This is a genomic window from Acidovorax sp. GW101-11A03 (assembly GCF_059424825.1).
The window spans coordinates 1-56,286 of the sequence record NZ_JBWKZU010000030.1 but is presented as its reverse complement, the minus strand read 5'-3'; the positions used below and the strand labels follow the sequence as shown (position 1 = coordinate 56,286).

The window sequence follows — 56,286 nt, the reverse complement described above, 5'->3', positions numbered from 1 at the left end:
ACCCGCTCACCGGCGCGCGCGGCTCGCCCGTGGGCCGCATGTTCAGCCTGCTGGGCGACTTCTCCCGGGTGCAGCAGCGCATGCACAACAAGCTCTTCATCGCCGACAACGCCGTGGGCGTGACAGGGGGGCGCAACCTGGGGGACGCCTATTTCGGCAACTCGGACTCCGGCAATTTTGTGGACCTGGACGTGCTGGCCGCCGGGAGCATCGTGCAGGACCTGTCGCGCAGCTTTGACAGCTACTGGAACAACGAGCGCGCCTACCCCGTGCAGTCGCTCATCACCCGCGAGGAACTGGACCGCCTGCGCGACAGCATCCGCACCGCCGAGGCCACACAGCAAGAACGTGTAGAAAGCGCTGCTGCCACAGCAGCCCCCAGCCCCCCCCTCACCACCGGGCGCAGCACCCCCCCGGGCACGCGGCGTGCGCGGATCTGGAACCAGGAGCCCATGGACCTGCAGCAGGTGCCGCTTGTCTGGGCCCCCGCCGCCGTGCTGGTAGACCGGCCTGCCAAGATCCCGCCCGACGGCATATCCGCCGCTCCCTTGCCCGACCAGAACCCGCCCCGGCCCAGCCCCGCCACCATCGCAGCACTGGTCCGGCCCCGGGCCTCGGCCACCGCAGCGACGACGGCGACCGCCCCATCGGCGGATGCCGCCGCCCCCCGGCAAGTTGCCCTGCCCGCAGTGCAGCCAACCACACCCGCCAATGCCACCCTGGGCAATGGCAATGGCAACCCCCCTGCCCCACCCTCGCCAGACAGCGAAACTAGCGAGGCCCAGACCGACACCGTGGTGGACGGCCTGCTGCAGCTCATGGGCCAGGCGCGGCGCGACCTGCTGATCATCTCGCCCTACTTTGTGCCCGGGCCCGACATGGAGCGTGCCTTTGCGGCCGCGCGGGCTCGGGGCGTGCGCGTGCGGGTGCTCACCAACTCGCTGGCCTCCAACGATGCGCCCATTGCCCACGCTGGCTACGCGCGCCACCGGCCCACGCTGCTGGCCATGGGGGTGGAGCTGTATGAGATGCGCAGCGAGCTCACGGGGGTTCTGCGCGGGGCCTTCGGTGGCACCGGCAGCATGGGCAGCCAGGGCGCCGCCGGGGCCGGTGGCAGCTCGCGCGCCATGCTGCACTCCAAGCTGATGATCGTGGACGGTCGCCTGCTGGTCATCGGCTCGATGAACCTGGACATGCGCTCGCAGCGGCAGAACACCGAGGTGGCACTGCTGATACGCAGCGGCGAGCTGTCGCGCCGGGCCACGGCACAGATCGACGCCGCCCTGCAAGACGCCGCCTGGCAGGTGCAGCAGACAGACCAGGGCCTGGTGTGGCGCGCTCCGAAGGACAGCGGCCTGGCCGACGCCACCACGGAGCCCGACGCCAGCCTGCCCCTGCGCCTGATGCTGCAGCTGCTGGGCCCCCTGGCGCCCGACCACCTGCTGTAGCCAGCAGCCCAGGGTGCCTGCGGTCCGGGGCGGATCAGGCGCTGTTGCGGGCCTCGGCCTGCTGCGCTGCCACCCAGGCGGTGATGGCGCGCTGGTCCGTCATCGTGCGCACATGCTGGTAGGCCACTTCGGCCTCCACAAACCGCCTGCGCAGCAGATTGAGCCACTGCTTGAGGCGCCCCGCGCGCTGGCGGGGTTCCAGGTCGTCGCACACCAGTTGCCAGAAGGCCGCCAGGTGGGGGATCAAATCGGCCCAAACCACCGGGTCCGCATCCGGCTGCCCGGCGTCGAATGCACGGATGGCGCGGGCCAGGCCGGGGTCGGCCACCATGCCGCGCCCCAGCATGAGGGCATCGCAGCCCGAGACCTCGCGGCAGCGCTGCGCGTCGGCCAGGGTCCAGATCTCGCCATTGGCCACCACCGGGATGGCAACGGCCGCGCGGATGGCGGGGATGTGCTCCCAGTACGCAGGAGGGCGGTAGCCATCGGCCTTGGTGCGGGCATGGACCACCAGCTCGGCCGCGCCACCGGCCTGCATGGCCTGGGCACATTCGCGCATCAGCCCCGTGTCGTTGAAGCCCAGGCGCATCTTGGCCGACACCGGCAGATGCGCAGGCACGGCGCGGCGCACAGCCCCCACCACCGCAGCGATACGCTCAGGCTCCTGCAGCAGCGCGGCCCCGCCTCCGTGGCGGTTGACCACCTTGGCCGGGCAGCCAAAGTTCAGGTCGATGCCTTCAGGGCCCAGCGCGGCCAGGCGTGCGGCGTTCTCGGCCATGCTGACCGGGTCGGAGCCCAGCAGCTGCGCACGCACGGGCACCCCCGCCAGCGTGCGGCTGCCGTTGCGCAGCTCGGGCAGGTAGCGCAGAAACACCTTGTCGGGCAGCAGCGTGCCGGTGATGCGGATGAACTCTGATACGCAGCGGTCCACACCGCCCACGCGCGTGAGCACATCGCGCAGCACAAAATCCAGAAGCCCCTCCATGGGGGCAAGCAGCAAGGTCATCGCAGTTGGGGGCTGTGCAAGGCCAGGCACACACGCCGCAGCCTCGAAAATTTGAAGAAAAACAGGCCTTTGCGCCTGATAGGCATGCCTTTTAAGCTATCAAAAAGTGAGCAATCCTCATTCCATGGCCAGGCAGCACGGGGCCAAGCCTCCGGATTGTGCGGCAAAGGGTCATCACGGCGTCATGGCGGGCGGCTGCAATTGCGGGCATTCGAGCCCGAACGGAGCCCCCCATGCTGCTGCAAAAGACCGACAAAGCCCGCCAAGAGCTATCGCCCGGTGTGCGCACCCTGAGCCTGCGCGAACGTTCGCTGCTGCTGCTGGCTGACGGCAAACCGCTGTCCGACCTGCAGGCCATGTACAACGGCATCGGCGCGCAGATTGTGGACAACCTCATGCGCCAGGGCTACCTGACGGGCCCGGCCGAGCTGCCCACGCCCTCCACCGCCCCCCTCCCCCCACCAGCTGGGGCCGAAGCCACCAGCCAGGCCCCCTCCATCGAGCGGCCGGAGCCGGGCGAATCCCTGCGCTCGCTGGCCGGTGCGCGCATGTACCTGTTCGACACCTGCGAGCGGCTGTTTGCCCGCCGCGACCCGGTGCTGGCGCAGCATTTTCGCGAGGCCCTGCGCACCGCGCGGGACCGCGCCAGCATGCTGGACGTGGGCGACGCCATGTTCGAGGAAGTGGCCCTGGCCGCAGGGGCAGAACGCGCGGCCAGCCTGCGCGAGCGGCTGGAGCAGTTGCTGCCCCGGTCCCCCGAGGCCACGCCCGGCCTCTACGCGGCCACGCAGCCCGCACTGCTGGAGGGCTGAGGGCCGCCACCGCAGGCGGGCCTCAGCGGGTTCAAGCGGGCTCAGGCCGCCTCAGACGGCGGCTGCCAGCCGCCAGAGCGAAGTCACCTCGGCCGCCCGCGCCGCATGCAGGGCATCCCCCGCATCGGCCGCCTTGGAATGGACCGGCTTCACATCGTGCCGCCCCCTGACTACCAGACCTGCTTCGGCAATCCAGCCCAGGAGCTGCTCGCGTGGGCGCAGGCCCAGGTGCTCGGCCAGATCCGACAGGATCAGCCAGCCTTCGCCCTCAGGCTCCAGGTGCTCGGCCAGCCCCGCCAGAAAACCCCGCAGCATGCGGCTGCCTTCGTCGTAGACCGCATGTTCGATGGGCGAGCTGGCACGCGCTGGCACCCAGGGCGGGTTGCACACCACCAGCGGCGCACGGCCGGGCGGAAACAGGTGGGCCTGCAGTAGCTCGACCTGGGGCAGCGCGCTCAGGCGCTGCAGGTTGTCGCGAGCGCAGGCCAGGGCCCGGGGGTCCTGGTCGGTGGCAACCACCCGCTGCACACCCCGGCGCACCAGCACCGCAGACAACACGCCCGTGCCCACGCCAATGTCAAACGCCAGCGCCTGGCTGGGCAACGGGGTGCTGGCCACTAGGTCCACATACTCGCCCCGCACGGGTGAGAACACGCCGTAGTGCGGATGGATCCGGTTGCGGGGCGCTGCGCCCAGTGCGGGCACCTCCACGCCTTTCTTGCGCCATTCGTAGGCACCCACCAGGCCCAGCAATTCGCGCAGCGTGGCCACGCAACGCTCACCGGTGGCGGGCCCCCAGGCCTGGGTGCAGGCCTCGCGCCAATCGGGGGCGCGGCGCAGTGCAATGCTGTAGTCGCCCTCCAGCGGAATCAGCACCGACGCCAGAACTCGCGCGCGCTGCGCCTGGGCCTGGCGGTGCAGGTGAAAAACCTCGGAGGGGGTGGCCACCGCCGCCTTCTGAGCGGCCTTGGCGGCAGCGCGGCGGTGTTTGCCGGTCTTGGAATCGGTGCGCCGCATGAGCGCCTGCAGCAGGTGCCGGGCGTTCTGGAAATCGCCCTGCCACAGCAGGCCCGTGCCTTCACAAGCCATGCGGTAGGCCGTGTCGGCGGGGAGCGTGTCGTCGGCGGTGACCACCCGGCGCGGCGCCGGGGCGCCAGCTTCGGAGCGCCACTGGGCTTGTTGTGTCTGGCCCTGGCGGCTCCATTCAATCATCGTGTGCCCTATGCGTTGATGGGCCGTTTCAGGCGCACTTCTTCGATCTTCACGCCGCCAATCACATTGGTCTTGGCGGTAGAGAGTTCTTGCTTGAAGCCCGCCATTTCGTGGAAACGAATGGCACGCTCGTTGCGCAATGGCACCCATGCGGTGACGTTGGTGCAGCCTTCTTCGTGCAGGCCGTCACGGGCGGCATCCCACAGTGCCAGGCCAACGCCCTGGTTCCAGTGGCTGGGGGCGGCGTATATGGCCCAGATTTCGCCGGTGGTGGGGCGGGACTTTTCATCGCGCGAGCGGTCGTAGCCCACAAAGCCGACGATCTTCTCGCCGTCCACCGCCACCTGCACCTGGGGCTCGCAATACTCAATGGCCTCGCGCCAGTAGGCCTGGCGCTTTTCGACCGACGACATGGATTTCAACTGCTCGTCTGGCACCAGCCCTTTGTAAGCCTCTTGGGCGGAAGCGGTGTGGATCTGGGCGATGGCTTTTGCATCGCGAAGCGTGGCGGGACGAACCTGGATACTGGACATGAAAAAACCGAACGAAAACAGAGAATGAAAATGCGAAAGGTCGGCATTGTCGCCGCAAACGGTTTTTTGCCTCCCAGAGGCCCCTGTTTTATCCTCGTCAAACGTTCGGCTTCGCTCCCCAAAATGCGGTCTTTGTGGCATGCACGGCCGGGCACCCGGCCACGCTTTGTGGCCTTGTTCAGGCCATGGCCATCGAGCCCGACAGCGCAGCGCTCACCCCCACCGAAGCCGCCGCGCGCTGAACCATGGCCCGCTTGTTGCGTGGGCGCGGCACATGCACCACCGGCGGTGCACCGTTGATGGCCGCCAGGCTGAGCACCAGGGTCACCGTGCGCGAGTCCCCGTCCCGATCGTCGGGGGCATAAGCGCGATAGCTGCCGTTGCCTGCACCATGGCTGCGCTGCACGGCATGGAAAGCCACCCGGGCGCCCGTCACCCGGTGGCCACCAAAGGGCAGCACCCGCAGGCGTGCATCGCGGTCCAGCGCCAGCCCCAGGTTGCCTGGGCGGTTGATCAGGTCGGTGCGGATGGCGCGCCAGGTCTGTCCCTGGTCGGCAGAGAACTGCCAAGCCCCGGCCTGGGCATCCAGGTGCTCGATCACCACGCCCGCAGCGGCCAGCATGTCCGAGCAGTTCTCTTCGATGATCTGTGCCAGCGTATTGCCCCCCAGGCCATTGCCCGCAGGGGCGGCCGGTCGCCGCTCGGCCCCCCGGTGGGCACTTGCAGAAGGGGTGGAGCCGTGGATCAACGCAGTGGTGGTCATGGGGAAGCCCTTTGAAAACGAGGTGAGACGACGAAGGTTTGCGCATCGGCGGGCACCCAAAGTGCTTTTCAATGCTTGACGGAAAGTCTAGAAATTGACCTAGCCTGCGTCCATCGCACAAATGGACTAGCCCGCAACACCCGGTTGTGCGCAATACTTGTCCAATGAGTGCCCTCCAAAGTGCCCGTCCGAATGCCCGCCTCCTGCTGGTGGACGACCACGCCCTGTTCCGCACCGGGCTGCGCCTGATCGTGCAGGACCACCCCAGCGTGGGCGCGATTGCCGAAGCGGGGTCGATTGCCGACGCCTGCGCGCTGCAGCGGGCCGATATCGATCTGGTGCTGCTCGACATCCAGCTGCCCGGCATGAGCGGACTGGACGGCCTGCGCCTGGTGCGCCAGGCCTGCCCCCAGGCCCGCATCGTGCTGGTGTCCGCCAGCGTGGCGCCCGACGCAGTCCATGAGGCGCGGGCCAGGGGCGCCGATGGTTTTCTGCCCAAGTCGGCCAACGCCGAAGACATCCTGGAAGCCATCACCTGCGCGCTGTCGGGCCAGCCCTGCTTCCCCATCAACAGCGGCAACAGCGCCACCACACGCGGGCCCGATGCGCCCTCGCTCACGGCGCGCCAGCTGGATGTGCTGTCGCTGCTGTGCACCGGCAAACCCAACAAGGTAATTGCCCGCGACCTGGGCCTGAGCGAAAACACGGTGCGCGTGCACGTGGCCGCCATCTTTGCGCAGCTGGGCGTGAACAGCCGCAGCGCCGCGCTGCTGGCCGCGCAGCGCCTGGGCCTGTCCACACCGCAGTTCCATGACCCCCTCTGAGACCACGCCCGAGCCTCCAGGCGCGCAGCCCCCCACCCGCTGGGGCTGGCCGGTGTGGGAGCGCGACGAGGTGCTGCGCGAGCAGGTGGCGCTGCTGCGGCAGAACTTTCCGATGACGCTGCTGGCGTCGCTGGCCACCGCCCTGGGCACCCTGTGGGTGATGGCCCGGGTGGCCGACACGCAGGCCACCACCGTCTGGCTGTCCACCCATGCGCTGGTGATTGCGGGCGTCTACCTCACGCTGCGCAGCATCTCCCCCTTCACCGACCCCGCGCCCCAGGCCGCGCGCAAGCTGATTGCCTGCATGGCCGCCATGGGACTGAGCTGGGGCAGCCTGGGCTATGTGGTGCTGTACTGGGGCACATCCGACAGCGTGATCTACGCCATAGGCATCATCAGCACCGTCTCGTCCGGCGCACTGGGCCTGGGGGCGCCGCTGTACCGGGCCTACGTCACCTACCTCACCAGCGCCATCGGCGGGGTGATGGTGTCCGTGGCGCTGGCCGGGGGGCCTGTGATGTGGCCGGCGCTGTTCCTGACCAGCGTGTACTACATCCTCACCTGTCTGCAGGCCCGCACCGCTGACCGGGCCACGCGGCGCAGCATTGCCCTCAAGCTCGAAAACGAGCGCCTGGTGAACGAGCTGCGCGCCGAATCACAGCGCGCCCTGGCCGCGCAGGGGGCGGCCGAGCAGGCCGATCGCGACAAATCGCGCTTCCTGGCCGCTGCCAGCCACGACCTGCGCCAGCCCCTGCACGCCATGGGACTTTTCCTTGAATCGCTGCAGCGCAGCCCCCTCAACGACCACCAGCGCACGGTGCTCCAGCACGCGCACGCGGCCTCGGGTGCGGCGGCCGAAATGCTCACCACCCTGCTGGACTACTCGCGGCTGGAGGCTGGTGTGGTGAAGGTGCGGCCAGAGGCCTTTGCGGTGCAGCCGCTGCTGACGGCGCTGGAGCAGGAATTCGGCGTGCAGGCCGACACGGCCGGGCTGGTGTACCGCACCCGCGAAACCTCGGCCGCAGCCTATGCCGACCGCTCGCTGGTGGGGCTGGTGATGCACAACTTCATCTCCAACGCCCTGCGCTACACCGCACGGGGCGGTGTGCTCATCGCCTGCCGCACACGTGGCAAGCGGCTGGCGCTGGAGGTGTGGGACACCGGGGCAGGCATTCCCGTGCACCAGTGGGAGGACATCTTCAAGGAGTTCCACCAGCTCGGCAACCCCGAGCGCGACCGGCGCAAGGGCCTGGGCCTGGGCCTGGCCATCGTGCAGCGGCTGGCGCGTGAGATGAAGACTTCGGTGGAGCTGCGCTCACACCCCGGCCGGGGCTCCGTCTTCCGGCTGTGGCTGGACCGCTGGCAGGGCGCGCTGGAGGACGACGCCAGCCCCACCCCCTCGGCCCGCAGCCTGGCCGGGCTGAAGGTGCTGGCCATCGACGACGACGAGGCCGTGCGCCTGGGCATGCAGTCGCTGCTGCAAAGCTGGGGCTGCCAATGCCTCACGGCCGAGTCCAGTGCCGACGCGCTGGAGGCCCTGGAGGATGTGACCCCCGACATCATCATCACGGACTTCCGCCTGCGCCACGAAGAGACAGGCAAGCAGGTGCTGCAAGCGCTGCGCACCTACCTGGGCACGCCCGTGCCCGCCATCATCATGACGGGCGACACATCGCCCCAGCGCCTGCGCGATGCGCAGTCCACATCGGCCCTGCTGCTGCACAAGCCGGTATCTACCGGCCAGCTGCGCGATGCCATCGTGCAGCTCATCACCCGGCCCCCCGCCCCGCCGGACGGTGGGCCTGCAGCGGCACTGGCGCAAGAAGGGCCTGAAAGCGAGCCCCCCGCTGCCACTACAGCCACCGGCGCAGCAGTCCCATGATCTGGTCGAACCGGGCGCCATAGGGCGGGTAGAACAGCGAGCCCATCGCCCAGCGCGACTGCACCAGCACCGACTTCTGGTGGCAAAAACGCAGAAAGCCCTGCTCGCCATGGTAGGCGCCCCAGCCGCTGTCCCCCACCCCGCCAAAGGGCAGGTTGTCGTGCGCGATGTGCATCAGCGTGTCGTTCACCGTCACGCCTCCGCTCACGGTGCGGCGCAGCACGTCATCGCGCACGGTTTCGCTCTGCCCGAACCAGTACAGCGCCAGCGGGCGGGGCCCGGCGTTGATGTGGGCTATGGCATCGTCGAGCCGCTCGTACGAGATCACTGGAAGGATGGGGCCAAAAATCTCCTCCTGCATGAGCTGCATCTGCGACGTGGCGCCGAACACCAGGGTGGGCAGCATCTGGCGGCTGGCACCATCGCCCAGCGTGCCCACGGTGTGCACCACGGGCTTGCCTGCAGCCGGGTCGATGGTCTGCACCTCGGCCCCCTGCGTCTGGGCCTGCTGCAGCATGGTGCGCAGGCGCGCATGGTGACGCGGTGTGATGATGGAGGCGTAGTCGGCGTTCCCCTCGATGGTGGGGAACAGGCGCGCCACCGCTGCGCGGAAGGCCTGCGCAAACTCGCCCTCGCGCCCCCGGGGCAGCAGCACGTAATCGGGCGCGATACAGGTCTGCCCGGCGTTGAGCAGCTTGCCGTGCGCAATCTTGAGCGCCGCGTCCTGCATGTCGCAGTGGCCGTCGATGATGCAGGGCGACTTGCCGCCCAGCTCCAGCGTGGTGGGCGTGAGGTTCTGCGCCGCCGCCTGCGCCACCTTGCGCCCTACCGCCGTGGAGCCGGTGAACACCAGATGGTCGAACGGCAACGAGGCAAACAGCGCCGACAGGTTGGCATCGCCCTGCACCACGCAGAACTCGTCGGGGGCAAAAAACTGTGCCACCAGGGCCGCCAGCTGGGCCGAGGTGTGGGGCGTGAGTTCGCTGGGCTTGAGCATCACACGGTTGCCTGCGGCCAGCGCGGTGATGGCGGGCGCCAGGGCCAGTTGCACCGGGTAGTTCCATGGCGAAATCACGCCCACCACCCCCAGTGGCTGGCGCTGGATGTGTGCGCTGGCGGGCTGCAGGTATAGCGGGGTGCGCACCTTGCGGGGCTTCATCCATTGGGCGAGGTGGCTCAGGGTGTGCGACAGCAGGGTGCGCAGCACAAAAAAATCCGCTACCTCGGTCAGGCGCGGCGAACGCATGCCAAAGTCGGCCTGCACCGCCGCCGCCAGCACGGGGCCATGCTCGTCGAGCATTTTGGCGATGCGCAACAGCCGCTCCCGGCGCACGAGCAGTGGCACATCCACATGCGCGCGGCTCGCCTGGCGTTGGAGATCGAAATGGGCGTGGATATCGGCTGGTGTCATGCTTGGATCATAGAAGACACCCCCGTGGGCGCATCACGCACCAGGCGGGTGTGCCGCCGTCGAAAAACTGCTGGCAGGCGCCCACACACAGAGGTGGGCGCGGCCCGTGGGGCCATGCCCCGTCAACGGACTTCGCGCGCTTCCACGTCGGTCACCTGGGCCGCACCCGGCAAGATGCCGCCCCGGCGCGACGCAGCCGCTTCTTCACCGGCATCGGCCGGTGCGGCGGCGCCACGGCGGCTTGAAGACCACCGCTCGGTAGAGCGGAACACGGTGCTGAAACCCGCGCGCGGATCCATGCGCATAACCCAGGGTGTCACCGGCCGCCCCGTGAGGCGCGCCCAGCCTGCGCGCAGCACCCACACCAGGGCCAGCACCAGGGCAGCCACCAGCAGGCTGGCAAACAGCACCAGCCCCATGGCAATGACCACTACACGCAGCAACAGGCGCACAGCGCCCGCAACAAAATCATTCAAACGACACCTCTCCTTCACAATTTGGGAAAGGGGCGGCAGCGCGGATGCGCGCCACCACCCCTTCCCACACCCGCATCACCCCTGCGGGGCCACGCCGAACTGGAACACGCCCGGCTCCAGCACCGGGTTCACGGTGACGGGGATCACGCTCTTGGGCGGGAAGCGCCCCTCCAGCAGCAGCTTGGACAGCGGGTTCTCGATGCGCTGCTGGATCGCCCGCTTGAGCGGCCGCGCACCAAACACCGGGTCAAACCCCACTTTGGCCAATTCTGCCAAGGCCGCATCCGACACCTGCAACTCCAAATCCATCTTGGCCAACCGGGATTGCAGCAACTGCAGCTGGATCTTGGCGATGGACGCAATGTGCTGCGCATCCAGCGCATGGAACACCACGGTCTCGTCAATGCGGTTCAGGAACTCCGGACGGAAGTGGTTCTTGAGTTCGCCCCACACCGCATCCTTAATGTCCTGCGAGTCCTGCCCCACCATGGCCTGGATCAGGTGCGAGCCAATGTTGCTCGTCATCACGATCACCGTGTTCTTGAAGTCCACGGTGCGGCCTTGGCCGTCGGTCAGGCGACCGTCGTCCAGCACCTGCAGCAGCACGTTGAACACGTCGGGGTGGGCTTTCTCCACCTCGTCAAGCAGCAGCACGCTGTAGGGCTTGCGGCGCACCGCCTCGGTCAGGTAGCCGCCCTCCTCATAGCCCACATAGCCGGGGGGCGCGCCGATCAGGCGGGCCACCGAGTGCTTCTCCATGAACTCGCTCATGTCGATGCGCACCAGGTGCTCCTCGCTGTCGAACAGGAAGCCCGCCAGCGCCTTGCACAGCTCGGTCTTGCCCACGCCCGTGGGGCCCAGGAACAGGAAGGAACCCGTGGGACGATTCGGGTCGGACAGGCCCGAGCGCGAACGGCGGATGGCATTGGCCACTGCAGCAATTGCCTCTTGCTGGCCCACCACGCGCTCGTGCAGCTTGGCTTCCATCTGCAAGAGCTTGTCCTTCTCGCCCTGCATCATCTTGGCCACAGGGATGCCCGTGGCACGGCTCACCACCTCGGCGATTTCTTCGGCACCGACTTGGGTGCGCAGCAGGCGGCGCGCGGCAGGAGCACCGTCCTTGCCCGCTTCTTGCGCCTGGGCTTCCTTCAACTGCTTTTCCAGCTCGGGCAGCTTGCCGTACTGCAGCTCGGCCACCTTGTTGAAGTCGCCCTTGCGGGTGAACTCCTCGATCTGGAACTTGAGCTTGTCGATGGCCTCGCGCACATGCGCGCTGCCCTGCGCCTGGGCCTTTTCGGACTGCCAGATCTCGTCGTAGTCGGCGATTTCCTTTTGCAGCTTGCCGATCTCTTCCTCGATCAATGCAAAGCGTTTTTGCGACGACTCGTCTTTCTCGCGGCGCACGGCTTCGCGCTCGATCTGCAGCTGGATCAGGCGGCGGTCGAGCTTGTCCATGATCTCGGGCTTGGAGTCCATCTCGATCTTGATCTTGGACGCCGCCTCGTCGATCAGGTCGATCGCCTTGTCGGGCAGGAATCGGTCGGTGATGTAGCGGTTGGACAGCTCGGCCGCGGCCACGATGGCCGGGTCGGTGATGTCCACACCATGGTGCACCTCGTACTTCTCCTGCAGGCCACGCAGGATGGCGATGGTGGCCTCCACCGTGGGCTCGCCCACCAGGATCTTCTGGAAGCGGCGCTCCAGCGCGGCGTCCTTCTCGATGTACTTGCGGTATTCGTCAAGCGTGGTCGCGCCCACACAGTGCAGCTCGCCGCGCGCCAAGGCGGGCTTGAGCATGTTGCCCGCATCCATCGCGCCTTCGCCCTTGCCTGCGCCCACCATGGTGTGCAGCTCGTCGATGAAGACGATGGTCTGGCCCTCATCCTTGGCCAGCTCGTTGAGCACGGCTTTGAGGCGCTCCTCGAACTCGCCGCGGAACTTGGCGCCTGCCAGCAACGCTGCCATGTCCAGGCTCAGCACGCGCTTGCCTTTGAGGCTTTCGGGCACCTCGCCCGCCACGATGCGCTGGGCCAGGCCTTCCACAATGGCGGTCTTGCCCACGCCAGGCTCGCCAATGAGCACGGGGTTGTTCTTGGTGCGGCGCTGCAGCACCTGGATGGCGCGGCGGATCTCGTCGTCGCGCCCGATCACCGGGTCCAGCTTGCCGATGCGCGCGCGCTCGGTCAGGTCCAGGCAGTATTTGGCGAGCGCGCCGCGCTGGCCCTCGGCCTCGGCGCTGTCCACTTTCTGGCCGCCGCGCACGGCGTCAATGGCGGCCTCCAGGCTCTTGCGCGTAAGGCCGTTGTCCTTGGCAATCTTGGCGGCGTCGCCTTTGCTGTCGATCACGGCCAGCAAAAACAACTCGCTCGCGATGAACGGATCGCCGCGTTTGATGGCCTCCTTCTCGGTGGCCTGCAGCACGCGGCCCAGCTCGGGCCCGCCCTGCACCTGGTCGTTGCCCTGCACCTGGGGCAGGCGCTTGACGGCCGCCTCGGCCGCTGTCAGCAGGCCGGGCACGTTGGCGCCTGCACGCTGCAGCAGCGCCTTGGGGCCGTCGTCCTGTTGCAGCATGGCCAGCAGCACATGCACGGGTTCGATGTAGGCGTTGTCATGGCCCAGTGCAATGCTCTGGGCATCGCTCAGGGCTTCCTGGAACTTGGTGGTGAATTTGTCGAGACGCATGGGGAATGTCCTCCGAATTGCAGAACACTTGAGGCACCGTGTGCCTGATTTCAAGACAGTCCCCCACCCCGCCTCATGGCCTGCCGTTGACCTGTATCAGTGATTCGCCACGCCAGAGAAACACCAATTACTACTACTTTTATAGCAACAAACGCATTACCAAAGCGCGGAGGCAGCCAATTTTTTTCAAATTTCTGCCCCATCGGGCTCCGCGCGTCAGCCCGCGTTGCCCAGCGTGATGCCCCAGCGCGCCAGTGCGGCGTCATCGCTCACCCGCGCATCCACCCAGCGCGCGCCCTGGGCGGTTTCTTCCTTCTTCCAGAACGGCGCCTGGGTCTTGAGGTAGTCCATGAGGAACTCGCAAGCCTGGAAGCTCTGGCCCCGGTGGGCGCTGGTCACGGCCACCAGCACGATCTGGTCGAGCGGCTGCAGCAGCCCCACGCGGTGGATGACGCGGGCGCCGAAGATGTCGAAGCGCCGGAAGGCTTCGTCCACCATGGCCTCGATGGATTTTTCGGTCATGCCGGGGTAGTGCTCCAGCTCCATGGACGCCACCTGGTCCCCTTCATTGCGGTCGCGCACCGTGCCCACAAAGCTGCACACCGCGCCCACGCCCTTGTTTTCGCGGCGCAGCGCCGCCACCTCGGCAGACAGGTCGAAGTCTTCGGTCTGGATGGAAACGCGGGGCACAGTCATGGCGACAGGGCTTTCGGGCAATTCGGTAACCACTGGGGCAGGCGGCGCGCTCATGGCGACCGGTGCAGGCGCGGCGCCGCCAGCAGGGCGCGCTCTTCTTCCACGAACTTGTTCAACTGGGCGAGCGCCGGAGTGGGGGGCAGCTTGGCCAGCAGGGTCTGCAGGCGCGTCACGTCGGCCACCGAGGGGGCCACCTTGATCTGCGCGATGGCGGCGGGCAGGTTGCCGCCCTGGATCAGGGCCAGGACCTTGCCCGGCCATTCACTTTTGGGTCTTGCCATGGGATGCTTGAAGTAACTGTACGATTCGCCCGCACTGTACCCGCACTGCCGCCCCCTTTGAACAGGCTCGCATCAACGACCATGGCCACACAAACGATTCAGACCGACCTGTACAAGCTCTACCCCTCGCCCCGCAACACGCACAAGGACGTTTTCGAGCACCAGGTTTTTGTCCCCTATCCCTACGCCATCATCGACCTGGAGGTGATGGAGCTGGCCGGCAAGACCACGCTGTTTGCGGCCTGCCGGCTGTCGGACATGAAGATGGGCCAGCTCGTGAGCTTCGAGCTGGCGGCAGACCAGGCCAAGTTCGAACGTCTGTTCACCCCGGACTGACAAGCGCCATGGACGACGACAACCAGATCCACGTGCCGCCCTCGTTCATGGCGGTGTACAGCGACACACGCCAGCGCCTGACCGAAAAGCCCGCCGTGGTGCGCGCCCGCTACGAGCTGTGCGAAGACCTGGCAGGCCACCTGGTGGAGCATGCGCAGACGCTTTACCACGTGCAGGCCCCGTCCGAAGCTGAGATCCTGCGGCGCATCCACGCCGGGCTGTGCACGGCCGAATCGGGCGTGTCGGTGGCCGAGGCCACGTGGATCACCACCCGGCTGGCCGAGCTGCTCAACTGGCCCTGCCCGGAGCTGGTCGCGCCCACGCCGCAGCCCGTGGCAGGCCCTTGATCCAACGCTTGGCTATACTGCGCCCCATGCCCGCACACACTTCCTTTGCCATGACTGCCGCAACTGCGGCGGCATTGCAATGTGTGGGCAAAGCCAAAAAACCAGAGCTCATCTGACCGGAGCTGTGGTTCCGTCCGGATGAGCGACGGAACCACTTGGCAGAGAAATTCCCTTCTTTTTTCTCTTTCCCTTCCGGCATTCCGCGCGCATTCCTTCCGGACGGTTCTTCCCCTGGTCGAACCCTGAAAGGATGTTTTGCATGTCTGCCACCGCTACCACCCCCTCCCGCCAGCCGCTGTTCAGCGGACTCTGGATCGCCCTGGTCACGCCCTTCAAGGACGGGGCCGTGGACCACCCGGCACTCGCCGCCCTCACCACCAGGCTGCGCGCCCAGGGCGTTTCAGGTTTTGTCGCCTGCGGCTCCACGGGCGAAGCCGCTGCACTCGACAAGGCCGAGCAGTTGCAGGTCCTGGGAACGGTGCTCCAGGCCGCCCAGGGCCTGCCCGTGGTGATGGGTGTGTCGGGCTACCACCAGGGCCAGGTGCTGGAGCAAGTGCAGGCCCTGGCACGCTACCCGGTGGCGGGATTGCTGGTGTCGGCCCCGCACTACATCCGCCCCTCGCAAGAGGGCCTGCTGCACTGGTTCCGCACATTGGCCGACGCCAGCGCCGTGCCGCTGCTGGTCTACGACATTCCCTACCGCACGGGCGCCACGCTTAGCACCGAAACGCTGCTGGCGCTGGCCGCGCATCCGCGCATCCAGGCCATCAAGGACTGCGGCGGCAACCCGGCCAAGACACAGGCCCTGATCGCCGATGGCCGCCTGCAGGTGCTGGCGGGCGAAGACGCGCAGATCTTCCACACGCTGGCGCTGGGCGGCGCGGGCGCGATCTCGGCCAGCGCGCACTGGCAGACGCCCCGCTTTGTGGAACTGATGGCGTTGCTACGCGCAGGCGACCTGGGTGAAGCCCGCCGCGTGTGGCAGGCCCTGCTGCCCTGGATCGAGGTCTGCTTTGCCGAGCCCAACCCGGCACCGCTGAAGGCCGTGCTGGCCCATGCCGGTGAGATGAACAACGAGCTGCGCGCACCGATGATGGTCGCCTCCGAGGCGCTGGGGCAACGCCTTCAGGCCCAGGCCGGACTCAGCCCCCGGTAACAGGTGGGAAGAACGCCACCTCGGCCCCGTCGGGCAGGGTGGCGGATTCATCGCTCAGGGTCTGGTTGAGCGCCATGCGTACGGCCCTGCCACGGGCGAGGCTGCTGGCATGGGCTCCGCCGCGTGCGATCAGCTCGTCGCGCAGGGCGCTCAGGGTGGTGGCGTTCGTTTCGACCGGCTCGCTGCCTTGGCCGATGGCCTCGCGGATAGAGGCGAAATAGCGGACGGTGATCCTGTTCATCGCCGGGCCGCCCCAAGATGAAAAGCAGCCCCCTCGGGGGGCAGCGACCACACGAAGTGGGAAGCGCGGGGGTTAACGTTCATGCCAGAAGCTCCGAGAAGGCGATGTACCGCACGGTATCGCCCGCAGCAATGGTCTGGCCCGCCGGGTTGTCCACCACGCCATCGCCCCAGGCCGCCGAAGTCAGCACGCCCGAGCTCTGGTTGCCAAACAGGTCCAGTCCACCCGCCGCGTTGTGCCGCACGCGCAAGAATTCGCGGCGCTTGTCGGCCTTGGGCCAGCTGAAATCTGCCCGCACGGCCACGGATTGGGGTGCTGCCACATCGCACACGCCCTGCAGCCGCAGCACAAAGGGCCGCACCAGCAGCGCGAAGGTCAGAAAACTCGACACCGGGTTGCCGGGCAGGCCCATGAAATGCGCCGCCCCAATGCGACCATAAGCGAAGGGCTTGCCAGGCTTCATGGCGATCTGCCACAGGTCCAGCGTGCCCAGCGTTTCCACGGCGGGCTTGATATGGTCTTCCTCGCCCACGCTCACGCCGCCGCTGGTCAGGATGAGGTCGTGCGCGGCACTCGCGTCGCGCAGGGCGGCGATGGTGGCATCCCGCTGGTCGGGCACGATGCCGAAGTCCGTCACCTCGCAGCCCAGGCGCTGCAGCATGGCGCGCAAAAAGAAGCGGTTGCTGTTGTAGATGGCGCCGGGGCGCATCTGCTCGGGCGGCACCTCGCCGGGCATGACGAGTTCGTCGCCAGTGGAGAACAGCGCCACGCGCGGGCGGCGGGCCACCTGCAGTTCGTGCAAGCCGATGCTGGCGGCCAGGCCCAGCTCGGCGGGGGTCAGGCGTGTGCCCGCAGACAGCACCACGGCGCCCCGGGTGATGTCCTCGCCCGCGCTGCGGATCCACTGGCCAGCCTGGGGGACGGCGTTGATACGCACCGAACCCAGGCCATCGGGGGCTGCAAGGGCCTCACAGTCTTCCTGCATCAGGATCGCATCGGCGCCTGCTGGCACCGGCGCGCCGGTGAAGATGCGTGCTGCCGTGCCGGGCTGCAGCGGGTCGCCCGCACTGCCCGCAGGAATGCGCTGCGACACGGGCAACACCACCCCCGCGGCCGCCACATCGGCACAGCGCACGGCGTAGCCGTCCATGGAGCTGTTGTCCTGCGGGGGCACCTGCAGGGCCGAGACGCAGTCCTGCGCCAGCACGCGGCCGTCGGCGTCAAAGGTGGTGACGGTGTCGGTGCCCGCCAGCGGCGTGGCGTGGGCCAGCAGCTCGGCCAGTGCGTCGTCCAGCGCCTTGAGGGGTTTCATTGGGGGGCGCATGGCAGCAGGCCTCCGTGCAGTTCCCAGTTGTACTCAAAGCGGTGCCCGTACTCGATCAGCCAGTCCACCACCTGCGCGGGCTGGTTCAGGTCCAGCAGCGGCAGCTGGGTGGGCTGGGGCAGGCTCGCAGCGGCATCGGTGGCCACGGCCACCACGAAGTCGTCCTCGGGATAGCGCACGGGCTTGGCCACCTGGCCGGGCTCGGGGGCACGCCAGACTTCAATCTTGAGCAGGTCGCTGTCCTTGAAGCCCTCCACCAGCACCCAGTCCACACCCTGGTACAGCTCGGCCAGCAGGTGGTGCACGCTGAGCGTGGCGGGCTGCTCGAACTCGCGCACCAGCATCAGGCGCTTGTCCGATGCGGCCACCACCTCAAAGGCCCCTGCCTCGCGGTGGCGGTAGGTGTCCTTGCCCGGGTGGTCGATGTCGAAACTGTGGTGGGCATGCTTGACCACCGACACCCGCAGCCCGCGCAGCCGCAGCTCGGGGATCAGCTGCTCGACCAGCGTGGTCTTGCCACTGCCGGAGAACCCGGCAAAACCGACAACCTTCATCCAGTGCTCCTTGGTTAGCTATATTTTTTATAGCTACTAGCGCTTACCAGACGCGCGCCAGGGGCGTTTTTTTCTCAAATCCCCTCAAACGGGGCGTCGCCTCAGCCCTGTGCGGCCGGGGCGCAGTGGCGCTCGATGTAGGCCTTGACCAGCTCCACATCGGCAGGCATGACCTGCACGCGCTTGGGCAGGTCTTCAATGCCTGCAAACTTGGCGGGCCGCTCGGGCGCATGGCCCAGGGCCTCGATGATGGTCTCGGCGAACTTGATGGGCAGGGCGGTCTCCAGCACGATCATCGGCACCTTGGCATCGCTGTGGTGCTCACGCGCCACCTTCACGCCGTCGGCAGTGTGGGTGTCGATGGTGACGCCATAGCGCTCGAAGGTGTCCTTGATGGTGGCCAGGCGGTCGGCATGGGTGCTCTTGCCGCTTTCAAAGCCGTACTTGCCCGCCGCATCGGCAAACAGCGGCTCGGCGCTCAGGTCGAAGCGGCCATAGGTTTGCAGCGCGGCGCTGAACAAGGCCTTGGTGCGCTGGCCGTTGCGGCCCAGCAGGTCGAAGATGAAACGCTCGAAGTTGCTGGCCTTGCTGATGTCCATCGACGGGCTTGACGTCTCGTGTGTGTCGGCCGCGCCCCGCACGCGGTACACGCCGGTGCGGAAGAACTCGTCCAGCACGTCGTTCTCGTTCGTGGCCACCACCAGCTTGGCAATGGGCAGGCCCATCATCCGCGCCACATGGCCTGCGCAGATGTTGCCGAAGTTGCCCGAGGGAACCGTGAAGCTGACCTTCTGGTCGTTGGTCTCGGTGGCCTGGATGTAGCCCGCGAAGTAGTAGACCACCTGCGCCAGGAGGCGCGCCCAGTTGATGGAGTTGACGGTGCCGATCTTGTACTTGGCCTTGAAGGCGTGGTCGTTGGACACGGCCTTGACGATGTCCTGGCAATCGTCGAACACGCCTTCGATGGCGATGTTGTGGATGTTTTCGTCCTGCAGGCTGAACATCTGCGCCTGCTGGAAGGCGCTCATGCGGCCATGCGGGCTGGTCATGAACACGCGCACGCCCTCTTTGCCGCGCATGGCATATTCGGCCGCGCTGCCGGTGTCGCCGCTGGTGGCGCCCAGGATGTTGAGCTGCTCGCCACGGCGCTTGAGTTCGTATTCGAACAGGTTGCCCAGCAGCTGCATCGCCATGTCCTTGAAGGCCAGCGTGGGGCCATTGGACAGGGCTTCGAGCCACAGGCCGTCTTCGAGGTGGCGCAGGGGCACGATCTCGCCCGTGCCGAAGACTTCAGCGGTGTAGGTCTTGGCGCACAGGGCCTTGAGGTCAGCGGCGGGGATGTCGTCGATGTACAGCGACAGGATGCGGAAGGCCAGCTCGGCGTAGCCCTGCTCGTGGTATGCCTTGCGCAGCTGGGTGAGCGCGGCGTCGCTGATCTGCGGGTAGTGCTCGGGCAGGTACAGGCCACCGTCGGGTGCCAGGCCTTCGAGCAGGATGTCGCAGAACTGTTTGCGGTCTGCGTGGCCGCGTGTGCTGAGGTATTTCATGAGGGGGTCCCGTCGGTGTCGCTCAAAGACTGATGCCGTACACGCGGATATCAAGGTAAAAACGTGAGGCGATCAGCAGCAGGAAGCCGCCGATCAGGATCAGCCAGTGCAGTGGCTTGTCCTCGTAATTGTCCGTGCGCTCCAGCAGCACGAAGTACAGCCAGGCCGCCAGAAAACTGCCCACCCCGTTGAGGATGGCCTGCCCGCGCGGCATGGACCCGAACAGGGCCAGCATGACCAGCAGGCCGAACCAGAACGCCAGATGCCAGCGCGGCAGATCGACATGCGCCATCTTGAGCAGCGCCGACAGCGTGAGGGCGGCAACCAGGGTGGGCATGGCGGGGCAGCATCATGGCGCGTGGGGGCCCTTTGCGGCGCTGGCTCAGTTCAGCTCTTCCTTGCGGATGCGCGTGATGGGCGCCAGCACCGTGGGCAGGGCCTGCATCTGGGCGATCACGGCGTCCATGGTGCCTTCGCGGGTGTCGTGGGTCAGGATGATCAGGTCGGTCTGGGTGGAGCCCTCGCCACCCACTTCGTCGGCCTCGCGCTGCAGCACCGCGTCGATGCTCACACCGGCCTCGGCCAGCAGGCCGGTGACCTTGGCGAGCACGCCGGCCTGGTCGGCCACGCGCAGGCGCAGGTAGTAGCTGGTGACCACTTCGCTCATGGGCAGCACGGGCAGCTGATCCATGGCGCCCTGCAACGTGTTGGCCTGGAAGGCCAGGTGCGGCACGCGGTGCTCGGGGTCTGCGGTGTGCAGGCGGGCGATGTCCACCAGGTCGGCGATCACGGCACTGGCGGTGGGCTCGGAGCCCGCGCCCTTGCCGTAGTACAGCGTGGTGCCCACGGCGTCGCCCTGCACCACCACGGCGTTCATGGCGCCTTCCACATTGGCGATCAGGCGCTTGGAGGGCACGAGGCTCGGATGCACACGCAGCTCGATGCCCTTGTCAGCACGCTTGGTGATGCCCAGCAGCTTGATGCGGTAGCCCAGCTGCTCGGCGTACTTGATGTCGGCCGCGCCGAGCTTGGTGATGCCCTCGACATAGGCCTTGTCGAACTGCACCGGGATGCCGAAGGCAATGGCGCTCATCAGCGTGACCTTGTGCGCCGCGTCCACGCCTTCGATGTCGAAGGTGGGGTCGGCCTCGGCGTAGCCCAGGCGTTGCGCTTCCTTCAGCACCACGTCGAAGTCCAGGCCCTTGCTGCGCATCTCGGACAGGATGAAGTTGGTGGTGCCGTTGATGATGCCGGCAAGCCACTGGATGCGGTTGGCCGTGAGGCCCTCGCGCAGCGCCTTGATGATGGGGATGCCCCCGGCCACGGCGGCCTCGAAGGCCACCATCACGCCCTTGGCCGATGCGGCCGCAAAAATCTCGGTGCCGTGCACGGCCAGCAGCGCCTTGTTGGCGGTGACCACATGCTTGCCCGCTGCGATGGCTTCCAGCACCAGTGCGCGCGCAACGCCGTAGCCGCCAATCAGCTCGATCACGATGTCGATGTCGGGGTTGGCAATGATGGCGCGGGCGTCGTTGACGACCTGGATGCCGTCACCCACCACGGCCCTGGCGCGCTCCACGTCCAGGTCGGCCACCATGGTGATCTCGATGCCACGGCCCGCGCGGCGGCTGATTTCGTCCTGGTTGCGTGCAAGCACGTTGAACACGCCGCTGCCGACGGTGCCGATGCCCAGAAGGCCTACTTGGATGGGTTTCATGGAAGATTTACCAGTCAAAAATGGTGTTTGCGCCTGTCCAGCAAGCGCTAGCAGCTATCAAAAAATGAGTATCAACCGACGCGCCGCAGATCGGTGCCGCAGCGCTTGCGGTACTGCTCCAGGAAACGCGCCACGCGGCCAATGGCGTCGCGCAGGTCGTCCTCGTGGGGCAGGAACACGATGCGGAAGTGGTCGGGTGCCGACCAGTTGAAGCCCGTGCCCTGCACCAGCATCACCTTGGTCTCCTGCAGCAGTTCCAGGAAGAACTGCTGGTCGTCCTCGATGGGGTACACGGCCGGGTCGAGGCGCGGAAACATGTAGAGCGCCGCCTGGGGCTTCACGCAGCTCACGCCCGGGATGGCGGTGATCAGCTCATAGGCCAGGTCGCGCTGCTTGCGCAGACGGCCGCCCTCGCCCACCAGCTCGTTGATGCTCTGGTAGCCGCCCAGCGCCGTCTGCACGGCCCACTGGCCGGGCACGTTGGCACACAGGCGCATGTTCGAGAGCATGTTCAGGCCCTCGATGTAGTCCTTGGCGGGCTTCTTGTCGCCCGACACCACCAGCCAGCCCGCACGGTAGCCACAGGAACGGTAGCTCTTGGACAGCGAGTTGAAGGTGAGCGTGAGCACATCCTCGCTGAGCGAGCCAATCGCCGTGTGCTTGGCGCCGTCGTACAGCACCTTGTCGTACACCTCGTCGGCAAAGATCACGAGGCCGTGCTCGCGCGCAATGGCGACGATGCCCTTGAGCAGCGCGTCCGAGTACAGCGCGCCCGTGGGGTTGTTGGGGTTGATGACCACGATGCCCTTGGTGCGGGGCGTGATCTTGGCGCGGATGTCGTCCAGGTCGGGCATCCAGCCATTGGCCTCGTCGCACAGGTAGTGCACGGGCGTGCCACCCGAGAGGCTGGCCGCCGCCGTCCACAGCGGGTAGTCGGGCGAGGGCAGCAGCAGCTCGTCGCCCGTGTCCAGCAGCGCGTTCGTGGCCATCACGATGAGTTCGCTGGCGCCATTGCCCAGGTAGATGTCATCGAGCGCCACGCCCTTGATGCCCTGCTTCTGGGTCTCGTGCATCACGGCCTTGCGGGCGGCAAAAATGCCCTTGCTGTCCGAGTAGCCTGCCGAGTTGGGCAGGTTGCGGATCATGTCGAGCTGGATTTCCTCGGGCGCATCGAAGCCGAACACGGCCAGGTTGCCGATGTTGAGCTTGATGATCTTGTGCCCGTCTTCCTCCATCTTCTTGGCCGCGTCCATGATCGGCCCCCGGATGTCATAGCAGACGTTGGCAAGCTTGGCGGATTTTTGGACGGTTTTCATGCGCTGACGGTGGTGCGGTGGGGTCAGGGGGCGGCCAAAGCAACGGGTACTTTGGCGAAACCTATAATTTGACCACAGAACCGGCGCCCTCCCCTGGCGCAAGCGCCTCTGGCCACGCCCTGCCAACCGCCCCGCCTGCCACTCCAACCTCCATGAAATTTCAGCCCGACCGCTCGAACGCACAGACCATCAGCGGCTACGGCCCCGGCTGGATCGGCGTGGACGCGGAGAAGATCACCCACAGCGTCATCCTCGGCTCCGGCGGGCTGCGCCAGGCTTGGCCCTGCGCACGCTTCGAAGACCTGACCCCGGACCACTTCGTGCAACTGGCCACCCTGGAGGCCGAGCTGGTGATCCTTGGCAGCGGAACCCGCAACCGCTTTCCGCCCCCCGCCTGGCTAGCCCCGCTGATGGCGCGGCGGCTGGGGCTGGAAACCATGGACACGGCCGCAGCCTGCCGCACCTACAACATCCTGGCCGGAGAAGGCCGGAATGTGGTGGCAGCGCTGATTCTGGAAACCTGAAAGCCCATCTGCAACCCCTTGCAGCAGGCGCGGCGCACCTATGCAAACCCTTGCCAACGCGCCCGCCACACGAGGCAAGACACACAGTCTTACATTTGGCTGGCAATCGATTTCGGGGTAAAATCACCGGTTGCGGTCGGGGGCACCAACCAAGAGCAATAACACACCCCATTCCCCCGGCTTACCAACGACTACATCCTGAGAGATTGAAGTGATATGGCGATCGTTGTCAACAAACCCCTCCCTGAATTTGAAGCCAACGCGACCGGTGGAATCAAGGTTTCCAACACCTCCCACCTTGGCCAGATTCTGGTTCTGTACTTCTATCCCAAGGACAACACGCCTGGCTGCACCACGGAGGCCATGCAGTTTCGCGACAAGTACAAGGATTTCGTGAAAGCGGGCGCTGCGGTGTTCGGCGTGTCGCGTGACAACATGAAGTCGCATGACGACTTCAAGGAAAAGTTGGAACTGCCATTCGAGCTGATCGCCGACACCGAAGAGAAGATGTGCCACATGTTCGGCGTGGTCAAGAACAAGATCATGTACGGCAAGAAGGTCAAGGGCATCGAGCGCAGCACCTTCCTGATCGGCCCCGACGGCCTGCTGGTGCAGGAATGGCGCGGCCTCAAGGTGCCCGGCCACGTGGACGAAGTCCTCAAGACCGTCAAATCCATCAAGGCCTTGAAAAAGGCCGCCTAGTCCTCTGCCACCTGCGCACCCGGATCAAGCCCCTGGAGCATCGACGCGACACCCCACCGGTTTTGCCCCGGCAAGACATCCAGAGTGGGCATAATGGATTTATGCCCCTGGTTATCGCGACGTTTACCCCTCCCCAAAAAGCCGCCTTGGCCTCCAGGCGGCTTTTTGCTTTCTGACCCCCGTCTTTCTTCATTTACCGACCGAGGCCCTGCCACCATGCCCCTGCCCCCCGCCCCCAGCCGGCGCGCTGCACTCCTCGCGCCAGAAGCCTTCGAAGTCACGGCCCGCCCACGGGTGTCACAAACCTCGGCCAACGAACCCGTTGCCGCACCTGTGCGCGCAGCTTCGGCCACCCGCACAGGACGCAAGGCAGGCAGCGCCGCACCGGCCACGCCCGCAGCCCTGGTCGCAGCCCCGCTGATCCAGGTCGAAACCCAGGCCCGCGCCCCCGAGCCAGTAGCCACCCCAACCGCCCGCGCTACCGGCACCCACAAGGCACGCAAGACCAGCGTGGCAGCAAGCCCCAGCGCTGCAGCCCCTACCGCTGCACCCCGGGGTAAAAAGGTCGCACCACAGGGCCCGACCAAGCTGTTCGTGCTGGACACGAATGTGCTGCTGCACGACCCCACCAGCCTGTTCCGCTTCGAAGAGCACGACATCTTCCTGCCGATGATCGTGCTGGAAGAACTGGACGGCCACAAGAAGGGCATGACCGAAGTGGCCCGCAATGGCCGCCAGGCCAGCCGCACCCTGGATGCGCTGGCTGCCGCCCAAGGTGCCGACATGGCCAAGGGCCTCAAGCTCGACTCCACAGGCCAGCGTGCCGCAGGCGGTCACCTGTTCTTCCAGACCGTACCGCTCGACTACAGCCTGCCCACCAGCCTGCCGCCTGGCAAGGCCGACAACCAGATCCTGGGCGTGGTGGAAGCCCTGCGCAAGCTGCATGCGCCGCGCGAGGTGGTGCTGGTGTCCAAGGACATCAACATGCGCGTCAAGGCGCGCGCGCTGGGCCTGAATGCCGAGGACTACCAGAACGACAAGACGCTGGAAGACGGCGACCTCCTGTACGCCGGTGTGCTGGCCCTGCCCCCCGACTTCTGGGCCAAGAGTGGCAAGAACGTGGAGAGCTGGCAGAGCGGCGCCCACACCTACTACCGCATCGGCGGGCCCATCGTGCCCCAGCTGATGATCAACCAGTTTGTGTATTTTGAGGCCCCCGGCGAGCCCAGCCTGTTTGCGCGCGTGAGCGAGATCCGCGAGAAAACAGCGGTGCTGCAGACGCTCAAGGACTATGGCTCGGCCAAGAACGCCGTGTGGGGCGTGACCACGCGCAACCGCGAGCAGAACTACGCCATGAACCTGCTCATGGACCCCGAGATTGACTTCGTGACGCTGACCGGCACCGCCGGCACCGGCAAGACCCTGCTGGCCCTGGCCGCAGGCCTGACCCAGGTGCTGGACGACCGCCGCTACACCGAGATCATCATGACCCGCGCCACCGTGAGCGTGGGCGAGGACATCGGCTTCCTGCCCGGCACCGAAGAAGAAAAGATGGGCCCCTGGATGGGCGCGCTGGACGACAACCTCGAATTCTTGGCCAAAGGCGACGGCGGCAATGCGGGTGAATGGGGCCGCGCCGCCACCAACGAGCTGATCCGTAGCCGCATCAAGATCAAGAGCATGAACTTCATGCGCGGGCGCACTTTCCTGAACAAATACGTGATCATCGACGAAGCGCAGAACCTGACGCCCAAACAGATGAAGACACTCATCACCCGCGCGGGCCCGGGTACCAAGATCATCTGCATGGGCAACCTCGCACAGATCGACACGCCATACCTGACCGAAGGCTCCTCGGGCCTGACGTATGCGGTGGACCGCTTCAAGGGATGGCCACACAGCGGGCACATCACGCTGGCGCGCGGTGAGCGCTCGCGCCTGGCGGACTTTGCGAGCGAAGTGCTCTGATCTCGCACTGAAAATGCAAAGGCCCCTGCCGATGGCAGGGGCCTTGTTCATTGGAGCGTCAACACCGCACGTCAGTAGTCATCTCCACCGCCCATGGCCAGGTTTTCGAAACGTGTCTGGTTCTTCTGGAAGAACAGCTTCACGGTGCCCGTGGGGCCGTTCCGCTGCTTGCCGATGATGACCTCGGCCACGTTGGGCTCCTTGCTGTCCTTGTTGTAGTAGTCATCACGGTAGATGAACATGATGATGTCCGCGTCCTGCTCGATGGCGCCCGATTCGCGCAGGTCGGACATCATGGGGCGCTTGTCGGTGCGCTGTTCTACCGAGCGGTTGAGCTGCGACAACGCGATCACGGGGCACTGCAGCTCCTTGGCCAGCATTTTCAGGCCCCGGGAGATCTCGCCCAGTTCGGTGGCACGGTTATCAGCGCTCCCGGCGCCCGAGCCACTCATAAGCTGCAAGTAGTCCACCACGATCAGGCCCAGCTTGCCACACTGGCGCGCCAGCCGCCGCGCATTGGCACGCAACTCACCCGGGGACAGGCCCGGTGTTTCGTCGATGTGCAGCGAGACGGTGCGCAACCGCTCAATGGCCTCGGTCAGGCGCGGCCATTCATCGTCGGTGAGTTTGCCGGTGCGCAGGTTGCCCTGGTTCACGCGGCCGATGGAGCCCACGATACGCACCGCCAGCTGGGCGGCACCCATTTCCATGGAGAAGATCGCGACCGGCAGGCCTTCGTTGAGCGCCACATGTTCGGCGATGTTCACCGCAAACGAGGTCTTGCCCATGGACGGGCGGGCGGCCAGCACAATCATGTCGCCCGCCTGCAGGCCGGAGGTCATGCGGTCCAGGTCAGCAAAACCGGTGGGCACACCGGTCACATCGGCCGGGTTGTCGGCCATCTCCTGCACCTTGTCGAGCAGGTCGATCACCAGGTTGTCGAGCGACTGGAAGCCCTGCTTGTTGCGCGAGCCCTCTTCGCCGATGGCAAATATCTTGGCCTCAGCCTCGTCCAGAATCCGCTCCACCGTCTTGCCCTGCGGGTTGAAGGCGTTGGTGGAGATCTCGTCGCTGGCCGTGACCAGTTTGCGCAGGATGGCCCGCTCGCGCACGATCTCGGCGTAGCGGCGGATGTTGGTGGCGCTGGGAACGTACTGCGCCAGGTTGTTCAGGTAGGTGAGCCCGCCCATCTCCTGGGCCTTGCCCTGGTTCTTGAGCTGCTCGAACACCGTGATCACATCGGCTGGCTTGCTGGCATTGATCAGCGCGCCGATGGCCGCGTAAATGGCCTGGTGTTCGTAACGGTAGAAATCGCCCTCCTTGAGCAGATCCCCCACCCGGTCCCAGGCGTTGTTGTCCAGCAGCAGGCCGCCCAGCACGCTGGACTCGGCCTCGATGGAGTGCGGCGGCGTGCGCAGCTTGGCAATTTCCTGGTCTTCGCTGGCAGATGGCAGCGAACCCTGTTCGTCGAGCGGAGGGAAAACAGCGGACATGGATTTCTCCGGGACAGGTCTAGAAACCGGTTACCCCATGGCCCCAGGGGCAGCAGCCGAAATGGATAAGCCTTGGGACAATCTGTGGATGACCAGTGGGCAACCCTGTACAAATGGGCTGGGTCAAAAGCGCGAAAGCCGCCCGGAGGCGGCTTTCGCGGCGAGTCGCGCAGAGATTATCTACGCGCTGGCGATCAGGCGGTTTCGCCGTAGACCGACACGTTGACTTCCACCACCACGTCGGTGTGCAGAGCCACGCTCACGGCGCTGTCGCTCACAACCTTGATAGGGCCGTTGGGCAGGCGGATCTGCGACTTGGCAACCTTGTAGCCTTGCTTGTTCAGCTCTTCGGCGATGTCATGGTTGGTCACAGAACCGAACAGACGGCCGTCCACGCCCGCCTTTTGCGTCAGCTTGACGGTGGTGCCAGCCAGCTTTTCGCCTTGGGCTTGGGCTTCTGCCAGCTTGGCGGCAGCAGCCTTTTCGAGTTCGGCGCGCTTGGCTTCGAACTCTGCCTTGGCAGCTTCGGTGGCACGGCGTGCACGGCCCGAAGGGATCAGGAAGTTGCGGGCGTAGCCGTCCTTGACCTTGACGATTTCACCGAGGTTGCCGAGGTTCACAACCTTGTCGAGCAGGATGATTTGCATGGGTTGTGCTCCTTAGATCTTGTGCTGGTCGCTGTAAGGCACCAGGGCCAGGAAGCGGGCGCGCTTGATGGCGGTGTTCAGCTGACGCTGGAAGATGGCGCGCGTGCCGGTCAGGCGTGCGGGGATGATCTTGCCGTTTTCGGCGATGAAATCGCGCAGCGTATCGACATCCTTGTAGTCGATTTCTTCAACGCCCGTCACCGTGAAGCGGCAGAAGCGCTTGCGCTTGAACAGCAGGGACTGGGTGTTGCGCTTTGGGCGCTTGTCTTTGTTGAACTTCTTGAACGTGGCCATTGCGGACCCCTTGAAAATTAATTTTGTTGAATATCCTGGATGTGCAGCACTGCGGTCTTGCCATTGCGCGGGTTGGCCAGAAATCCGTGAAAAGTCCAGTGACTTCCGATGTTCTGCCTTGCCAGACGCTCAGCCATTGCTCCGAAAGCCATGGCTTTGATGGCGGCCCTGACTGCGCGGGGATGTTCTGCCTCGGTTTGCTGCGACTCATGTTCGAGCCGCAGGGTGATGGCAGGCAATCCGGCGGGCGTGTAGCGCAGGGGTTCAGCCTCTGCGATACAGGCGGTCAAGACTACGCGGTTCTCCACTCCAAAAAGGATGGATCAGCGCTCGCCGCGCTCACCGCCGGCAGCTGCATACTCAGCTTGGCTGGCCTTGCGGGCTTCTTCGCGCTCAACGGTCTTCATCATGGAAGAGGGGCCCGTGTCGGCCTTCTTCTTCTGAACCGTCAGGTGGCGCAGCACGGCGTCGTTGAACTTGAAGGCGTGCTCCAGTTCAGCCATCACAGCCTGGTCAGCTTCGATGTTCACGCACAGGTAGTGGGCCTTGGCCAGCTTGTTGATCAGGTATGCCAGTTGACGGCGACCCCAGTCTTCCACGCGGTGCACCTTGCCACCGCCAGCGGTGATCATGCCCTTGTAGCGCTCCAGCATGGCTGGAACTTGTTCGCTTTGATCCGGATGGATCAACAAAATGATTTCGTAATGACGCATGCAGACTCCTTTTGGGTGAGACCACCCACCGCGTCTAGAAGTGGTGTGGCAAGGGAAAGCCTGCGATTATAGCCCGGCCGCCGCCGCTTGTACACTCAGCGTTTTCCGTCAGCCCTTGGGCACGCGCAAAAGGCGTCCAATGAAAGGCGCCTGGTGGTGCCTGAACGGATATTCAATCCTTGCAATACCCGGGGTTGGACCGACTTGCTTACCACTACGAAGCACTGCGCGCAGGGCCCAAAATCACAAATCCCTGGTACAGACCTTGATTTGTGACGGCATGCCCCCAAGTCCCGCGCGTACCGTTTCACTCACCTTCAGACCAAGACATGTCAGACCACAGCCAAACCACCCCGCCCCAGAGCGCCCCCGCCCCCGAAGAAGTCGAAGCCGCCATGGCTGCCCACGCCTCTGACGAGCTGGCCCGCCTCCAAGGCGAGCTGGCCGAGCTGAAGGCCAAGAGCGCCGATCTGGCCGACCAGTTCCTGCGCGCCAAGGCCGAGGCGGAGAACGCCCGCCGCCGCGCTGATGATGAAGTGGCGAAGGCCCGCAAGTTCGGCATCGAGAGCTTTGCCGAAAGCCTGCTGCCCGTGGCCGACAGCCTGGATGCCGCCCTGGCCATCAAGGAAGCCACGCCCCAACAGCTGCGCGAAGGTGCCGACGCCACTCTGCGCCAGCTGACCTCGGCCCTGGAGCGCAACAAGGTGCTGGCCATCAACCCCGCTGCGGGCGCCAAGTTCGACCCGCACCAGCACCAGGCCATCAGCGTGGTCCCAGCCGAGCAAGAGGCCAACACCGTCGTGGCCGTGCTGCAAAAAGGCTATGTGATCTCCGAACGCGTGCTGCGCCCGGCCCTCGTCACCGTCACGGCCCCGAAGTAAATCTTCAAATAAATCAGCGCGGATGACTTGAACCCCCACGAGTTATCCACAAGTTACTAGCCATCCAAACCATTCAAGCATTCGGAGAAAAATCATGGGAAAAATCATCGGCATTGACCTGGGCACCACCAACAGCTGCGTGTCCATCATGGAAGGCAACACCACGCGCGTGATCGAGAACAGCGAAGGCGCGCGCACCACGCCCTCCATCGTGGCCTACCAGGAAGACGGCGAGATCCTCGTTGGCGCCTCAGCCAAGCGCCAGGCCGTGACCAACCCCAAGAACACGCTGTACGCGATCAAGCGCCTGATCGGCCGCAAGTTCACCGAAAAAGAAGTGCAAAAGGACATCGACCTGATGCCCTACTCCATCGTGGCCGCCGACAACGGCGACGCCTGGGTGGAAGTGCGTGGCAGCAAGCTGTCGGCCCAGCAGGTGTCGGCCGACATCCTGCGCAAGATGAAGAAGACCGCCGAGGACTACCTGGGCGAGCCCGTGACCGAGGCCGTGATCACCGTGCCTGCGTACTTCAATGACGCCCAGCGCCAAGCCACCAAGGACGCCGGCCGCATCGCGGGCCTGGAAGTCAAGCGCATCATCAACGAGCCCACCGCTGCGGCCCTGGCCTTTGGCCTGGACAAGCAGGAAAAGGGCGATCGCAAGATCGCCGTGTATGACCTGGGTGGCGGCACGTTCGACGTGTCCATCATCGAAATCGCCGACGTGGACGGCGAAAAGCAGTTCGAAGTGTTGTCCACCAACGGCGACACCTTCCTGGGCGGCGAAGACTTCGACCAGCGCATCATCGACTTCATCATCAGCGAGTTCAAGAAGGAACAGGGCGTGGACCTGTCCAAGGACGTGCTGGCCCTGCAGCGCCTGAAGGAAGCCGCCGAAAAGGCCAAGATCGAGCTGTCGAACTCGGCCTCCACCGACATCAACCTGCCCTACATCACGGCCGATGCCTCGGGCCCCAAGCACCTGAACATCAAGCTGACCCGCGCCAAGCTGGAGGCCCTGGTGGAGGAGCTGATCGAGCGCACCATCGCGCCTTGCCGCACGGCAATCAAGGACGCTGGCGTGTCGGTGTCCGACATCCACGACGTGATCCTGGTCGGCGGCATGACCCGCATGCCCAAGGTGCAGGAGAAGGTGAAGGAATTCTTCGGCAAGGACCCCCGCAAGGACGTGAACCCTGACGAAGCCGTGGCCGTGGGCGCTGCCATCCAGGGCCAGGTGCTGTCGGGCGACCGCAAGGACGTGCTGCTGCTGGACGTGACCCCCCTGTCCCTGGGCATCGAGACCCTGGGCGGCGTCATGACCAAGATGATCACCAAGAACACCACGATCCCGACGAAGTTCGCGCAGACCTTCTCGACGGCCGACGACAACCAGCCCGCCGTGACGATCAAGGTGTTCCAGGGCGAGCGCGAGATGGCCTCGGGCAACAAGCTGCTGGGCGAATTCAACCTGGAAGGCATCCCGCCCGCAGCACGCGGCGTGCCACAGATCGAGGTGTCGTTCGACATCGACGCCAACGGCATCCTGCACGTGGGCGCCAAGGACAAGGGCACCGGCAAGGAGAACAAGATCACCATCAAGGCCAGCTCCGGCCTGTCGGAAGAAGAAATCCAGAAGATGGTGAAGGACGCCGAGCTGAACGCCGCCGACGACAAGAAGAAGCTGGAACTGGTGCAAGCCCGTAACCAGGGCGAAGCCGCCGTGCACAGCGTGAACAAGAGCCTGGCCGAGCATGGCGACAAGCTGGACGCTGGCGAAAAGGACGCGATCACGGCCGCCGTGAAGGCCCTGGAAGAAGCCTTGAAGGGTGAGGACAAGGCGTCCATCGACGAGAAGACCACGGCCTTGATGGCCGCCAGCCAGAAGCTGGGCGAGAAGATGTACGCCGAATCCCAGGCTGCACAAGCCGCCCAGGCCGCCGGTGGCGCCGATGCGGCAGGTGCCTCGGCCTCCGCTTCTTCGGCCAAGCCCGCTGACGACGACAACGTCGTCGATGCCGAAGTGAAGGAAGTCAAGAAGGGCTGAGCGAGCCCCCGTTGACCCGAGCCGCCGCGCAATGCCTACAGGGGCTGCGCGGCGTTCCTGTTCCAACCGGGTTCTGAATCACTATGTCCAAACGAGACTTTTACGAAATCCTGGGCGTTCCCAAGAACGCCTCGGACGAAGAAATCAAGAAGGCCTATCGCAAGCTGGCGATGAAGCACCACCCTGACCGCAACCAGGGTGATGCGGCCAAGCCTGCCGAAGAGAAGTTCAAGGAGGCCAAGGAGGCCTACGAGATGCTCTCCGACCCGCAAAAGCGTGCCGCCTACGACCAGTACGGCCACGCCGGGGTGGACCCCAACATGCGCGGCCCCGGCGGTGCAGGGGCAGAAGGTTTTGGCGGTTTTGCCGAGGCCTTCGGCGACATCTTCGGCGACATGTTTGGCCAGCAGGGCGGGCGTGGGCGCGGTGCGGGTGGCCGCCAGGTGTACCGGGGCAGCGACCTGAGCTACGCCATGGAGATCACACTGGAAGAAGCCGCACGCGGCAAGGACGCGCAGATCCGCATCCCCTCGTGGGAGAGCTGTGACACCTGCCACGGCAGCGGCGCCAAGCCCGGCACCAGCGCCAAGACCTGTGGCACCTGCCAGGGCGCAGGCACAGTGCAGATGCGCCAGGGCTTCTTCAGCGTGCAGCAGACCTGCCCGCACTGCCGTGGCACAGGCAAGATCATCCCCGAGCCCTGCACCACCTGCCATGGCCAGGGCAAGCTCAAGAAGCAGAAGACGCTGGAAGTGAAGATTCCTGCGGGCATCGACGACGGCATGCGCATCCGCTCCACCGGCAACGGCGAGCCGGGCACCAACGGCGGCCCGCCGGGTGACCTGTACATCGAGATCCGCCTGAAGAAACACGACATCTTCGAGCGCGACGGCGATGACCTGCACTGCCAGGTGCCCGTGAGCTTCATCACGGCCGCGCTGGGCGGCGAGATCGAGGTACCCACGCTCGCAGGCAAGGCCGCGATCGACATCCCTGAAGGCACCCAGGCCGGCAAGCAGTTCCGCCTGCGCGGCAAGGGCATCAAGGGCGTGCGCGCCAGCTACCCGGGCGATCTGTACTGCCACATCGCGGTGGAAACACCGGTCAAGCTGACCGAGCACCAGCGCAAGCTGCTGCGCGAGCTGGAAGATTCGCTCAAGAAGGGCGGCGCCCGCCACTCACCCAGCGGCGAGAGCTGGACGGACCGGCTGAAGAACTTCTTCAGCTGATCCAGCACCTGCTCCCCTCCCCCAACCGCCCTCGGCCTCACGGCCCGGGCGGTTTTTTCATGCGCGCTACGGGCTGCACGGCCAGCCCCGTGGCCTTGCCCGGCCGCTCGTGCTGGGGCGCGCGGTAAAAGCCCAGGATGCGGCGCACGTACTCACGCGTCTCGCTGTAGGGCGGCACGCCGCCATGCCGCTCCACCGCTTTCTCACCCGCGTTGTAGGCGGCCGAGGCCAGTGCCACATCGCCCCCAAAGCGGTCCAGCAACCAGCGCAGGTAGGTCAGCCCGCCACGCACGTTCTGCTCGGGGTTCCACACGTCGCGCACACCAAAACGATCCGCCGTCTCGGGGATCAGCTGCATCAGCCCCTGCGCGTTCTTGGGCGACAGCGCCCGGGCCTGGAAGTTGGACTCCGACCGCACGATGGCCAGTGCCAGGCGCGGGTCTACCTCGAAGCGGGGTGCGAGCCGCTGCACCAGCTCGGCGTGGCGGCGTTTTTCATCGGGCAGGTTGCTGACATAGCGGTCTACCACCTCGTGGGGCACAACCTCCTGCGCAGAATCGCGCACCTCCAGCCGGGGGGCGTCCCCCGTGGTGAGGCAGTCTGGCAGCTGGTCGCCCGGCGCCAGGCCTTCGGCCAGGCTGCGCGCCTTCTCGTGCCCCCGCTGCGCCGCCAGGGCCAGCAAGGTGGCTGCCGCTGCCGGATCCGGCACCACATCGCGTCCCCGCATCAGCAGGCGGCCCAGGCGGTATTGCGCCTCCACACTGCCGTAGCGCGCGGCATCGCAGTAGCGCTGCGCGGCGCGGTGCGGCTGGCGCCGCACTTCGGCCTCGTAGCCCTCCTCCAGCCAGCGCGACAGCACAGGGGGCTCGTCGGCCCATTCGGGCGGGTCGTCCAGGGCCTGCGCGCGCACCTGGGGCCCGCCCGTCAGCAAAACTGCTGCCAGCAAGGCGCCATGCGCGTGACAGGAAAACCTGGGTTGCATACCTCAACCTTTGGGATGAAGGTCCCGCCAAAACGGGGCATCAGGGAGATGGGCTGCCCACTGTAGTACCGCCGGAGGATTTGCAACAGAAAAACATTGCCAGCGGTGATTTCTTGATCTGAGGCAAGAATCCACCCGCCTGCGGTAGCCCCCGGCCCCCCTGCGCCGTAGCATGAAAGCCCGCCAGGCGGTCTTTGGGGGCCGCAATCCGGGGAAAAGGCAACAACGGGACAAGGGGCATCGGCATGAACGTCAACATCACCTTCCTGGGCGGCTCGGGCACGGTCACCGGCTCCAAATACCTTGTGCGCCACAACGGCAAGAGCCTGCTGGTGGACTGCGGACTCTTCCAGGGCTACAAGCAGCTGCGCCTGCGCAACTGGCAGCCCCTGCCCGTCACGCCGCACCAGATCGACGCGGTAGTGCTGACCCACGCGCACCTGGACCACAGCGGCTACCTGCCCCTGCTTGCGCGCGACGGCTACACCCGTGCGATCCACTGCACGCCGGGCACGCGCGACCTGTGCACCATCCTGCTGCCCGACAGCGGGCACCTGCAGGAAGAAGATGCCGCCTTCCTCAACCGCCACCAGCTCAGCAGCCACAGCCCGGCCCTGCCGCTGTACACCCGGCTGGATGCGCTGCACTGCCTTAAACAGTTCCAGATCCATGCTTTCCACAAGGCGTTCGAGCCCCTGCCCGGCTGGCGGGTGACGTTCTCTCCGGCAGGCCACATCCTGGGCGCGGCCAGCGTGCTGCTGGAGGTGGGTGGACGGCGCATCCTGTTCTCGGGCGACCTGGGGCGGCCCGACGACCTGCTCATGAACCCGCCCGATGCGCCGCCCCCGGCCGACACGGTACTCATCGAATCCACCTACGGCGACCGCGAGCACCCGCCGGAGGGCCTGCTCGACGAACTGGGCCCCGCCCTGCAGCGGCTGGCAGCACGCGGGGGCATCGCCGTGGTGCCTGTGTTCGCCGTGGGCCGCGCACAGGTTGTGCTGCACGCCATCGGGTTGCTGAAGGCACAGGGCGTGGTGCCTGCGTCGCTCAAGGTGTTCCTGGACAGCCCCATGGCTGTAAGCACGACCGGGCTGTTCCAGCACCACATGCAGGAACACCGACTGAGTGGACGCGAAGTGCAAGCGCTGGAACACGGCGCCACCATGGTTCAGACAACGGAACAGTCCAAAGGTCTGGCCCGGCTGCATGGCCCCATGGTCATTCTGTCGGCCAGCGGGATGGCCACCGGCGGCCGCGTGCTGCACCACCTGGCGTTGCACGCGGGCGACCACCGCAACATGATCATCCTGACCGGGCACCAGGCGCCGGGCACGCGCGGCGCGCGGCTGGCCGAGGGCGAAAAGACCATCCGCATCCATGGCCAGGATGTGGCTGTGCGTGCCGAGGTGGTGCGGCTGTCGTCCGCCTCGGCCCATGCCGATGGCAACCAGCTCATCGCCTGGCTGCGCAGCATGGGCCACGCGCCCGACCAGGTGTATGTGGTGCATGGCGAAATGGGCGCCGCCGACCACCTGCGCCAGCGGATCGCGCACGAACTGCGCTGGAATGCGGCGGTGCCAGAGCATGGCAGCACCTGTGTGGCCTGAGAAAGTGTGAACGAACCCGCCCCCTTGCGCAGCGGGCAAACCGCAGACGGGCAACCCAGCCATCTCGCATGGCGATGACAACCAACGAATAATGGGAAGAAAATAACGATCCTTCTCATTTCGAGAAGACAAACACCCCATGAAAAGCTCCGAGCGCAGTTTTGCGCGCCGTATTGACCTGACCTCGCTGCAACTGTTTGTGGCGGTGTGCGAGCTTGGCAGCATCGGCCGCGCGGCCGAGCGCGAATTCATCGCGGCATCGGCCGTCAGCAAGCGCCTGTCGGACCTGGAAACCGCTGTGGACACGGCCCTGCTGTACCGCCACAGCCGGGGCGTGACCCTGACCCCGGCAGGCGAGAGCCTGCTGCACCACGCCCGCACCGTGCTGTTTGGCCTCGAACGCATGCAGGGCGAGCTGAGCGAATACGCCGACGGCGTGCGCGGCCATGTGCGCATGCACGCCAACATCTCGGCCATCTTCCAGTTTTTGCCCGAAGACCTGGGCGCCTTTGCGCGCGAGCACAGCCAGATCAAGATCGACCTGCAGGAGCACCTCTCCAGCGACGTGCTGCATGCCGTGCAGGAAGGCGCGGCCGACCTGGGTATCTGCAACATCGGCATGGCCAGCGCCGGGGGCAGCCCCGCACTGCAAAGCCGCCCCTACCGGTCCGACCGTTTGATGCTTGTAGTGCCCTCTGGGCACGCCCTGTCTGCCCAGGCAGCTATCAATTTTGAAGAGGTGCTGGACTGGGACATCGTCGGCCTGCATGCCAACAGCAGCATCAGCCTGGCCATGCGCGCCGCCGCCGCCGCTGCCGGGCGCCCACTGCGCCAGCGCATCCAGGTCACGGGGCTCGATGCCATGTGCCGCATGATCGACAACGGCCTGGGCGTGGGCCTGCTGCCCGACCGGGCTTTTGCACTGATGCGCGGCGTGGGCCAGCTGCAGGCCATCCCGCTGACCGACGCCTGGGCCCACCGCGAACTGCGCGTGGTGGCCCGCGACTTTGACGCCCTGCCCATCACCGCGCGCCTGCTGGTGGAACACCTCGCGCCACACCCCGGCCCGGCACCAGTGAACCAAGCCCCCGACACTAAAATCCAATCCCCCACCTGAAAGTAGAAAGCCACGCCATGGGACGCACCCTGTACGACAAGATCTGGGACGAGCATGTCGTCCACACCGAAGAGGACGGCACCTCCATCCTCTACATCGACCGCCACCTGGTGCACGAAGTCACCAGCCCCCAGGCGTTCGAAGGCCTGCGCGAGGCGGGCCGCAAGGTGTGGCGCATGAGCTCCATCGTGGGCACGGCCGACCACAACACGCCCACCACAGGCTGGGAAAACGGCTACGACGGCATCACCGACCCAATCAGCAAAGAGCAGATCACCACGCTGAACGACAACATGGCGACGATCTCGCCCGCGGCGTTCTTCCCCTTCATGCACAAGCGCCAGGGCATCGTGCACGTGATCGGCCCTGAAAACGGCGCCACCCTGCCCGGTATGACGGTGGTGTGCGGCGACAGCCATACCAGCACGCACGGCGCGTTTGGCGCACTGGCCCACGGCATCGGCACGTCGGAAGTCGAGCACGTCATGGCCACGCAGACGCTGCTGGCCAAGAAGGCCAAGAACATGCTGGTGCAGGTGGACGGCACGCTGGCCAAGGGCGTCACCCCCAAAGACGTGGTGCTGGCCATCATCGGCAAGATTGGCACCGCAGGCGGTACGGGCTACACCATTGAGTTTGCAGGCTCGGTGTTCCGCGCCATGAGCATGGAAGGCCGCATGACCGTGTGCAACATGGCCATCGAGGCCGGTGCCCGCGCAGGCCTGGTGGCGGTGGACGACAAGACCATCGAATACGTCAAGGGCCGCCCCCTGTCGCCCACGGGCGTGGAATGGGACCAGGCCGTGGCGTACTGGAAGACGCTGCATTCCGATGCCGACGCGAAGTTCGACACCGTGGTCAAGCTCGACGCGGCCGAAATCGTGCCGCAGGTCACCTGGGGCACCAGCCCCGAGATGGTGCTGGGCGTGGACGCCCGCGTGCCGGACCCCGACAAGGAAAAAGACGCCAACAAGCGTGGTGCCATCGAGCGCGCGCTGACCTACATGGACTTGCAGCCCGGCAAGCCCATCAACGACATCACCATCGACAAGGTGTTCATCGGCTCGTGCACCAACAGCCGCATCGAAGACATGCGCGAAGCCGCCGCCGTGGTGAAGAACCTGGGCCGCAAGGTGGCCAGCAATGTGAAGCTGGCCATGGTGGTGCCCGGCTCGGGCCTGGTCAAGGAGCAGGCCGAGCGCGAAGGCCTGGACCAGATCTTCAAGGCCGCGGGCTTTGAATGGCGCGAACCCGGCTGCAGCATGTGCCTGGCCATGAATGCCGACCGCCTGGAGCCCGGCGAGCGCTGCGCATCCACCAGCAACCGCAACTTCGAAGGCCGCCAGGGCGCCGGTGGCCGCACCCATCTCGTCAGCCCCGCCATGGCCGCCGCCGCCGCCGTGCACGGCCATTTTGTGGACATCCGCCAATTTGCCTGAAGGAGCTTTGTCATGAAAAACACCGTCACCCTCATCGCACTGACCCTCGCCTTCGTGCTGGCCGGTTGCAACACCGTCAAGGGCGTGGGCCAGGACATCGGCAAAGCCGGCAGCGCCATCGAGCGGGCCGCCAAGTAGGACCAGAGAACGCCATGCAGAAATTCACCGTGCACAAGGGCCTGGTGGCCCCGATGGACCGCGAGAACGTCGATACCGACGCCATCATCCCCAAGCAGTTCCTCAAATCGATCAAGAAGACGGGCTTTGGCCCCAACCTGTTTGACGAGTGGCGCTATCTGGACAAGGGCGAGCCCGGCATCCCCGAAAGCCAGCGCAAGCCCAACCCCGACTTCGTGCTGAACCAGCCTCGCTACCAAGGCGCCAGCATCCTGCTGGCCCGCAAGAACTTCGGCTGCGGCTCCAGCCGCGAGCACGCGCCCTGGGCGCTGGACCAGTTCGGCTTTCGCGCCGTGATTGCACCCAGCTTTGCCGACATCTTCTTCAACAACTGCTTCAAGAACGGCCTCTTGCCCATCGTGCTGCCCGAAGCCACCGTGGCCCAGCTGTTCGACGAAGTGGCGGCCTTCCCCGGCTACCAGCTCACCATCGACCTGGAGCGCCAAGTGGTGGTGCGGCCGCAGGGCGGAGAAATCCCGTTCGATGTGATTGCCTTCCGCAAGTACTGCCTGCTCAACGGCTTTGACGACATCGGCCTGACCCTGCGCCAGTCCGACAAGATCAAGGCATTCGAGGCCCAGCGTCTGGCTACCAAGCCCTGGCTGGCACACACCATGGTGTCCTGAGCCCAAAAATACCCATCAAAATGGCCGTTTGCGCGCAACCAGATTGCCCAATCAGCTATCAAAATAGAAGCAAACCAATGAAAATCGCAGTTCTGCCGGGTGACGGCATTGGCACCGAAATCGTCGCCGAGGCCGTCAAGGTCCTGAAGGCACTCGACCTGAAGTTCGAAATGGAGTCTGCCCTGGTCGGTGGCGCCGCCTACGAAGCCCACGGCCACCCGCTGCCCGAGTCCACGCTCAACCTCGCCAAAGCGGCTGACGCCGTGCTGTTCGGCGCTGTGGGCGACTGGAAGTACGACAAGCTCGACCGCCCCCTGCGCCCCGAGCAGGCCATCCTGGGCCTGCGCAAGAACCTGGGCCTGTTCGCCAACTTCCGCCCCGCCATCTGCTACGAACAGCTGGTGGGCGCTTCGAGCCTCAAGCCCGAACTGATTGCGGGCCTCGACATCCTCATCATCCGCGAGCTGACCGGCGACATCTACTTCGGCCAGCCGCGCGGCCGCCGCGTGGCCACCGACGGCCACTTCCCCGGTGCCGAAGAGGCCTTCGACACCATGCGCTACAGCCGCCCCGAGATCGAGCGCATCGCCCACGTCGCCTTCCAGGCCGCCCGCAAGCGCAACAAGAAGGTCACCAGCGTGGACAAGGCCAACGTGCTGGAAACCTTCCAGTTCTGGAAGGACGTGGTCACCGACGTGCACAAGGAATACCCCGACGTCGAGCTGCAGCACATGTACGTGGACAACGCGGCCATGCAACTGGTCAAGGCCCCCAAGGCGTTTGACGTGGTGGTGACTGGCAACATGTTCGGCGACATCCTGTCGGACGAAGCCTCGATGCTCACCGGCTCCATCGGCATGCTGCCTTCGGCATCGCTCAACAGCAGCAACCAGGGCCTGTACGAGCCCAGCCACGGCAGCGCTCCCGACATCGCGGGCAAGGGCATCGCCAACCCGCTGGCCACCATCCTGAGTGCCGCGATGATGCTGCGCTTCAGCCTGAACCAGGAAGCCGCCGCCCAGCGCATCGAAGCCGCCGTGCAAAAGGTGCTGGCGCAGGGCCTGCGCACGCCCGACATCTACAGCGAAGGCACCACCAAGGTGGGCACCGCGCAGATGGGCGATGCGGTGGTGAAGGCACTGGCCGCACAATGATGCAGTGGACGCAGGCCTGCCGGGCCTGCCCCGCCCCCCCCCAAAAAGCGCCGCATTGCGGCGCTTTTTTATGGGCGCGCCCATCCCGCTGTGTCCTGAAAGCATCGCCCGGCCCGGGAAATCTGGGCAAGAAGCGCTCAAAACACGGTGATGGGGCCTTATCCGCTACAATCTCGCCCTATGTTTGCCGCCCGCCCGTTCGCCCTGAACACCGCTTCTGCCGCCCTGGCAGGCGTGGCCGTGCGCGCAATCACCACCAAAACCACGACCATTAAGGGCTGACTCAGCCTGGTTCGTCGTGCGCCCTTCCTGGCCAGACGAGCCAGGCGAGCAGTCCCGGTCGGGCACTGTTTCTTACACTGAAAGGGGCGTTGAAATGAGCAAGTTGGTAGGGTTGGTCGGCTGGCGCGGCATGGTCGGCTCGGTCCTGATGGACCGCATGGAACAAGAGAAGGACTTCGATCTGATCGAGCCCATGTTCTTCTCCACCTCGAATGCAGGCGGCAAGGCCCCTGCCCAGGCCAAGAACGAGACTGCTCTGCAGGACGCGTTCAACATCGAGGCCCTCAAGCGCTGCGAAATCATCATCACCGCCCAAGGCGGCGACTACACCAACGAGGTGTACCCCAAGCTGCGCGCAGCGGGCTGGAACGGCCACTGGATCGACGCCGCCTCGTCCCTGCGCATGGAAAAGAACGCCGTCATCGTGCTCGACCCGGTGAACATGCCCGTCATCAAGAACGCGCTCGCCAACGGCGGCAAGGACTGGATCGGCGGCAACTGCACCGTGAGCTGCATGCTGATGGGCGTGGGCGCACTGTACAAAGCGGGCCTCGTCGAATGGATGAGCACCCAGACCTACCAGGCCGCTTCGGGCGGCGGTGCCCAGCACATGCGCGAGCTGCTCACCCAGTACGGCACACTGAACGCCGAAGTCCGCGCCCTGCTGGATGACCCCAAAAGCGCCATCCTCGAAATCGACCGCAAGGTGATCGCCAAGCAACGTGCCCTGACCGGTGCTGAGACCGCCAACTTCGGCGTGCCCCTGGGCGGCTCGCTGATCCCCTGGATCGACAAGGACCTGGGCAACGGCATGTCCAAGGAAGAATGGAAGGGCATGGCCGAGACCAACAAGATCCTGGGCCAGGGCGAAGGCTTCAACTCTGCCGCCATCCCCGTGGACGGCTTCTGCGTGCGCGTGGGCGCAATGCGCTGCCACAGCCAGGCGCTGACCTTCAAGCTCAAGAAGGACGTGCCCGTGGCCGATCTGGAAGCCATGATCGCTGCCGACAACGAGTGGGTGAAGGTGGTTCCCAACACGCGCGAAGCGACCATCCAGGACCTGACACCCGTGGCCGTGACCGGCACCATGACCATCCCCGTGGGCCGCATCCGCAAGCTGGCCATGGGCCCCGAGTACGTGGGCGCCTTCACCATCGGCGACCAGCTGCTGTGGGGCGCCGCCGAGCCGCTGCGCCGCATGCTGCGCATCCTGCTGGACGCTTGATTCCAGGGCCCAATGGCCCTCCTCCCAAAGCGCGCATACCCCCGTATGCGCGCTTTTTCACGTCCAGACACCAGACACACTCCGTTACGGGACGTTGGCAATTGGCAACAACCGGATGCCCCAAGTTGGGGCCCCGATACCCCTCTCAAAGCTTCGGCGCCACCTCAGCTTGTCAGTGCAAAACATTGATGCTATGGTGCTTTTTACATATTTTCACGCGCCGGGGCGGGACCAGACCATGACAAAAAAAGCACCGCTCGTCCGAGCCGCACAAAATCCTCATCAGTTGTTGGCAAACATGCATCGTTGGAAATTCTCTGTCCTGGCGGCTGCGGCCGTGGCTTGCTCTGGTTTTTACGCCAGCGATGCATCCGCCCTGGCACTGGGCCGTATCACCGTGCAGTCCGCCCTGGGCGAACCCCTGCGTGCAGAAATCGACCTGCCCCAAATCACCCCGGCCGAAGCCGACACGCTGCGCGCCACGGCAGCCGCCCCCGAAGTGTTCCGCGCCCAGGGCATGGAATACACCCAGGCCATGAACAACCTGCAGATCCAGCTGCAGCGCCGCCCCGATGGCACGGCCGTGTTGCGCCTGACCAGTGATCGCCCCGTGAACGAGCCCTTCCTGGACCTGGTGCTGGATGCCAATTGGGGCACCGGCCGCCTGGTGCGCAGCTACACCATGCTGTTCGACCCACCGGCCCTGCGCCGCCCTGCGCCTGCGGTCACGGCCTCGCCCCAGATTTCAGCCCCCGCAGTGCAAGCCGCGCCTGCCGTGCGTGCGCCAGCGGCACCAAGGCCCACCGAATCCGCTGCCGCACCGGCTGCGCCCCGTCCTGCGGCCCCTCCGCGCCCAGCCCCCACGGATGGCGTCACCGTCCAGGCTGGCGACACGGCCGGCCGCATCGCCAATGCCTACAAGCCCGCAGGCGTGTCGCTGGACCAGATGCTGGTCGCGATGATGCGCGCCAACCCCGATGCGTTCATCCAGGGCAATGTCAATCGGATCAAGGCGGGCGCTGTGCTGCAAATGCCCGACGAGGCCGCAGCCCAGTCGACAACGGCACCCGAGGCGCGCCAGATCCTTGCGGCGCAGGCGCGCGACTTCAACGATTTCCGCCGCAAGCTTGCTGGCGCAGCCCCGTCCACCGAAGTTGCAGCCGCACAGCGCTCGGCCTCTGGCTCTGTGCAAACCCGGGTGGAAGACAAAAAACCCGCCACGGCGGCGCCCGACAAGCTCACGCTTTCCAAGGGCTCGGTGAAGGGCCAAAAGGCCGCTGAAGAGCAGGTCGCCAAGGACAAGCAGGCGGGTGAAGCCGCCACCCGGATGGCCGAGCTGTCCAAGAACATCACCGACCTGAACAAGCTAGGCGCAGCCTCGTCCGCCGCAGGTGGCAGTGCCGCCCCTGCAGCCGCAGGCGCTGCCAGTGCTCCCGCTGGCGTGGCTGTGCAAGCACCCGCCGTACCTGCCACGCCCACAGCCCCAACCGCCCCCGAGGCTCCGGCATCGGCGCCTGCAGCCGCAGCCAGCGCACCTGCAGAAGTATCGGTTCCTGCAGAAGCGGCCGCCTCGGCACCTGCAGCCGAAGCATCCGCCCCTGCACCGGCTCCAGCCCCAGCGCCTGCGCCCAAGCCAGCCCCGGCCCCCGCACCGGTCGAGGAGCCCGGCTTCCTGGCCAGCCTGATGGATGATCCACTGCTGCCGATCGGTGGCGGGATCGTGCTGGCAGGTCTGCTGGGATATGGCGCCTACCGCGTTGTCCAGCGTCGCCGCCAGAACAACGGCGTGGACAGCTCCTTCCTGGAAAGCCGCATCCAGCCCGACTCCTTCTTTGGCGCCAGCGGTGGCCAGCGTGTGGACACAGCCAACAGCGATATGACCACTGGCTCGTCCATGGCCTACTCGCCGAGCCAGCTGGACGCCGGCGGCGATGTGGACCCCGTGGCCGAGGCCGATGTCTACCTGGCCTATGGCCGCGACCTGCAGGCCGAAGAAATTCTGAAAGAAGCCGTTCGCCACAACCCGGGCCGTGTTTCCGTGCACGTCAAGCTGGGTGAAATCTACGCCAAGCGCCAAGACCGCAAGGCCCTGGAGGCCGTGGCCGGCGAGGTCTTCAAGCTGACCCAAGGCGAGGGCCCGGATTGGGCACGCATCGCCGAACTGGGCCGCGACCTGGAGCCCGACAACCGGCTGTACCAGCCTGGCGGCCGCCCCGGCATGGGTGAAGACGAGTCGCCATCGCTGCCCCCTGGCGGCTTCCCCAGCACCTTCACCGGCGCAGGCAGCCCTGCCGCAGCCCTGCCACCCGACCTGGACCTGGATCTCGACCTGGACTTGCCCGATGACGCGTTGACCGACGCACCTCCCGCTGCGCCCGGCGGATTTGCTGCGGCGGCTGCCGCTGCCACCAGTGCCCGTGGCAACACGCCGTCGGACGCGGACGAGCCCCCCACCCTGCGCCCTGAATTGGATCTGCCCCCACCGTCCGCAGAGCCTCCCGCCGCATGGAACAGCCCTGACACGTCGCCCAGCCCCATGGCGCCCCCTCCGGTGGCCGACCTGGACTTCCCCAGTGCTGACGACCTGAGCATGGCCCCTTCCGGACCCATGCCGCTGACGGGTGACACCAAGGACTCCAGCCCCATGGAATTCGACCTGGGCGAGCTGTCGCTGGACCTGAATGCGCCCACCAAGCCCATGGCAGCCCCAGCAGCCAAGGCACCAGCCCCGGTGGCCGATTCCTCGGACGATGGCTCCGCCGCCGCGCAAGACGACCCCTTGGCCACCAAGCTGGCGCTGGCAGAAGAGTTCAACGCCATTGGCGACACCGATGGTGCCCGCACGCTGATTGAAGAGGTGGTTGCGGAATCCAGCGGCGCCCTCAAGACCCGCGCCCAGCGCATGCTGGCCGAACTGGGCTGATGCTGCCCCCTCAGGCACGCACAACCCCACCCACCCCGTCCCCAGGCCACCCCATGACGCGGGTGGCACTGGGTGTCAGCTACAACGGCCAGGCCTACAGCGGCTGGCAAAGCCAGCTGTCGGGCAACACGGTTCAGGACAAACTCGAAGCGGCCCTGGGCCGCTTTGCCACGCACCCCGTGAGCACCCTGTGCGCTGGCCGCACCGATGCAGGGGTGCATGGGCTGATGCAGGTGGTGCACTTTGACACTCTGCTTCAGCGGCCTGCATCGTCCTGGGTGCGGGGCACCAACACCTTTCTCCCGGCCGACATTGCCGTTCAGTGGGCACAACCCGTCCCATCGGATTTCCACGCCCGCGCCAGCGCCGTAGCGCGTCGTTATGCCTACGTGCTCCTGCAATCGCCTGTGCGGCCGAGCGTGGATGCCGGGCGTGTGGGCTGGGTGTTCCACCCGCTGGACCACAACGCCATGCGGCAGGCGGCCGACATTCTGCTGGGCGAGCATGACTTCACGTCCTTTCGCGCCTCTGCCTGCCAGGCCAAGTCGCCCATCAAGACGCTGCATCGCATCGACATCACCCGCCGGGGCCTGAGCCATGCCCACCCGGAACTGGGCTGGAGCCCCTGCTACTGGCGCTTCGAGTTCGAAGCCAACGCTTTTCTGCACCACATGATCCGCAACATCATGGGTTGCCTGATTGCCGTGGGCCGGGGGGACCAACCGCCCGAATGGATGGCCCAGGTGCTGGCTGCACAGTCACGCGACGCGGCCGCACCAACGTTTTCGCCCGACGGGCTGTATTTTCAGGGCCCGGTCTATGAAGCCCGCTGGGGCCTGCCCCAGCGCACGGCTGCGTATGATTGGCTGCCATGAAAGCACAAGACATCGCCCCCCTTCCCCCCGCCCGCACCCGCATCAAGATCTGCGGCCTGACCCGCGAGGAGGACGTGGATGCGGCCGTGGCCGCAGGTGCCGATGCGATCGGCTTTGTGCTCTACGCCCCCAGCCCCCGTGCGGTCACTCCGGCACGCGCAGCCCAGTTGGCCAAACGCCTGCCTCCGTTTGTGACCCCGGTGCTGCTCTGCGTGAACGAGACCGCTACCAATGTGATAGCTGCAAGCGCTTTGGTAGCGGGCGCAACCATCCAATTTCATGGTGATGAATCGCCCGAGGACTGCCTTGCAGCCACCGGCCAGGGCGCCAGGCCCTACCTGCGGGCAGCACGCATTCCCCTGGGTGATGGTGCCGCCCGGTTCGACCTCGTAAAATACGCGAACGATTATTCTCACGCCCAGGCCATCCTGCTCGACGCCCATGTCGACGGTTATGGCGGCGGCGGCAAGGCATTCAATTGGTCACTCCTTCCACCAAGCGTCAGCTCTCACCTCGTTTTGTCTGGTGGACTCACGCCTGCAAACGTGACCGATGGCATTTTGCAAGTCCGCCCGCGTTGCAAAACGCTGGCGGTTGATGTCAGCTCCGGCGTCGAGGCCACGGACCCAAACAGTCCCGATGGTCAGCCCCTGAAGGGCATCAAGGACGCCGGAAAGATCGAGCGCTTCATCGCCGCCGTGCGCGCGGCCGATGCCCAACTTGCAAAGAACCCTCATGAATTCCTATCAGCAACCTGATGCTTCGGGCCACTTCGGCCCTTACGGCGGCAGCTTCGTCAGCGAAACCCTCACCCACGCGATCCAGGAACTGCGCGACGCCTACGCCCGCTACCAGAACGACCCGGATTTCCTGGCCGAATTCGCTTACGAACTCAAGCACTTCGTGGGCCGCCCCTCGCCGGTCTACCATGCTGCCCGCACCAGCCGCGAGCTGGGTGGCGCGCAGATCTATCTCAAGCGCGAAGACCTCAACCACACCGGCGCCCACAAGATCAATAACGTGATCGGCCAGGCCATGCTGGCCAAGCGCATGGGTAAGCCCCGAGTGATCGCCGAGACCGGCGCTGGGCAGCACGGCGTGGCCACGGCCACGATCTGCGCGCGCTATGGCCTCGAATGTGTGGTCTACATGGGCTCCGAGGACGTCAAGCGCCAGAGCCCCAACGTCTTCCGCATGAAGCTGCTGGGCGCCACCGTGGTGCCGGTCGAGTCGGGCAGCAAGACGCTGAAAGACGCGCTCAACGAGGCCATGCGCGACTGGGTGGCCAATGTGGACAACACCTTCTACATCATCGGCACCGTGGCGGGCCCGCACCCCTACCCGATGATGGTGCGAGACTTCCAGAGTGTGATCGGCAAGGAGTCCATCGAACAAATGCCCGCCATGCTGGCCGAGCAGAAGATCGCCGCCGAGCAGCCCGATGCCGTGATCGCCTGCGTGGGCGGCGGCAGCAACGCCATGGGCATCTTCCACCCCTACATCCCGTTCGAGAAAACGCGCCTGATCGGCGTGGAGGCCGCTGGCGAGGGGCTGGACAGTGGCAAGCACTCGGCATCGCTGCAACGCGGCAGCTCCGGCGTGCTGCACGGCAACCGCACCTTCATCCTGCAGGACGCCAACGGCCAGATCACGGAAACGCACAGCATCAGCGCGGGCCTGGACTACCCCGGCGTGGGTCCCGAACATGCCTGGCTGCAAGAGATCGGCCGCGCCGAGTACGTGGGCATCACCGACAAGGAAGCGCTTGCAGCCTTCCACCACCTGTGCCGCACCGAAGGCATCATTCCGGCGCTCGAATCGAGCCACGCCTTTGCCCACGCCTTGAAGCTCGCGCCCACCATGCGACCCGACCAGTCCATCCTGGTCAACCTCTCGGGGCGGGGCGACAAGGACATCGGCACCGTCGCCGATTTGTCGGGTGAAGATTTCTACGACCGTCCCTCCATGCGCGGCCTGACCGTCAAGGGTGCCCCAGGAGACGCCAAGCCATGAGCCGCATCCAGACCACTTTCGAACAGCTGAAAGCCCAGGGCCGCAAGGCACTGATTCCCTACGTCACCGCAGGCTTCCCGTTTGCCGACATCACACCCGCCCTCATGCACGGCATGGTCGAAGCTGGCGCCGATGTGATCGAGCTGGGCGTGCCGTTTTCCGACCCCATGGCCGACGGCCCCGTGATCCAGAAGGCCGGCGAAAAGGCCCTGAGTCTGGGGGTGGGCATGGTGCAGGTGCTCGACCACGTGCGCGAGTTCCGCAAGCGCAACACCACCACCCCCGTGGTGCTGATGGGCTACGCGAACCCGGTGGAGCGCTATGACCAAGTCCATGGTGAGGGCGCCTTCGTGCGCGACAGCGCCGAAGCCGGGGTTGATGGCGTGCTCATCGTGGACTACCCGCCGGAGGAGTGCGAGCAGTTTGCCGCCAGCCTGCGTGCGCACAACATGGACCTGATCTTCCTGCTGGCGCCCACTAGCACGGATGAGCGCATGGCCCAGGTGGCGCGCGTGGCCAGCGGCTATGTGTACTACGTGTCGCTCAAGGGCGTGACCGGCTCGGGCGCACTCGACACCTCGGCCGTGGAGCAGATGCTGCCCCGTATTCGCCAGCATGTGACCATCCCCGTGGGCGTGGGTTTTGGTATCCGCGACGCAGCCACGGCCCAGGCGATCGGCAAGGTGGCGGATGCCGTGGTCATCGGCAGCCGCATCATCCAGCTGATCGAAGACCAGGAGCATGCCAAGGTGGTGCCCCTGACCATCGACTTCCTGCGCGGCATTCGCAAGGCTTTGGACGCCTAGACACCTGGACGCATAATGCAGCCCGGCGCGCCCGCACCCCACCCGGTGCGGCGCGCCACAGATTCCACCCGGCCTGCCCCTGGCGCTTCAAGCGCCCCCACAGGCCGAGCCACCGAAGAGGAGAACACCATGTCCTGGCTCGAAAAACTTCTGCCCTCCAAGATCCAGCAAACCGACCCCACCGAGCGCCGCCAGGTGCCAGAGGGCCTGTGGATCAAGTGCCCAAGCTGCGAGACGGTGCTCTACAAGGCCGACCTGGAGCACAACCAGAACGTCTGCCCCCACTGCAGCCACCACCACCGCATTGGTGCCCGTGCGCGCCTGGACGCCTTCCTCGATGCGGAAGGCCGCTACGAGATCGGCCAGGAAGTGCTGCCGGTCGACGCCCTCAAGTTCAAGGACAGCCGCAAGTACCCCGAGCGCCTGAAGGAAGCCCTGGAGAACACTGGCGAGACCGATGCGCTCATCGTCATGGGTGGCGCGGTCAAGAGTATCAACGTGGTGGCGGCCTGCTTCGAGTTTGATTTCATGGGCGGCTCCATGGGCTCCGTGGTGGGCGAGCGCTTCGTGCGTGGCGTGGAAACCGCCATCGAGCAGAAGGTGCCTTTCATCTGCTTCACCGCCACCGGCGGCGCGCGCATGCAGGAAGGCCTGCTGTCGCTCATGCAGATGGCCAAGACCAATGCCGCTCTCACCCGCCTGGCCAAGAAGGGCCTGCCCTATGTCAGCGTGCTGACCGACCCGACCATGGGCGGCGTCTCTGCTGGTTTTGCCTTCGTCGGCGACATCGTGATCGCCGAGCCCAAGGCCCTGATCGGCTTTGCCGGTCCGCGCGTGATCGAATCGACTGTGCGCGTGACGCTGCCCGAGGGCTTCCAGCGCGCCGAATTCCTGCAGACCAAGGGCGCCGTGGACTTCATTTGCGACCGCCGCGAACTGCGCAACACCGTGGCCAGCAGCTTGGCCATGCTGCAGCGGCTGCCGGCGGATGCAGTGATGTAACTAAAAGCCCGCAGATGCAGAGTGAGCGGCCCCGCCTATCTGGCGCGGCCGCTCTTTTTTTGATAGCTACTCAGGCTTACCCATTGCGCGCAGGGGCCGTTTTTAAGTAGCTCTTCCGGCTCAACGCATGACGCTGGCCTGTAAATGGCCCAGCACAATCATGACCACCTGCAGCAACACCAGCACGGCCAGGGGCGACAGGTCGATACCCCCCACCAGCGGGATGATCCGGCGAAACGGCCGCAGGACCGGTTCGCACAACCGGGCAATCACATCGGACAGCGGTGAACGCGCCTGCACCCAGGACATCACGGCGTAGACAATCAAAAGGCCGATCAGCCCCGAAACCGCCACCCGCGCCAGGCCAAACAGGGCCAGCCACGGCAGCCAGGCCCATGCAGAAGCAGCCCCAAGCAACAAAGTCAGCAGGGAGTACTGCACCAGCTGCAGCAATGCCGCAGCCACCAGGCTCGACACATCCCAGCGCCCCACAGGCGGAATCACCCGGCGCAGCGGCATGATCAGCCAATCGGTGAGGGCAAACACCAGCCCCCCGACCGGGTTGGCGAACGGAACACGCTGCCACTGCATGTACAGCCGCAACAGGCAAGCCCCCGTGAGCAAGCCACCAACAACGTCGAGCAGGAAAGAAGCAATCTGAAAGAGCATGGGTGGAAAAGGGGCGGAGGGAACAAAAAACAAGGGCGGGACTGAAAGCGGGTTGCGCCGTGGGATGATAGCGGGCCAAGGCGCCTCACCCCGCTCATGTCCCAAGCCCTCACACTGTCGTCCCTGCCCCTTTTCCCGCTGAACTCCGTGCTGTTCCCCGGTGGCGTGCTGGCGCTGCGCGTGTTCGAGGTGCGCTACCTGGACATGGTGCGCAAATGCCACCAGGCAGGTGCGCCGTTTGGCGTGGTCTCCCTCACCCACGGCCACGAAGTGCGCCAGGCGGGCGCACCCGAAGAGCGCTTCAACGATGTAGGCACCCTGGCGATCATCGAACAGCTGGATTACCCCCAGCCAGGCCTGATCACCCTGCTGTGCCGCGCCAGCCAACGTTTTCGCATCACCCAGCGCCATCACCTGCCCCACGGCCTGTGGACCGCCGATGTGGATCACGTAGACCCCGACCTCCCGGTACCCGTCCCAGGCGACCTCAAGAAGGCGGCCACCGCACTGGCGCAGGTGCTGCACACACTCCGACAACGCGACCCCGAAACCCCCAACGCCATCACGCCCACCGAAGCGCAACTGGACGATTGCGGCTGGGTGTCCAACCGGTGGTGCGAGCTGTTGCCCGTGCCGCTGGAGCTCAAGCAGCGCTTGATGGAGCTTGATAACCCTCTGGTGCGGTTGGAGCTGGTGGGGGATGTGTTGGAGAGGACGGGGATTGCGCAGTAGACACCGAATCACCACAACTTAACGAGCAGTGTATTCGGGCACTTGAGTCCGCAACCAAGAACGAAGTTCGGGCGCTGAAGGCTCAACGCCCAGATCCCCAATACTCCGACGCACAGCCTCCGGGTCAACACCACCCATAGCATCGGTTTTGGCAACGTGCAGTTTGGGATGAGGCGTGGGCTCTGTAGTCTCCCCATTGGCCAGCAGTTCTTCATAGAGTTTTTCACCCGGTCTCAGACCCGTGAAAACAATTGGTATTTCGTGCTCTGCCTTACCAGACAAACGAATTAGGATCTTGGCCAACTCCACAATTTTGATCGGTTCCCCCATATCCAAAACAAATATTTGCCCCGACTTACCCATCAGGCCAGCCTGCAAGACCAGTTGAGCAGCCTCAGGAATCGTCATGAAATAACGAACAATGTCCGGATGGGTCACCGTCAGCGGACCGCCTCGTGCGATCTGCTCAGTAAACAAAGGAACAACCGACCCACTTGAGCCCAAAACATTCCCAAATCGCACTGCAACAAAGCTTGTGCCAAGGTATTCGGAGGCCACAGCCTGCATCACCCGCTCTGCAAGCCTCTTGCTCGCGCCCATCACATTGGTCGGATTGACTGCCTTATCCGTGGAAATCAGAACGAAACGCGCAGCCCCAACCAAACCCGCCACATGCGCAGCATTCATTGTGCCCAAAACGTTTGTACGCAACGCCTCGATTTCATTTAGCGACTCCATCAGAGGAACATGCTTGTAGGCGGCCGCATGGAACATCGCCATTGGCCGATGAAGGCGTGCGATAGCATGCAAGCGCTCTACTTCACGCACGTTGGCGGTGTAGTACATACACAGCATCTGCGGGTGCGCCTCGCGCAACTCCTGCTCCAGGCGATAGATAGAAAACTCGGAGATATCAACACAAATGAGGCGCGCGACACCAAAGCGCGCGATCTGCCGACACAGTTCTGCCCCAATGGAGCCGCCTGCCCCTGTGACCAAAACCGTCTGACCCGAAAGTAGATCCGCCAGTCCCTCAACGTCAAGCGCCACCGCATCACGCCCAAGCAAGTCCTCCAGTTCAACGCGGCGCAGCCCAACCGACGGGCGCATCCACTCATCGGGGCGGGGCATCGCAAGCAGCACAAGACCGACACCAGCGGAATGCTGCAAGACATCGCGCCTCGCCTGCGAACCTGGAGGACATGCCATCAGCACCGTATTCGCACCTGTGGCGCCAGCCAGACGGGCAATGCTCTCAGGCCCCCCGAGCACCGGCACGTTCTGGATTGAACGCCCCACTTCAGTGGGCACCGGTGACAGGATGCCAACCGGAGTCCATTGATTGAGTACACCAAGGGTGCGCAGCGCGTCGGAAGCATCCTGGAGCGAGCCCACAATGAGCAGAGGGGTACCTGCCAGCGCCAGCGTACGTTGGCGCTCAGCCAGCATGCGCCACCCTGCGCGCAAAGCACCGAGCAAGGTCAATGCAAGAACGGGATGCATTACAAGCACCGAGCGCGGCACGGCAGAGTAGCGCAGCATCGTAATCGCAGCGACCGTGAAAAGCGCCCCTAACAACACACCCGCACCGAGCTGACGCAATTCCGGCAACCCCGTGAATCGCCACACCTGCCGGTAGACACGGCGCAAGGCCAGTCCGAAGACAAAGCAGGCCGTAGCAATCCCAGACGTACGAGCCACGAGTGGCAAGACTTCCCATGGAATGTCAAAGTTGTAGCGCAGAAGAAAGGCCATCCACCAAGCGGCCATGACAAGAACGACATCTACGCTGACCTGCACAGGATTTGGACCGCTCAGAAAACGGGCGAGACGTGATTGCTTTAGCTGCACAAGGGTGTAGGGAGATGAAGATATTGGAATCAGGCGCCAAGATCCACCGACCTGTTGACATCGACTATTATCTGGCAAAGATACCAGATACCCAGTGCACGACGAATCCGAGACAGGCCTCCCTCACAACATGTTTAGCGGAAAATCTATACTAATCACCGGAGGTACCGGGTCGTTCGGCAGAAAATATGTCGAAACTTTGTTGAAGAACAACAAACCAGGACGTATCGTCGTTTTTTCGCGCGACGAGTTAAAACAGTACGAGATGGCGCAGCGCTTCAGCGCCCCCTGCATGCGCTACTTCCTCGGCGACGTGCGTGACTACGAGCGCCTCTCCCAGGCAATGAAAGGCATCGACTACGTCATTCATGCCGCAGCGCTCAAACAGGTGCCCGCCGCAGAATACAACCCCATGGAGTGCATCAAAACCAACATCCATGGCGCCGAAAACGTGATCCGCGCCGCGATAGCGAACAATGTCGAAAAGGTCATCGCCCTCTCTACCGACAAGGCAGCCAACCCGATCAATCTCTATGGGGCCACAAAGCTGGTGTCCGACAAGCTCTTTGTTGCGGCCAACAACTTGGTGGGTAGCGGCCGCTCGCGCTTTGCTGTGGTGCGCTACGGCAACGTGGTCGGCTCGCGCGGTTCCGTAGTCCCTTTTTTCGAGAAGCTCCTGGCCGAGGGCGCTTCCAGCCTCCCGATCACCGACACCCGCATGACTCGTTTCTGGATCAGCCTACAGCAGGGCGTCCATTTCGTGCTGGACAAGTTCACACGAATGCACGGCGGTGAAATTTTCGTGCCAAAAATCCCCTCCATCCGCATGATTGACCTCGCCGAGGCGATGGCCCCCGGCGTCGCGCAGCACGAGATCGGCATACGCCCTGGCGAGAAACTGCACGAGATCATGTGCCCCGCCGACGATTCGCACCTCACGCTGGAATTCACGGACCACTACGTAATTCGCCCTACGATCAAGTTTTACGGCGAGGCGCTCGACTACGTCACTGACGCGCAGGGCGCCAGGGGAACGCCGGTCAAACAGGGTTTCGAATACCATTCCGGCAGTAACACTCATTTCCTCTCGGTCCCCGAGATCCGCGCGTTCAACGCGCAGGCGATGGAAAGCGACTCAGGGCATTGAGCATGATTCCCTACGGCCGTCAGGACATCAGCGGCGAAGACATCGAAGCCGTCGTGCAAGTGCTCCGCTCGGACTACCTGACGCAGGGGCCAGAGATCGAGGGCTTCGAGCGGGAGACTGCGGCGTTTTGCGGAGTCCCCCACGCCATCGCCGTCAATAGCGCCACCTCCGCGCTGCACATGGCCTGCGCGGCGCTCGGCGTCGGACCCGGCGACATCGTCTGGACCAGCCCCAACAGCTTCGCTGCCTCGGCGAACTGCGCTCGCTACTGCGGTGCCGACGTCGACTTCGTCGACATCGACGATGACCTCAACATGGACACGACCGATCTTGCCGCGCGGCTCGCCAGTGCGCGCACTGAGGGTCGGCTGCCGAAAGTCGTGATCCCCGTCGATTTCGCCGGCCGCTCCTGCCGCATGCGCGAGATCCGGGCGCTGGCCAACGAATACGGCTTCGCGATCGTCGAGGACGCGTCGCATGCTATTGGGGGCACGTTCGGGGGCACTCCGGTGGGCGGCCACGGGCTGGCGGACATCACAGTCTTCAGCTTCCACCCGGTCAAGATCATCACAAGCGGCGAAGGCGGCATGGCGGTGACCCACAGCGCGGCGCTCGCACGGCGCATGCAGCTCTTCCGCACGCACGGCATTACGCGCGACCCCACGGAGATGACGCACGCCCCCGACGGCCCCTGGTACTACCAGCAGATTGGTCTCGGCTTCAACTACCGCATCACCGACCTACAGGCAGCCCTCGGCCGCAGCCAGCTGCGCCGCATCGCCGGTTTTGTCGAGCGCCGCCACGAGGTCCGCCGCTTCTACGACACCGCTCTCGCCGCGAGCGGCCTCGGCCTGCCACCGCCCGACGTGGACTGCCGGTCGGCCATGCACCTCTATCCCGTGCGCGTTCCCGCTTCGCTCGCCGGTGGCCGCGACGCCGTGTTCGCGCGCCTGCGGGCGGCGGGCCTGGGCGTGAACGTGCACTACATCCCGATCCACACGCAGCCCTACTACCAGGCGCTCGGCTTCGGCTGGGGCGACTTCCCGCAGGCCGAGGCGTACTACCGCGAAGCCATTTCGCTACCCATGTACGCAGCCATCACGCCGGAGCAGCTGGCCACCGTGATTGATACCGTCCTGGCGGCGGTGGCGCCGCAATGACCGCCGCACCACCCCAGCGGATCGCACTGGGAACGGCGCAATTCGGGTTCGACTACGGGATCACCAACGCCGGCGGCCGGCTAGGCGACGACGCCGCGCGCGAAGTGCTACGCGCGGCCGCGGCGCACGGCTGGGCGCTCCTGGACACCGCCGGCGGCTACGGAGACAGTGAGGAACGCCTCGGCGCGCTGCTGCGCGGCCAGACGGGCTCGTCCTGGGAGATCATCACGAAGACCCCCGCCGCCAACAAGGAGAACTTCGCCGCGCACGACCTCGCGCCGTTCCAGGCCGCATGGGCGGCTTCCCGATCGCGGCTAGGCGTTTCGCCCGGTCAGCCCCACGCCCTCCTCGTGCACCACGCGGACGACCTCCTCGTACCCGGTAGCGAGCGGCTGCACGACTGGCTGCTCTCTCTGCGGGAAGAAAGCGTCGGCCCGCGCATCGGCGTCTCGGTCTACGACGATGCGCAGGTCGACGCGCTCTTCTCGCGCTACGGCGGCCGGGCGCGTCCCTTCGATATCGTGCAGCTGCCCGCTAGCATCGCCGACCAGCGGCTGGTCCGCGGCGCCACGGCCGAAACGCTGCGCCGGATGGGCGTCGAAGTTCATGCCCGTTCGCTCTTCCTGCAAGGCCTGCTCCTTGCCGCGCCGGAGTTCGCGGAAAGCCGCTTCCCCGGCCGCGGCGAATGGGTGCGGCGGCTGCAGGCCTGGGCGGGTGGCCACGGCCTCACGCCGGTGCAGGCCTGCGTGAGCTTCTTCCGCTCCAGCCCCTCGCTCGGCGTGGCCGTCATCGGCGTCACCAACGCGCAGGAGTTGCGGCAGATCGCCCAGGCGTTCGCCACAGCGCCCGTGCTCGATTGGGGCGAATGGGCCGACAACGATCCGCGCTGGGTGGACCCGCGCCGCTGGGGTAAGCCATGAGCGATACACCCGTCCTCGCCATCCTGCAGGCCCGTATGAGCTCCAGCCGCCTACCGGGGAAGGTGCTGCTGCGCACCTGCGGCAAGCCGCTCCTCGCGCACCAGACGGAGCGCGTACGGCGCTGCAAGGCAGTTTCGCACCTCGTGGTCGCCACGAGCACCGACGCCAGCGACGACCCGATCGAACAACTCTGCCGGGAATTGGGCGTGGACGTGCACCGCGGCAGCATGGACGATGTACTGGACCGTTTCGCTGGCGCCGCGCGGCCGTTCGGCCCCGAATGGGTCGTGCGGCTCACTGGCGACTGCCCCCTGACCGACCCTGTGGTGATCGACCGCGTGGTCCGCGTAGCCATGGTGGGCGGGTTCGATTACGTATCGAGCGCGCTGAACCCCACCTTCCCGGACGGCCTGGACGCGGAGTGCCTGCGCGCCCCCGTTCTGGCGGCGGCCGCAGTCGAGGCCCGCCTGCCAAGCGAGCGCGAGCATGTGACCGCTTTCGTCTACAGTCGGCC

55 protein-coding genes (1 of these 55 only partly in view) are annotated in these 56,286 nt (G+C 65.6%); 31 read left to right on the top strand and 24 right to left on the bottom strand.

The genetic code is table 11. The features are described 5' to 3' along the window. On the top strand, positions 1-1,448 hold the 3' portion of the coding sequence (locus AC07Z7_RS14075; protein WP_494766599.1) for a phospholipase D family protein. The gene continues 478 nt to the left of window position 1, outside the view; 1,448 of the gene's 1,926 nt are visible here — the last part of the coding sequence; its start codon lies off the left edge, out of view; it ends in the stop codon at positions 1,446-1,448. 34 nt (positions 1,449-1,482) lie between these two features. Here AC07Z7_RS14075 and AC07Z7_RS14070 read toward each other — a convergent pair whose 3' ends face one another. Further along, the gene (locus tag AC07Z7_RS14070) at positions 1,483-2,454 is read right to left on the bottom strand and encodes a tRNA dihydrouridine synthase (protein ID WP_494766598.1); all 972 of its coding nucleotides are present in this window, start codon (positions 2,452-2,454) and stop codon (positions 1,483-1,485) included. 233 nt (positions 2,455-2,687) lie between these two features. On the opposite strand from AC07Z7_RS14070, the gene AC07Z7_RS14065 reads away from it, so the two are divergent. Then, complete coding sequence (locus tag AC07Z7_RS14065; protein WP_252657839.1) at positions 2,688-3,266, top strand: hypothetical protein; 579 nt, start codon at positions 2,688-2,690, stop codon at positions 3,264-3,266. A 51-nt stretch (positions 3,267-3,317) separates the two neighbouring features. On the opposite strand, the gene AC07Z7_RS14060 is transcribed toward AC07Z7_RS14065, so the two are convergent. The 3 genes from AC07Z7_RS14060 to AC07Z7_RS14050 form a co-directional block, all read right to left on the bottom strand. Beyond that, positions 3,318-4,478: a methyltransferase gene (locus AC07Z7_RS14060; RefSeq protein WP_494766597.1), complete on the bottom strand. Its 1,161-nt coding sequence runs from the start codon at positions 4,476-4,478 to the stop codon at positions 3,318-3,320. An 8-nt stretch (positions 4,479-4,486) separates the two neighbouring features. Then, positions 4,487-5,011 (bottom strand): GNAT family N-acetyltransferase, encoded by a 525-nt coding sequence (locus AC07Z7_RS14055; protein WP_094285632.1) that lies wholly within the window; start codon positions 5,009-5,011, stop codon positions 4,487-4,489. Positions 5,012-5,189: 178 nt separating this feature from the next. After that, positions 5,190-5,774, bottom strand: coding sequence for a hypothetical protein (locus AC07Z7_RS14050; protein ID WP_494766596.1), 585 nt, complete (start codon positions 5,772-5,774; stop codon positions 5,190-5,192). Between the two features lie 164 nt (positions 5,775-5,938). Between AC07Z7_RS14050 and AC07Z7_RS14045 the strand changes: the two genes are divergently transcribed. Both AC07Z7_RS14045 and AC07Z7_RS14040 read left to right on the top strand, forming a co-directional pair. Beyond that, complete coding sequence (locus AC07Z7_RS14045) at positions 5,939-6,598, top strand: response regulator (protein ID WP_494766595.1); 660 nt, start codon at positions 5,939-5,941, stop codon at positions 6,596-6,598. Further along, a complete protein-coding gene (locus AC07Z7_RS14040) occupies positions 6,585-8,480 on the top strand; it encodes an ATP-binding protein (RefSeq protein ID WP_494766594.1) in 1,896 nt (631 codons plus the stop codon). The genes AC07Z7_RS14045 and AC07Z7_RS14040 overlap by 14 nt, the downstream gene beginning before the upstream one ends. Here the strand turns inward: AC07Z7_RS14040 and AC07Z7_RS14035 are convergent. From AC07Z7_RS14035 to AC07Z7_RS14015, 5 genes are all read right to left on the bottom strand, one after another. Then, positions 8,452-9,891, bottom strand: coding sequence for a coniferyl aldehyde dehydrogenase (locus AC07Z7_RS14035; protein WP_494766593.1), 1,440 nt, complete (start codon positions 9,889-9,891; stop codon positions 8,452-8,454). The two genes, AC07Z7_RS14040 and AC07Z7_RS14035, sit on opposite strands and share 29 nt — an antisense overlap. 122 nt (positions 9,892-10,013) lie before the next feature. Beyond that, positions 10,014-10,367 (bottom strand): hypothetical protein, encoded by a 354-nt coding sequence (locus AC07Z7_RS14030; RefSeq protein WP_494766592.1) that lies wholly within the window; start codon positions 10,365-10,367, stop codon positions 10,014-10,016. A 75-nt stretch (positions 10,368-10,442) separates the two neighbouring features. Continuing rightward, positions 10,443-13,049, bottom strand: a complete 2,607-nt coding sequence (gene clpB, locus AC07Z7_RS14025) for an ATP-dependent chaperone ClpB (protein ID WP_494766591.1) — start codon at positions 13,047-13,049, stop codon at positions 10,443-10,445. Positions 13,050-13,265: 216 nt separating this feature from the next. Then, positions 13,266-13,745 (bottom strand): molybdenum cofactor biosynthesis protein MoaE, encoded by a 480-nt coding sequence (locus AC07Z7_RS14020; protein ID WP_094285618.1) that lies wholly within the window; start codon positions 13,743-13,745, stop codon positions 13,266-13,268. 50 nt (positions 13,746-13,795) lie between these two features. Then, positions 13,796-14,026 (bottom strand): hypothetical protein, encoded by a 231-nt coding sequence (locus tag AC07Z7_RS14015; protein WP_094285616.1) that lies wholly within the window; start codon positions 14,024-14,026, stop codon positions 13,796-13,798. An 81-nt stretch (positions 14,027-14,107) separates the two neighbouring features. Between AC07Z7_RS14015 and AC07Z7_RS14010 the strand changes: the two genes are divergently transcribed. The 3 genes from AC07Z7_RS14010 to dapA all read left to right on the top strand — a co-directional run bounded on the left by AC07Z7_RS14010 (position 14,108) and on the right by dapA (position 15,865). After that, complete coding sequence (locus tag AC07Z7_RS14010; protein WP_094285614.1) at positions 14,108-14,362, top strand: hypothetical protein; 255 nt, start codon at positions 14,108-14,110, stop codon at positions 14,360-14,362. 8 nt (positions 14,363-14,370) lie between these two features. Continuing rightward, positions 14,371-14,709 (top strand): hypothetical protein, encoded by a 339-nt coding sequence (locus AC07Z7_RS14005; RefSeq protein WP_494766590.1) that lies wholly within the window; start codon positions 14,371-14,373, stop codon positions 14,707-14,709. A 259-nt stretch (positions 14,710-14,968) separates the two neighbouring features. Then, a complete protein-coding gene (dapA, locus tag AC07Z7_RS14000; RefSeq protein ID WP_494766589.1) occupies positions 14,969-15,865 on the top strand; it encodes a 4-hydroxy-tetrahydrodipicolinate synthase in 897 nt (298 codons plus the stop codon). Here the strand turns inward: dapA and moaD are convergent. From moaD to AC07Z7_RS13965, 7 genes are all read right to left on the bottom strand, one after another. Continuing rightward, positions 15,852-16,106, bottom strand: a complete 255-nt coding sequence (moaD, locus tag AC07Z7_RS13995) for a molybdopterin converting factor subunit 1 (protein WP_494766588.1) — start codon at positions 16,104-16,106, stop codon at positions 15,852-15,854. The two genes, dapA and moaD, sit on opposite strands and share 14 nt — an antisense overlap. A gap of 79 nt (positions 16,107-16,185) precedes the next feature. Further along, on the bottom strand, positions 16,186-17,430 hold the full coding sequence (locus AC07Z7_RS13990) for a molybdopterin molybdotransferase MoeA (protein WP_494766587.1): 1,245 nt from the start codon (positions 17,428-17,430) through the stop codon (positions 16,186-16,188). Beyond that, entirely contained in the window at positions 17,415-17,984 is a 570-nt protein-coding gene (mobB, locus tag AC07Z7_RS13985; RefSeq protein ID WP_094285596.1) for a molybdopterin-guanine dinucleotide biosynthesis protein B, read from the bottom strand. The genes AC07Z7_RS13990 and mobB overlap by 16 nt, the downstream gene beginning before the upstream one ends. Before the next feature lie 101 nt (positions 17,985-18,085). Then, a complete protein-coding gene (thrC, locus tag AC07Z7_RS13980; RefSeq protein WP_494766586.1) occupies positions 18,086-19,531 on the bottom strand; it encodes a threonine synthase in 1,446 nt (481 codons plus the stop codon). Between the two features lie 22 nt (positions 19,532-19,553). Next, positions 19,554-19,868, bottom strand: a complete 315-nt coding sequence (locus AC07Z7_RS13975) for a response regulator (RefSeq protein ID WP_252657828.1) — start codon at positions 19,866-19,868, stop codon at positions 19,554-19,556. Between the two features lie 45 nt (positions 19,869-19,913). Continuing rightward, entirely contained in the window at positions 19,914-21,248 is a 1,335-nt protein-coding gene (locus AC07Z7_RS13970; protein WP_494766585.1) for a homoserine dehydrogenase, read from the bottom strand. A gap of 71 nt (positions 21,249-21,319) precedes the next feature. After that, positions 21,320-22,564: a pyridoxal phosphate-dependent aminotransferase gene (locus AC07Z7_RS13965; RefSeq protein WP_494766584.1), complete on the bottom strand. Its 1,245-nt coding sequence runs from the start codon at positions 22,562-22,564 to the stop codon at positions 21,320-21,322. Between the two features lie 152 nt (positions 22,565-22,716). Between AC07Z7_RS13965 and AC07Z7_RS13960 the strand changes: the two genes are divergently transcribed. The 3 genes from AC07Z7_RS13960 (at position 22,717) to AC07Z7_RS13950 (ending at position 25,758) form a co-directional block, all read left to right on the top strand. Beyond that, the gene (locus AC07Z7_RS13960) at positions 22,717-23,088 is read left to right on the top strand and encodes an Mth938-like domain-containing protein (RefSeq protein WP_063461151.1); all 372 of its coding nucleotides are present in this window, start codon (positions 22,717-22,719) and stop codon (positions 23,086-23,088) included. A gap of 216 nt (positions 23,089-23,304) precedes the next feature. Further along, positions 23,305-23,790, top strand: coding sequence for a peroxiredoxin (locus AC07Z7_RS13955; protein WP_063461152.1), 486 nt, complete (start codon positions 23,305-23,307; stop codon positions 23,788-23,790). 216 nt (positions 23,791-24,006) lie between these two features. Next, positions 24,007-25,758, top strand: a complete 1,752-nt coding sequence (locus AC07Z7_RS13950; RefSeq protein WP_494766583.1) for a PhoH family protein — start codon at positions 24,007-24,009, stop codon at positions 25,756-25,758. 71 nt (positions 25,759-25,829) lie between these two features. On the opposite strand, the gene dnaB is transcribed toward AC07Z7_RS13950, so the two are convergent. The 5 genes from dnaB to rpsF form a co-directional block, all read right to left on the bottom strand. Then, positions 25,830-27,251: a replicative DNA helicase gene (gene dnaB, locus AC07Z7_RS13945; protein WP_094285582.1), complete on the bottom strand. Its 1,422-nt coding sequence runs from the start codon at positions 27,249-27,251 to the stop codon at positions 25,830-25,832. Between the two features lie 194 nt (positions 27,252-27,445). Beyond that, the gene (gene rplI / locus AC07Z7_RS13940; RefSeq protein WP_094285580.1) at positions 27,446-27,898 is read right to left on the bottom strand and encodes a 50S ribosomal protein L9; all 453 of its coding nucleotides are present in this window, start codon (positions 27,896-27,898) and stop codon (positions 27,446-27,448) included. A 12-nt stretch (positions 27,899-27,910) separates the two neighbouring features. Next, on the bottom strand, positions 27,911-28,192 hold the full coding sequence (rpsR, locus tag AC07Z7_RS13935) for a 30S ribosomal protein S18 (protein ID WP_005795932.1): 282 nt from the start codon (positions 28,190-28,192) through the stop codon (positions 27,911-27,913). A 17-nt stretch (positions 28,193-28,209) separates the two neighbouring features. Then, a complete protein-coding gene (priB, locus tag AC07Z7_RS13930; RefSeq protein ID WP_094285578.1) occupies positions 28,210-28,500 on the bottom strand; it encodes a primosomal replication protein N in 291 nt (96 codons plus the stop codon). Between the two features lie 15 nt (positions 28,501-28,515). Further along, positions 28,516-28,905, bottom strand: a complete 390-nt coding sequence (gene rpsF / locus AC07Z7_RS13925) for a 30S ribosomal protein S6 (RefSeq protein WP_094285575.1) — start codon at positions 28,903-28,905, stop codon at positions 28,516-28,518. A gap of 329 nt (positions 28,906-29,234) precedes the next feature. Between rpsF and grpE the strand changes: the two genes are divergently transcribed. The 3 genes from grpE (at position 29,235) to dnaJ (ending at position 33,062) form a co-directional block, all read left to right on the top strand. Beyond that, positions 29,235-29,786: a nucleotide exchange factor GrpE gene (gene grpE / locus AC07Z7_RS13920; RefSeq protein WP_494766582.1), complete on the top strand. Its 552-nt coding sequence runs from the start codon at positions 29,235-29,237 to the stop codon at positions 29,784-29,786. Positions 29,787-29,880: 94 nt separating this feature from the next. Then, positions 29,881-31,833, top strand: coding sequence for a molecular chaperone DnaK (gene dnaK, locus AC07Z7_RS13915; RefSeq protein ID WP_252657823.1), 1,953 nt, complete (start codon positions 29,881-29,883; stop codon positions 31,831-31,833). An 83-nt stretch (positions 31,834-31,916) separates the two neighbouring features. Further along, positions 31,917-33,062, top strand: coding sequence for a molecular chaperone DnaJ (gene dnaJ, locus AC07Z7_RS13910; protein WP_055399485.1), 1,146 nt, complete (start codon positions 31,917-31,919; stop codon positions 33,060-33,062). A 37-nt stretch (positions 33,063-33,099) separates the two neighbouring features. Here dnaJ and AC07Z7_RS13905 read toward each other — a convergent pair whose 3' ends face one another. Continuing rightward, complete coding sequence (locus AC07Z7_RS13905; RefSeq protein ID WP_494766581.1) at positions 33,100-34,044, bottom strand: lytic transglycosylase domain-containing protein; 945 nt, start codon at positions 34,042-34,044, stop codon at positions 33,100-33,102. Between the two features lie 245 nt (positions 34,045-34,289). Here AC07Z7_RS13905 and AC07Z7_RS13900 point away from each other — a divergent pair, with 245 nt between their 5' ends. From AC07Z7_RS13900 to accD, 13 genes are all read left to right on the top strand, one after another. After that, the gene (locus AC07Z7_RS13900; RefSeq protein ID WP_494766580.1) at positions 34,290-35,654 is read left to right on the top strand and encodes an MBL fold metallo-hydrolase; all 1,365 of its coding nucleotides are present in this window, start codon (positions 34,290-34,292) and stop codon (positions 35,652-35,654) included. 139 nt (positions 35,655-35,793) lie between these two features. After that, positions 35,794-36,771, top strand: a complete 978-nt coding sequence (locus AC07Z7_RS13895; protein ID WP_494766579.1) for a LysR family transcriptional regulator — start codon at positions 35,794-35,796, stop codon at positions 36,769-36,771. Between the two features lie 17 nt (positions 36,772-36,788). Beyond that, positions 36,789-38,210 (top strand): 3-isopropylmalate dehydratase large subunit, encoded by a 1,422-nt coding sequence (gene leuC / locus AC07Z7_RS13890; RefSeq protein WP_252657819.1) that lies wholly within the window; start codon positions 36,789-36,791, stop codon positions 38,208-38,210. 12 nt (positions 38,211-38,222) lie between these two features. Continuing rightward, positions 38,223-38,348, top strand: coding sequence for an entericidin A/B family lipoprotein (locus tag AC07Z7_RS13885; protein WP_094285560.1), 126 nt, complete (start codon positions 38,223-38,225; stop codon positions 38,346-38,348). A gap of 14 nt (positions 38,349-38,362) precedes the next feature. After that, positions 38,363-39,013, top strand: a complete 651-nt coding sequence (gene leuD, locus AC07Z7_RS13880; RefSeq protein WP_494766578.1) for a 3-isopropylmalate dehydratase small subunit — start codon at positions 38,363-38,365, stop codon at positions 39,011-39,013. 77 nt (positions 39,014-39,090) lie between these two features. Then, entirely contained in the window at positions 39,091-40,167 is a 1,077-nt protein-coding gene (gene leuB, locus AC07Z7_RS13875; protein ID WP_494766577.1) for a 3-isopropylmalate dehydrogenase, read from the top strand. A gap of 376 nt (positions 40,168-40,543) precedes the next feature. Next, on the top strand, positions 40,544-41,674 hold the full coding sequence (gene asd / locus AC07Z7_RS13870) for an aspartate-semialdehyde dehydrogenase (protein WP_494766576.1): 1,131 nt from the start codon (positions 40,544-40,546) through the stop codon (positions 41,672-41,674). A gap of 298 nt (positions 41,675-41,972) precedes the next feature. After that, the gene (locus tag AC07Z7_RS13865) at positions 41,973-44,597 is read left to right on the top strand and encodes a motility hub landmark protein FimV (protein ID WP_494766575.1); all 2,625 of its coding nucleotides are present in this window, start codon (positions 41,973-41,975) and stop codon (positions 44,595-44,597) included. 53 nt (positions 44,598-44,650) lie between these two features. Next, positions 44,651-45,472: a tRNA pseudouridine(38-40) synthase TruA gene (gene truA / locus AC07Z7_RS13860; RefSeq protein ID WP_494766574.1), complete on the top strand. Its 822-nt coding sequence runs from the start codon at positions 44,651-44,653 to the stop codon at positions 45,470-45,472. Next, positions 45,469-46,230, top strand: coding sequence for a phosphoribosylanthranilate isomerase (locus tag AC07Z7_RS13855; RefSeq protein ID WP_494766573.1), 762 nt, complete (start codon positions 45,469-45,471; stop codon positions 46,228-46,230). The genes truA and AC07Z7_RS13855 overlap by 4 nt, the downstream gene beginning before the upstream one ends. Then, positions 46,208-47,485 carry a tryptophan synthase subunit beta gene (gene trpB, locus AC07Z7_RS13850; RefSeq protein ID WP_252657813.1) on the top strand — a complete coding sequence of 426 codons (1,278 nt, stop codon included), beginning with the start codon at positions 46,208-46,210 and terminating at the stop codon, positions 47,483-47,485. The genes AC07Z7_RS13855 and trpB overlap by 23 nt, the downstream gene beginning before the upstream one ends. Then, positions 47,482-48,291: a tryptophan synthase subunit alpha gene (gene trpA, locus AC07Z7_RS13845; RefSeq protein WP_494766572.1), complete on the top strand. Its 810-nt coding sequence runs from the start codon at positions 47,482-47,484 to the stop codon at positions 48,289-48,291. Before trpB ends, trpA begins: the two co-directional genes overlap by 4 nt. A 129-nt stretch (positions 48,292-48,420) precedes the next feature. Next, positions 48,421-49,293 carry an acetyl-CoA carboxylase, carboxyltransferase subunit beta gene (accD, locus tag AC07Z7_RS13840; protein WP_252657811.1) on the top strand — a complete coding sequence of 291 codons (873 nt, stop codon included), beginning with the start codon at positions 48,421-48,423 and terminating at the stop codon, positions 49,291-49,293. A 120-nt stretch (positions 49,294-49,413) separates the two neighbouring features. On the opposite strand, the gene AC07Z7_RS13835 is transcribed toward accD, so the two are convergent. Continuing rightward, the gene (locus AC07Z7_RS13835; RefSeq protein ID WP_252657810.1) at positions 49,414-49,962 is read right to left on the bottom strand and encodes a YggT family protein; all 549 of its coding nucleotides are present in this window, start codon (positions 49,960-49,962) and stop codon (positions 49,414-49,416) included. Between the two features lie 96 nt (positions 49,963-50,058). Between AC07Z7_RS13835 and AC07Z7_RS13830 the strand changes: the two genes are divergently transcribed. Beyond that, on the top strand, positions 50,059-50,694 hold the full coding sequence (locus tag AC07Z7_RS13830) for an LON peptidase substrate-binding domain-containing protein (RefSeq protein WP_494766571.1): 636 nt from the start codon (positions 50,059-50,061) through the stop codon (positions 50,692-50,694). Between the two features lie 18 nt (positions 50,695-50,712). On the opposite strand, the gene AC07Z7_RS13825 is transcribed toward AC07Z7_RS13830, so the two are convergent. Further along, positions 50,713-52,545 carry a polysaccharide biosynthesis protein gene (locus AC07Z7_RS13825; protein WP_494766570.1) on the bottom strand — a complete coding sequence of 611 codons (1,833 nt, stop codon included), beginning with the start codon at positions 52,543-52,545 and terminating at the stop codon, positions 50,713-50,715. A gap of 130 nt (positions 52,546-52,675) precedes the next feature. Between AC07Z7_RS13825 and pseB the strand changes: the two genes are divergently transcribed. From pseB to AC07Z7_RS13805, 4 genes are all read left to right on the top strand, one after another. Next, positions 52,676-53,692, top strand: coding sequence for a UDP-N-acetylglucosamine 4,6-dehydratase (inverting) (gene pseB, locus AC07Z7_RS13820; protein ID WP_494766608.1), 1,017 nt, complete (start codon positions 52,676-52,678; stop codon positions 53,690-53,692). Positions 53,693-53,694: 2 nt separating this feature from the next. Next, positions 53,695-54,852 (top strand): UDP-4-amino-4,6-dideoxy-N-acetyl-beta-L-altrosamine transaminase, encoded by a 1,158-nt coding sequence (gene pseC / locus AC07Z7_RS13815; RefSeq protein ID WP_494766569.1) that lies wholly within the window; start codon positions 53,695-53,697, stop codon positions 54,850-54,852. Continuing rightward, positions 54,849-55,772, top strand: coding sequence for an aldo/keto reductase (locus tag AC07Z7_RS13810; protein WP_494766568.1), 924 nt, complete (start codon positions 54,849-54,851; stop codon positions 55,770-55,772). Before pseC ends, AC07Z7_RS13810 begins: the two co-directional genes overlap by 4 nt. Then, the coding region (locus tag AC07Z7_RS13805) for a cytidylyltransferase domain-containing protein (RefSeq protein WP_494766567.1) at positions 55,769-56,286 on the top strand (518 nt) is incomplete at its 3' end. The genes AC07Z7_RS13810 and AC07Z7_RS13805, both read left to right, overlap by 4 nt.

Coding starts and splice junctions, on each gene's coding strand:
- AC07Z7_RS14070 (WP_494766598.1), bottom strand. CDS start 2,454: ATGACCTTGCTGCTTGCCCCCATGGAGGGGCTTCTGGATTTTGTGCTG.
- AC07Z7_RS14065 (WP_252657839.1), top strand. CDS start 2,688: ATGCTGCTGCAAAAGACCGACAAAGCCCGCCAAGAGCTATCGCCCGGT.
- AC07Z7_RS14060 (WP_494766597.1), bottom strand. CDS start 4,478: ATGATTGAATGGAGCCGCCAGGGCCAGACACAACAAGCCCAGTGGCGC.
- AC07Z7_RS14055 (WP_094285632.1), bottom strand. CDS start 5,011: ATGTCCAGTATCCAGGTTCGTCCCGCCACGCTTCGCGATGCAAAAGCC.
- AC07Z7_RS14050 (WP_494766596.1), bottom strand. CDS start 5,774: ATGACCACCACTGCGTTGATCCACGGCTCCACCCCTTCTGCAAGTGCC.
- AC07Z7_RS14045 (WP_494766595.1), top strand. CDS start 5,939: ATGAGTGCCCTCCAAAGTGCCCGTCCGAATGCCCGCCTCCTGCTGGTG.
- AC07Z7_RS14040 (WP_494766594.1), top strand. CDS start 6,585: ATGACCCCCTCTGAGACCACGCCCGAGCCTCCAGGCGCGCAGCCCCCC.
- AC07Z7_RS14035 (WP_494766593.1), bottom strand. CDS start 9,891: ATGACACCAGCCGATATCCACGCCCATTTCGATCTCCAACGCCAGGCG.
- clpB (WP_494766591.1), bottom strand. CDS start 13,049: ATGCGTCTCGACAAATTCACCACCAAGTTCCAGGAAGCCCTGAGCGAT.
- AC07Z7_RS14020 (WP_094285618.1), bottom strand. CDS start 13,745: ATGACTGTGCCCCGCGTTTCCATCCAGACCGAAGACTTCGACCTGTCT.
- AC07Z7_RS14015 (WP_094285616.1), bottom strand. CDS start 14,026: ATGGCAAGACCCAAAAGTGAATGGCCGGGCAAGGTCCTGGCCCTGATC.
- AC07Z7_RS14010 (WP_094285614.1), top strand. CDS start 14,108: ATGGCCACACAAACGATTCAGACCGACCTGTACAAGCTCTACCCCTCG.
- AC07Z7_RS14005 (WP_494766590.1), top strand. CDS start 14,371: ATGGACGACGACAACCAGATCCACGTGCCGCCCTCGTTCATGGCGGTG.
- dapA (WP_494766589.1), top strand. CDS start 14,969: ATGTCTGCCACCGCTACCACCCCCTCCCGCCAGCCGCTGTTCAGCGGA.
- moaD (WP_494766588.1), bottom strand. CDS start 16,106: ATGAACAGGATCACCGTCCGCTATTTCGCCTCTATCCGCGAGGCCATC.
- AC07Z7_RS13990 (WP_494766587.1), bottom strand. CDS start 17,430: ATGCGCCCCCCAATGAAACCCCTCAAGGCGCTGGACGACGCACTGGCC.
- mobB (WP_094285596.1), bottom strand. CDS start 17,984: ATGAAGGTTGTCGGTTTTGCCGGGTTCTCCGGCAGTGGCAAGACCACG.
- thrC (WP_494766586.1), bottom strand. CDS start 19,531: ATGAAATACCTCAGCACACGCGGCCACGCAGACCGCAAACAGTTCTGC.
- AC07Z7_RS13975 (WP_252657828.1), bottom strand. CDS start 19,868: ATGCCCACCCTGGTTGCCGCCCTCACGCTGTCGGCGCTGCTCAAGATG.
- AC07Z7_RS13970 (WP_494766585.1), bottom strand. CDS start 21,248: ATGAAACCCATCCAAGTAGGCCTTCTGGGCATCGGCACCGTCGGCAGC.
- AC07Z7_RS13965 (WP_494766584.1), bottom strand. CDS start 22,564: ATGAAAACCGTCCAAAAATCCGCCAAGCTTGCCAACGTCTGCTATGAC.
- AC07Z7_RS13960 (WP_063461151.1), top strand. CDS start 22,717: ATGAAATTTCAGCCCGACCGCTCGAACGCACAGACCATCAGCGGCTAC.
- AC07Z7_RS13955 (WP_063461152.1), top strand. CDS start 23,305: ATGGCGATCGTTGTCAACAAACCCCTCCCTGAATTTGAAGCCAACGCG.
- AC07Z7_RS13950 (WP_494766583.1), top strand. CDS start 24,007: ATGCCCCTGCCCCCCGCCCCCAGCCGGCGCGCTGCACTCCTCGCGCCA.
- dnaB (WP_094285582.1), bottom strand. CDS start 27,251: ATGTCCGCTGTTTTCCCTCCGCTCGACGAACAGGGTTCGCTGCCATCT.
- rplI (WP_094285580.1), bottom strand. CDS start 27,898: ATGCAAATCATCCTGCTCGACAAGGTTGTGAACCTCGGCAACCTCGGT.
- rpsR (WP_005795932.1), bottom strand. CDS start 28,192: ATGGCCACGTTCAAGAAGTTCAACAAAGACAAGCGCCCAAAGCGCAAC.
- rpsF (WP_094285575.1), bottom strand. CDS start 28,905: ATGCGTCATTACGAAATCATTTTGTTGATCCATCCGGATCAAAGCGAA.
- grpE (WP_494766582.1), top strand. CDS start 29,235: ATGTCAGACCACAGCCAAACCACCCCGCCCCAGAGCGCCCCCGCCCCC.
- dnaK (WP_252657823.1), top strand. CDS start 29,881: ATGGGAAAAATCATCGGCATTGACCTGGGCACCACCAACAGCTGCGTG.
- dnaJ (WP_055399485.1), top strand. CDS start 31,917: ATGTCCAAACGAGACTTTTACGAAATCCTGGGCGTTCCCAAGAACGCC.
- AC07Z7_RS13905 (WP_494766581.1), bottom strand. CDS start 34,044: ATGCAACCCAGGTTTTCCTGTCACGCGCATGGCGCCTTGCTGGCAGCA.
- AC07Z7_RS13900 (WP_494766580.1), top strand. CDS start 34,290: ATGAACGTCAACATCACCTTCCTGGGCGGCTCGGGCACGGTCACCGGC.
- AC07Z7_RS13895 (WP_494766579.1), top strand. CDS start 35,794: ATGAAAAGCTCCGAGCGCAGTTTTGCGCGCCGTATTGACCTGACCTCG.
- leuC (WP_252657819.1), top strand. CDS start 36,789: ATGGGACGCACCCTGTACGACAAGATCTGGGACGAGCATGTCGTCCAC.
- AC07Z7_RS13885 (WP_094285560.1), top strand. CDS start 38,223: ATGAAAAACACCGTCACCCTCATCGCACTGACCCTCGCCTTCGTGCTG.
- leuD (WP_494766578.1), top strand. CDS start 38,363: ATGCAGAAATTCACCGTGCACAAGGGCCTGGTGGCCCCGATGGACCGC.
- leuB (WP_494766577.1), top strand. CDS start 39,091: ATGAAAATCGCAGTTCTGCCGGGTGACGGCATTGGCACCGAAATCGTC.
- asd (WP_494766576.1), top strand. CDS start 40,544: ATGAGCAAGTTGGTAGGGTTGGTCGGCTGGCGCGGCATGGTCGGCTCG.
- AC07Z7_RS13865 (WP_494766575.1), top strand. CDS start 41,973: ATGCATCGTTGGAAATTCTCTGTCCTGGCGGCTGCGGCCGTGGCTTGC.
- truA (WP_494766574.1), top strand. CDS start 44,651: ATGACGCGGGTGGCACTGGGTGTCAGCTACAACGGCCAGGCCTACAGC.
- AC07Z7_RS13855 (WP_494766573.1), top strand. CDS start 45,469: ATGAAAGCACAAGACATCGCCCCCCTTCCCCCCGCCCGCACCCGCATC.
- trpB (WP_252657813.1), top strand. CDS start 46,208: ATGAATTCCTATCAGCAACCTGATGCTTCGGGCCACTTCGGCCCTTAC.
- trpA (WP_494766572.1), top strand. CDS start 47,482: ATGAGCCGCATCCAGACCACTTTCGAACAGCTGAAAGCCCAGGGCCGC.
- accD (WP_252657811.1), top strand. CDS start 48,421: ATGTCCTGGCTCGAAAAACTTCTGCCCTCCAAGATCCAGCAAACCGAC.
- AC07Z7_RS13835 (WP_252657810.1), bottom strand. CDS start 49,962: ATGCTCTTTCAGATTGCTTCTTTCCTGCTCGACGTTGTTGGTGGCTTG.
- AC07Z7_RS13830 (WP_494766571.1), top strand. CDS start 50,059: ATGTCCCAAGCCCTCACACTGTCGTCCCTGCCCCTTTTCCCGCTGAAC.
- pseB (WP_494766608.1), top strand. CDS start 52,676: ATGTTTAGCGGAAAATCTATACTAATCACCGGAGGTACCGGGTCGTTC.
- pseC (WP_494766569.1), top strand. CDS start 53,695: ATGATTCCCTACGGCCGTCAGGACATCAGCGGCGAAGACATCGAAGCC.
- AC07Z7_RS13810 (WP_494766568.1), top strand. CDS start 54,849: ATGACCGCCGCACCACCCCAGCGGATCGCACTGGGAACGGCGCAATTC.